The organism is Bdellovibrionales bacterium (genome assembly GCA_041662785.1).
Lineage (GTDB): Bacteria > Pseudomonadota > Alphaproteobacteria > UBA9219 > UBA9219 > UBA8914.
Window position 1 is genome coordinate 1 of sequence record JBAZRW010000007.1, and the last position, 57,671, is coordinate 57,671.

The window sequence follows — 57,671 nt, forward strand, 5'->3', positions numbered from 1 at the left end:
AAATACATCGAGGATTGAAGAAGGATCGGCGGAGAAAAATGATCAGCTTTTTGCTCTCAAAATCGTGAATCTACCCACACCTTTTGATCATTATGCCTAAAAAGAAAACGGGATTCCCGCTTTCGCGGGAATGACGGGGTTAACGTTTGGTTTCAACCCATAACCGTCACCCCCGCCCCGTATCAAGTACGGGGCAGGCTCCAGCGGGGCCCGTTTGTTTTCTTCCTACGAGAGTCATTTCATAGGGTCGTTGGTATAAAAGCCTTAAGGCTTCTTGATCTCTTCGGTTTTGGCCCCTTGCTCTTCATCCCCCGAAAAGAAAATGTTACGCAAGATGCCGGGTGTCAACAAGGAGATGGGGTTAACGCTGACATCCATATTAGACAGAGGTCCTTTCACCGTAAAAGAAGCCGCAATCACGCCTTGTCCACTGCCGCCCGTAATCACATCGCCCAGCAAAGGGATATAGCCGATGATGCTGTTCATAAAACTAAAGGGCACAAGCGTCCCGTTTAGGTTAGCTTCGCTGGCGTCCATATTGACTCTGCCGTCCAAATTAATGCCGACCACAGAACCCGCCGCACGGACATCGCGCAAATCGACTTGATCCCCATGCCAGTGAAAATGGCCAAGCAAATGATCAAAGCTGGCGTCGCCCGTAATCAAATCCACAAAGCCAAAAGGCGACACAGCACTAAGGAGGCGCGCTAAAACAGGAAGGTCGGAAACGGTAAAGGAACTGATTTTAATTTTTCCATCGACCGCACGAGGCGCGTCAGCGCTTCCCTCGCCATTAATCTCAATCTCTCCACCCTTCACGCCATCGCTAAAGCCAAGCCCCATAAGCGCCATGCCAAAATTATCGCTTTTGAATTTAAAAAGAGCGCGTCCGTCTTTTTGCTCGAGGCGAAGGTGAACAGGCGTGCTGCCTTGCGCGACGCCCCACAAATCAATATCACGCCAGCCCTCTTGATCACGTTGTGCATGACCCGACAGGCTGGCCATAAAGCCCTTTTCGCTCGTATAGAGCTTGGTAACTTTCAGATCATAATTCTTGGGGCGTTTTACAAGGGGGGCGTTTTCTTTATCGCTGGTAAAACCGCTGATATCAAAGGCCTCGCCAGCCACCTTGATCGTCAAAGGCAAAGAAGGATCCACGGGGCTATCATAATGCACGCTTGCGTTGCTGCGCCCAACGATGAACGGGATCGCATCAAAAGAAACAAGTTGGCTCGTCGCAGCATCCAGCGACGCCGTTCCTTTGACCCGAATGCCCGTGCCTTGCAAATCAATGGATTTGAACGCAAGATTTTTGCCCTCTTCCAAATCCAGCGCAAAGGAAAATTGAGCCGCTGCGCCAGCCGATTTTTGCCACGCGATAGACTTAATTTGCACCGCGGCGGGCGTCAGGGAAACCTTGCCTTGAATCTTGGACAGCCCTTTTTGGATGTTTTGATAGTTAATCATAACGGGCGTCTCGCCTTGTACCTTGACCAGATTGCCAAGGCCGTAAAAAGCGTCCCATTGATCATTCTTCAAGCTCGCCGTGACGACCGCTTCATTGAGCGGCTTCTTGCCGTCGCTGTGGAAATTGCTTTTCCATTCCACCTTGGCCGGAACCTTGTTGAGCGCAATCCCGCCTTTAAGCCCAAAGCCATCTTTGGTGACATCAAGATCAAGATTGCCTTGCGAGAGAATAATGCCAGAAACAAGTTTCTGCGCTCCAAAGCCCTGTAGCGCGGCATTGGCCTTAACCTCGACATCTTTTAAAAGGAGCGAGTCCAACATCGGCATTTGAAGCGTCAAAACACCCTCAACCGTCCCGACACTGTCCTTGGGATCAAGGCCGACTTCCTTCGCATAACCAAGAGGCGGCGAGTCCAAAAGCGTCAGCACATTGCTAATCGGCCCCTGAATCTTGGCCGGAATAGTGATGGTCTGTATGTCCTCCTGAAAATGATCCATCACAATCGTAAAGGGCAACAGCTTGATCGGCCCTGTATGACCCGCCAGAATCTGAACGTCCATATGATCAAGATCAAACGTTGCATGGGCGAGGGCCTCATCAACCGCAGGCATGCCCTCAAGATAAGTGATGCGACCATCCTTAGCGTCGATAAAACCACCGCCTGACTCCAAGACGACATTTTCCAAATCATCAAGCTTGGCCATACCCTTGACCGTCACTTCGCCATGCGTAAAAACGCCCTTGCTCATATTGGCGGTCATCCAAAGATACGCATCAGGAATCACAGATTTAGGCCACAAAGAGCCAAACTGATCCATCGGAACGTCATCAAGCATGACCGTTGCCGAGAAGCTATTGTTTTGCTTTTTGCGCGAGTTCCACAAAGCCTCTAGCGCATTCTTAGGCGATGGCGCTTCGGCCTGTGCCGTCAAAAAGAGCTTAGGCCCTCCGAAATCGATTTCCGCGCGGGGAACCGTCAGGCCTTCCTTCTTCCTGTCATAGGCCGCCTCAAACACAAAGTGCTGCAACGAGCGCGGTTTCTCCCACAGATCAGGATAAACAAGAGTCCCCGCACCGCCCGTGATTTTGGCGTTAGCTTCCGCAATAGCCAGATCGCGATCCGTCTTGATCACAAGGCTCCCCGACACAGGGAACTCGGCGCCTTTTAAGGGGGCCAGCAAGGGATCAAACGATACAAAGGACGACAACCGAATGTCTTGAAAGGCTAAAATGACTTGATGCTGCTTTTCCTTATAGTCAAAACCATAAGTCAGCTGAACCGCCGAGGTGCGGTCTTTTTCGGACACAAGGATGGAGGCCTTCGCCTTCGTTTCTTGGTGATCATGATCCAGCGTGATTTCTGGAATCATCATATCCCATTTTTGCGTTGTCTTGAGGTCATGAAGGGACAAAACGACATCTTTAATGGCAATCTTGTGTTGCAATCGATCATTCGAAACTTCGTCGGCAATGTTCTGAAGAAAAGAAAGAACGCTGGCCGCCGAACGATCCGTTCGCCCCACCCCATCGTCATCTTGCGCGGTTCCAAAAGAAAGGACGCCATCCAGTCCTCGCACCAACCAAAAATGAGCGCGGTCAGCCGTAAACTCACTTGGCAAAATGCGGCCCCGCAAATAATGGCCAAGGGACATCTTTAAACTGGTTTTAGGAAAAGAAAGGACAGGAACCCCTTCCTTATTATTCAACTGAACGTCTTCACAGGTTAAGGTTAATGTCAGATTCTTTTCATCCCATTGCAGCGTCGAGGCCCCAACTTTGGCCGTCGTATGAGGAATAAGGCGTTCAAAAACACTTTCTATATAAGGCGTTAATCTTGTCGTCGTGACGGGATCAGCAATAAAACGCCACGCCAGCCCCACCGCCGCCAGCAAGAGAAGGAGGAACAAAAACGCCAGTAGTTTGAAGACGAAAGATAAAGCACGAGCCATGGCGCGCAGAATATCGATCCTAGGCGCGTCTGTCATGCGAAATTAAAAAAGAAGGAAAAACTGGAAAATCAAATGGTTCCATGATTTAATGCGCCTTTACGGCCCCTCGTGAATAAAGAGAATGCGACCTGTATAATGACTATCCAGCCCATCAACGAGAAAAACTTGGCCAAAGCTGCCCTCCTTATTCAAGAGGGGGGGCTTGTCGCCTTTCCCACGGAAACCGTTTACGGTCTTGGTGCGGATGCCACCAATGAAAAAGCTGTCGCCTCTATTTTTGAAGCCAAAGGCCGCCCCTCCTTCAACCCGCTGATCGTCCATGTGACGAAAAATACTGACCTCCTTCCCTATGTGGAATGGAATGATCGTGCGCGCTTGCTGGCCAAGATTTTCTGGCCAGGGCCGCTCACGTTTGTCTTGCGCCGCGCTGCGGGATCACCCATTGCCCCTTCTGTCAGTGGCAAGGGGGACACCATTGCGGTGCGCAGCCCCAACCACGCCATCGCGCAAGAACTGATCAACCGCTCTGGCTACCCCATCGCCGCGCCCAGCGCCAACGCCTCTGGCAAGCTTAGTCCCACAACAGCCGAACATGTTCTGGATTCACTTGGCGACAAGGTGGATATGATCCTTGATGGCGGCCCTACGCTTGTCGGCCTAGAATCCACCGTTTTGGATCTGACATCGGCTGTCCCTACCATTCTGCGTCCCGGATGCGTTACCAAAGAATCCCTGATAGCTTTGCTGGGCGAGGTGCAGGAGGCCAAAGCCATAACGGACGCGCCCCAAAGTCCGGGCATGCTATCAAGCCACTATGCGCCGCGCCTGCCGCTTCGTCTGAATGCTTTGTGCGCGAACGACGATGAGGCCTTTGTGACCTTTGGCCCCGATTTGTTTGTGCATAGCGGCGCGTACCGCATCAACCTTAGCCCTCGCGGTAATTTGGATGAGGCGGCGGCCAATTTGTTTTCGATGTTACGGATTGTGGATCGTGAGCCATATAAGGGCATCGCCGTCATGCCCATCCCCATGGAGGGGCTGGGCGTAGCTATCAACGACCGTTTGGCTCGCGCTGCCGCACCTAGGGATTAGACCGCCTGCGCCAACGTGGTCAGGACGGATTTTCTACGGCTCTCGTCATCGCTTCCGTCAAGGCGGCGCACTTTATCCATCGCATCCAGCCCCATCGTCTCCATATCCATCTGCGCCAGCACCATTGTCGCGAAGGGCGAGGTCGTTGTAGCGGGATGAAGAGAAACGCCGCCAGCCTTAAGGCCGCTTACGCTCGTCCCCAGACTGGCCATCGTGATGTTGGTGGCGGTATCGACATCAGCCTGCGCTTGAACCGTCGCGTTATAAGTGGGCTGAGCCGAGGCCACCGCCACAGAACTAACAGCGGGAGCCTTATCAAACTTGGCGGCAAACTTTGCGTAAATCTGGGATACGCTGCGCGGCTTGCCCGTTTCAGAATCGTAAAACACGGACCTATTCGCCGCCGCCGCTTGTGGGAGTAAATCCGCCGCGCTGGCACTGGGATTTTCCTTCATGGCGTTGAGGAACGTGCTCGCCCCACCGCTGCCCAGAAAATGCGCCATATACATTTCGGTGGAGCCAATCTTACCACCGACTTTTTTCTCCAAAGCCTCTTTATTGATGTTGGCGAGTTCAGCCGCCATGTTCGCGGCAACTTCAGGATTCGTGCGAAGCGCAAGGATCGCCTTTTTATCGGCGGCATTAGCCACCCGCGCCGTGCCGTCCGCGCCAACGGTAATTTTAGCGGCTATGTCGCCAAGGCCATACTTGTCGCCGCTGGCTTTGACCGTCTTCAGCCACGTTTGATCGATAAACTGGTAGAGGCCTGTGGCCGAGCTGCTCCCCGCTTTGGCTGTAGGGTTCAAATCGCTCTCTTGCGAGGCCTTATTCAAAAGGTAGGCAAAATCGACCCCCGACTTGGCACTTGCGGCCTTAATCGCGGCCACAACACGGGCTTTGCCGGTCGGGGCCACCGAGCCGGACTGCGCTATCATGCTGATATTATTTGCGTTGTTAACCAAGGTGGAACTCATTTAGTTATTGAAACATCTCCCCGCCCCTTCTACGTTGCAAGGGTTGTGCCAAAGATATTTGTAGACAAATCAATAAAAGAAAACGGGACTCTCGCTTTCGCGGGAGTGACGGTAAGGTGTTGGAATAGAATGCCTCTACTGTCATCCCCGCGAAAGCGGGGATCCCGTTTGTTTCTTTCTTCGCTAGGGACCAAATGCCCGACCTAACACACGAAACACTACATGGCCTATCCTTGGGCAAAATCATCTGCGGCGTGGATGAGGTTGGCCGAGGCCCCCTTGCTGGCCCCGTTGTCGCGGCGGCGGCAATCCTGCCTACCCAAGGTTTGCCGCCTGAGATCGCGTGTAAAATAAACGACAGCAAGAAGCTGTCCGAAAAACAGCGCGAGGCTTTGTTCCCCGCGCTCACCACCCTTTGCACCTATGCCGTCGCGCAGGCAAGTGTGGAGGAGATTGACAACCTCAACATCCTGCACGCCTCGCTTCTGGCCATGACGCGGGCGGTGCGCGGCCTGTCCCAAGCGCCCGACCATGCACTGATCGATGGCAACAAGCTGCCCAAAGACCTACCCTGCCCCGCCACAACGATCATCAAGGGCGACAGCAAGAGCCTGTCCATCGCGACGGCCTCGATCATCGCCAAGGTCACGCGTGATCGCCTGATGAAGGAATTGGCGCTGGCACATCCCGCCTATGGCTGGGAGCACAACGCGGGCTATGGCACGGCGGCGCATCTGGCCGCGCTGCAAACCCACGGCGTCACCATCTGGCATCGCGGCTCCTTCGCGCCTGTGGCAGCGGCAAAATTGCTAAACAAATGATTCCAATGACTCTTTGGGTCAGTTTTCGCTTGCCATCGGGGGCATTTGTGGATAACTCTTACCATCGAATGAAATTGGCGATTGTCGCTTAACCACAATCGTCATCCCGCTGAAAAGCGGGATCCAGCGCGCGGCGTCTGCCGCGCTTATGACTCATACGCGCCGTGGACACGGCGCACTGGATACCGGCCTTCGCCGGTATGACGGCCAAGAAATGACGGTTTGGACAACCAATGACTATTGGTAAGGACACAAAAATAAAACGCCATCCCAAGACCGTTTCAAAAGCTTGTGGAACAAAAGCGCCGCCCGCCAAAAAGGGCGCGGTGAAAAAGGTTGCGAAAAGCAAAATCGAACCCTCCATCGTCGCTCTGCCGCTGAACAAAATCTTGCTCGGCGAGTGTATTGAGCTTATGCGCGGGCTGCCGGATGGTTGCCTTGACGCGGTATTTGCGGATCCGCCGTACTTTCTGCAACTGGGTGGAGAGCTGCACCGCCCCGATCATTCTCTGGTCGATGCGTGCGATGACGAGTGGGACAAGTTCAGCGACTTTGCCGAATACGACCGCTTCACCTATGACTGGCTGAAAGAAGCCAAACGCCTTTTAAAACCCGATGGCGCTCTATGGGTCATCGGCAGCTATCACAACATTTTCCGCGTCGGCGCAATCTTGCAGAATCTGGGCTTCTGGATTTTGAACGACATCATTTGGTGCAAGACAAACCCCATGCCGAACTTTCGCGGCAAGCGCTTTACCAACGCGCATGAAACGCTGATCTGGGCAGCAAAATCGCAAACCGCCAAGCCCTGCTTCAACTATGAAGCGATGAAGAACATGAACGACGAAAAGCAAATGCGCAGTGATTGGAACCTGCCCATCTGCTCCGGCCATGAACGCCGCCGCGATGATGAGGGCGAGAAACTGCATCCCACGCAAAAGCCGGAATCGCTTTTATACCGCGTGATTACCTCTTCCACCAAAGTGGGCGACGTGATCCTTGATCCCTTCTTTGGCAGCGGCACGACGGGCGCGGTGGCCAAGAAACTGGAGCGCAACTTTATTGGGCTAGAGCGCGACCCGCGCTATGCCAAGTATGCCGAAAAGCGCATCGCGGAAATCCCCGCCGCACCACAGGCCGAGTTCCTTATCACCAACGCCAAGCGCGATGAGCCACGCGTGCCCTTTGGCGCGGTGCTAGAGCGCGGGCTTCTGAACGCAGGCGACACCTTGTTTGACGAACGCAACCGCTACCGCGCGCGCGTGAAGTCCGACGCGACACTGATCGCCTCTATCGCCACAGGCGAGGAAGTGCGCGGCTCCATCCACAAAGTCGGGGCAACAGTCCAAGGCCTTCCCGCCTGCAACGGCTGGACGTTCTGGTGTTTTGAAGCCGAGGGCGGCAAGCTGATCCCCATCGACCTTTTACGCCAAAAAATCCGCGCCGAAACGGCGGGGGTTGTGGGATAGAAAGTTTAGGGCCTAAACCCTATTCAGAATCTCGGATCGTCAAAAAGCCAAAGCCGAGGCGAGATTATGGGTAGGGTTTTATCCCCGTTATCCACAGGTCATTTATCCACAAGCTTTTTTTCGTTTAGGCGGACGGTTAAACCTTTGCTATGACAATGGCCATGAACGACACCATCACCTCTCTTCCCGCTTTGCGCTCTGTTTCGACGGACATGACTCAACCACGCGCCCTGCCCCATAATATCGAGGCTGAACAAGCCCTTTTGGGCGCGATCCTTGTCAACAACAACGTCTATGAAAAGGTCGGTGAGCTTTTGGCTCCTGATCAATTCTATGACCCTGTTCACCAGCGCATCTTTGATGCCATCGCGACGCTGATCCAGCGCGGTCAAATCGCCGATCCCAAAACGCTGCGTGGTTTGTTTGAAAATGACCCTGCCCTTGCCAACGTCGGCGGGGCGCATTATCTGGGCGATCTAGCGGCCAGCATTATCTCGGTCATCAACGCGCAAGACTACGCGCAGCTGATCCACGACCTACACCTTCGCCGCCAGCTGATCACGCTGGGCGAAGACATTGTCAACGACGCGTTCCAGCAAAACCTTGAAGACACCGCGCCCAAGCAAATCGAACGCGCCGAACACAGTTTGTTTGAGCTGGCGCAAACGGGCGAGCTTGATCGCGGCTTTGTTAAACTGGAAAAGTCGCTGACCGTTTCGCTGCGCCTTGCTGACGAAGCCTTTAAGCGCGACAGCCATGTGACAGGCGTCACTACAGGTCTACGCGATATGGATCGCAAGCTGGGCGGCTTTCAAAAATCCGACCTCATCATCCTTGCCGGACGCCCCTCCATGGGTAAAACGGCGCTGGCCACCAACATCGCGATTAACGCGGCGAAGGCGCATCATGACAGCAGCGGCAAGGAAGGCTCCGCCGTCGCGTTTTTCTCGCTTGAAATGTCCAGCGAGCAACTCTCCACCCGCTTGCTAGGCGACTATTCCAGCGTGCCGTCCGACAAAATCCGGCGCGGGGAGATCAAGCAAGACGACTTCAACAAGTTTCTTGAGGCCACCAAGTTCCTCTCTCGCGCGCCGCTTTATATCGACGACACACCGGGTCTGACCGTTGCGGCGCTACGCACCCGCGCCCGCCGCCTGAAGCGCCTTGTCCCCGCGCTGGGCCTTATCGTCATCGACTACCTTCAACTGCTTCACGGCATGGCGAAAGGCAGCGACAACCGCGTGCAAGAAGTCTCAGAAATCACGCGCGGTCTTAAAGGCCTTGCCAAAGAGCTGGAAGTGCCCGTTCTGGCGCTCTCACAGCTTTCAAGAGCCGTTGAATCGCGTGAGGACAAACACCCGCAGCTATCGGATTTGCGCGAGTCAGGCTCCATCGAGCAAGACGCCGACGTCGTCATGTTCGTGTACCGCGAGGAATACTACCACGCGCGTAGCGAGCCCGCTCGCCGCGCCGACGAAGGCGAAGAAAAGTTCAACACGCGCTATCAGCGCTGGATGGAGCGCGGTGAGGAAGTCCGCAACATCGCCGAAGTCCTGATCGCCAAACAGCGCCACGGCCCCATCGGAACAGTGCCCTTGCACTTCGATGGTCAGTTCACGCGCTTTAGCAATCTGGAACGCCAGTTCAACGCGGTTGAATCGTAATTTCTATTTGTGTTTGATTTCCATCACGCCCAGCAGAAAGGCTGAAAAGCCTAGCTGCAAGCTAGCGACGATGCAGGTAACAGCCACAATTAAAACGCGCATGGCATCACGGTAATCCAAAGCGCCAAAGTTAACCGCCGACCAGCGATGCGCCGCCCACAGCGCTGCGCCAACGCCAATCGCCAGCAAGACACCCGACAGCCCCAACAGATGCTCTAGTTTTAAATCCATCAGCAGCCGGTCATAGCGCGAGCGATCCGGCAGAATGCCGTTGCGATGCGCATAGGCCCGTGCCAGCACGCCGAACGTGATCGTCTGCACGCCGACAAGGATGCTCATCGCGCCGACCAGCAGCGTGTGCACGTCAAGGCCCACACCGTCCGCAATCATCATTGGCCCCGGTAAAAGGAGCGCGGCAATCAGCAGCCCCGCAACAATCAGCGCAAGACCTGAATACAAATACAGCCAACGCGGCGAGTACAGCAGCAGAAAGCGCAAATGCCGCCAGCCATCGCGCCACGGATGCAAGTGAGGCTTTCTATCCCTGCCATCAGGATAAAGCGTCACGGGAACCTCGGCTATCGTCAGGCCATGCAAAGAAGCCCTCACGATCATCTCGCTGGCATATTCCATACCAACTGTTTTGAGGTCGAGGGTTCGGATCGCTTCGCGATCAAACCCGCGCAGCCCACAATGAAAATCCCCCAAAGGTATTTTAAAAAACAGCCGCCCGATAAAGCTAAGGACAGGATTGCCAAGCCAGCGGTTCAAGCGAGGCATCGCACCCGCCTTAATCCCGCCCTTAAACCTGTTGCCAACGACCAGCTGTGTGCCGGAACGCAAAGCCTCCAACAGCGGCATAATCGCGTCGAAATCATAACTATCGTCCGCGTCGGCCATAATAACAAAGCGTCCCCGCGCCGCTGCAATTCCGCCCGCCAAGGCCGCGCCATAGCCGCGCCCAGCCACGCAGATGACCCGCGCACCAGCCCCTTGCGCCAATGCCACCGATCCGTCCTGACTGCCATTATCGGCCACGATAATCTCGCCGCGCACGCCCTGTTGCGCCAGAAAACCGTGGGCTTTTGCAAGGCAAGCAGGAAGCGTCCGCGCCTCGTTCAGGCACGGCATCACGATGGACAATTCTAAAGAATTTTCAAACAACGAATCAAACATAGGAGAAAGGATACCCTCTTTCCCTCTCAAGGGCGACACGCCTCTTATACTAACGGCCTAAAGACTGACTCTTATGGCAAGCTTTTTCCTTTAGCGTCATACCGGCGAAAGCCGGTATCCAGTGCGCCGTGTCCACGGCGCATATGAGTCATACGCGCGGCAGACGCCGCGCGCTGGATCCCGCTTTTCAGCGGGATGACGAAAGGGGGTTTGTTCGTCCATGTGTTATTCATTATAGCCGTTGGTATTACCCCGCGTTCAACGCTGGCGTTTCCTCTTCAAGGGGTTCCGTCTTGCGCCCTAGCAATCGCCTGACAATGTCTTCCGTCCAGTTGTTGTCATAGGCATGGATCATTTCTCGCTGTTCGGGGGTATAATCGCCTTGACGGCGACCATAATACGTCCGGAAAGCACGAAGCTCCTTGACCTCATACCGGATATCGTCCGACAACGCGGCACGCATCTTCTTCCTGCGATCAGCCATCCGCTCCATCTCGTCAACGACCTTATCAAGCTCCTTTTCATCAGGAGACATTAAAGCCGAAAAGAGCCTATGCGCGAACACTGGCCCACCCTCCGATGAGAATAGGCCTTCATAGAGATCCTCCTCACCAAAGCTATGATAATTGTCCATGGCCGTTCCCCTCCCTTCGCAAAAGCGCGTCACAACGCGCCACCATAAAAACGAAGAACAAAACAGATCCCATTAACTGTCGTTCATTATACCGCAAAGAGGCCCTTCACCCCAACCTTTTTCCATATAAGCCTATAGACCCGATTATCGTGATTTTCCTATTAATATCAATAAATTGTGCCCAACCTTTACTTTGAGGGGCAAGCTCACTACATTCGGCGGCTGACAGACCATAAAGGATGACCCCATGAAAGTACTTTTGGCGCAGCCTCGCGGCATTTGCGCAGGCGTTGAACGCGCAATTGAAATCGTTGAGCTCTCTTTGGCGAAGTTCGGCCCCCCCATTTATGTGCGGCACGAAATCGTTCATAACCGCCATGTCGTCAACCGCTTAGCGGCCAAAGGCGTCGTGTTTGTCGAGGAAACGGACGAAGTCCCCGAAGGCGCAGTCATCATCTTTAGCGCTCACGGCGTTTCGGAAGGCGTTGAAAAGCACGCCAAAGAACGCGGCCTTACCGTGATCGATGCGACTTGCCCGCTTGTGTCCAAGGTTCATACCGAAGGCCAGCGCTACGCCCGCACAGGCTTTGAGATTATCATGGTTGGCCATGAAGGCCATCCAGAGATTGAAGGCACGCTGGGGCGCATCCCCGCAAACGTCCATCTGATTTCAACCGTCGAGGATGTGGCCACGCTTAACGTCACAAGCCCCGACAAGCTTGCCTATATCACGCAAACGACGTTGAGCGTCGATGACACCAAGGCCGTGATTGACGCGCTGAAAGCGCGTTTCCCGAACATTGTCGGCCCAACGATCCGCGACATTTGCTATGCCACGCAAAACCGCCAAGGCGCGGTGCGTGAACTGGCCAAGCACGTCGATGTCGTCCTTGTGATCGGGGCGCATAACAGCTCAAACTCCTCGCGCCTGCGCGAACGCGCCGAAGAAGTGGGCGTTCCGGCCTATTTAATTGAAGACGCCTCGCAGCTTGATCCAGCATGGATCAAGGACAAAAACGTCGTCGGCATCACGGCGGGAGCCTCAGCCCCCGAAGATTTGATCGAAGGGTTGATCGACCGCATCAAAGAAATCGCCCCTGTCACCGAAGTTGCCGTCCATCCGGGCGTCGAAGAAAACGTCCATTTCCGCCTTCCCCTTTCGCTCACCAAAGAAGGTGGTGTGGAAGAAGAAACAGAGGCCGAATAAACTAAAACCCGTTAAAAAAGGAAAGTGCCCGTGTCCGTACCCCTTCGCCAACAATTTGATGTCGCCCTTTATATCCTCAAGCAAAAGTTGAGTGGTAACAAGCGCTATCCGCTCGTTCTGATGCTGGAGCCTTTGTTCCGCTGCAACCTCTCATGCCCAGGCTGCGGCAAGGTCGATTATCCGGCAGAAATCCTCAATCAACGCCTTTCGGTTTCGGACTGTCTTGCGGCGGCGGCGGAGTGCGGCGCACCTATCGTTTCCATTCCGGGTGGTGAGCCGTTGGTTCACCGTGACATGCCCGCGATTGTCGAAGGCCTGATCGCGCAAAAACGGCACATCTATCTTTGCACCAACGCGCTGCTCCTTGAAAAGAAGATCGGCGAATACAAGCCCTCCCCCTACCTGACCCTCTCTGTCCATCTGGACGGCGGCAACGACGACCACAACCGCTCGGTCAACCGCGATGGCGTTTATGAGATCGCCGAACGCGCGATCAAGCTGGCGCTATCCAAAGGCTTTCGCGTCAACATCAACTCGACGCTGTTCAACAACGCCTCGCCCGAACGCATGGCCAATTTCTTTGACCATATGATGGAAATCGGCCTTCATGGCGTCATGCTTTCCCCGGGCTATGCCTATGAACGCGCGGCGGATCAACAGCACTTCCTTAACCGCACAGCGACGAAGAACCTGTTCCGCGAGATTTTCCGCATTGGCCGCGCCCGCCGCAAACAAGGCCTGCCCAAGTGGCGCTTTACGCAATCCTCGCTGTTCCTTGACTATCTATGCGGCAACCAGACCTATGAATGCACACCGTGGGGAACACCGACCTATAATATCTTTGGCTGGCAAAAACCGTGCTACCTAATCGGCGAGGGCTTCGTCAAAACCTTCAAAGAACTGATGGACACGACGCCGTGGGATCAATACGGCACTGGCCGCTATGAAAAATGCGCGGACTGCATGGTACATTGTGGGTATGAGCCGACGGCAGCGCAAGACGCCCTGCAAAACCCGCTCAAATCCCTGATCGTCGCGTTGCGCGGCCCGCGTACCGAAGGCCCGATGGCGCCAGAGCTAGACACCACGAACCAACGCCCCGCCGAGTACGTCTTTTCCCAGCATGTGCAGGAAACCATGGACGCGATTGCCACGGGCAAAGCCCGCACGATCACGGACGATGGCAGCGCTGCCTCGGACGATAGCTGTGACGGCCACGGCGCTTGCTGCTGCAGCTGCGGGTGCGACGGGAAGCGGTAACCTCTTTTGCAAATCAAAATAAAAAGGGCGGGCGACGTTTTTACTTCCCCGCCTTTTTCTTGACGACAGATATCCATATAGTCGAATCATACTAATGAACCTATGGACACCCACCCATTTCCGTCATCGCGAGGGGGCGTCTTGTCCGGCGTAGCTGCGAAGCAGCGAAGACGGAAGCCCCCGTGGCGATCCATCTCCTGAACATTTCACCATCATCCCTGTTGCAATGTTCAGGAGATGGACTGCCGCGTCGCCTTTTCAAGGCTCCTCGCAGTGACGGCGGGTAGCATCATGGAAATTAAGGGTTCGACGATAAATCTCACGACTGAAAAAGGGGATATTTTTTTCGCAAGTTAAAACAGTAAAATAAGTCGTGAAAGCAGTAACCTTTTTCTAAAAGGGACAAAAAACATGCCCCAATTATGTCCCACTATAGCCACACTTATCTGTTCAGATTCATTGTGATCAGAAAAAGGAGGGACTCTTATGACAGCCGCTATGCCACAAACCGCCGATCAAGTGACGAAGCCCGTTTCTTGCCAAAAGTGCGCCCATGTTGTTCGCCCTTCGCTTGTTTTTCGCGCGGCAAATTACCTAACTTACAATGATGTCCTCCCCCCTCCCGTCTGCGCGGGTTTTGGCAACGGCATACGCACCAAGAGGGATAAACATTTGGAAACGGACGAAGGCATACTAAGGACAGTCGTGATCCGCTTAGCGCCCTCTGGCAAAGCGACAACCCGTATTGTCTCCAAGGGCAAACCGCTCTCTTGCAAGGATGCCAATTTCGATGGCCAATGCCCTAATTTTGAGCGAAAAAATCTACGCTTTCTTCCCCAAACCCTAAAACTGCTGATTATCGGCTAACAAAGGGCGGGGGAAGTTTTTATATCCCCGCTTTTTTCTTGACCTGCGGATAGCAATGAAGGTCGCGGTCGGGGAACGCGCCGCCGCGCACTTCCTTGGCATAGGTCGCGGCGGCCTTGCTGACCTCTTTGGCCAAATGCGCGTACTGCTTCACGAACTTCGGCTTCGGCCCGCTTTCGCCCAGCAAACCCAGCATATCCTCGGCCACCAGAATCTGCCCATCGCAATCGGGGGAGCCACCAATGCCGATAGTGGGGATGGCGACGCCCCGCGTGATCTTACGCGCCAACGGCTCTTCCACCGCCTCAATCACCAGCGAGAAAGCGCCCGCCGCTGTGATCGCCATCGCGTCGTCCATAATCTTTTTGCGCTCGACGTCTTTACGCCCACGAGCGCCATAGCCCCCCAGTACGTTGACGGATTGGGGCGTAAGGCCGACATGGCCCATCACGGGGATGCCGCGCTGTGCCAGAAAGGCTACCGTCTCGGCCATCTCAACGCCGCCTTCCAGCTTCACCGCGCCGCAGCCTGTCTCCTTCATCACGCGGGCACACGCCTCAAACGCAACTTGCGGCGATGTTTGATAAGAACCAAAAGGCATATCGACGACAACCAAAGCCTTAACCGAGTTTTCGACAACAGCGCGGCCACCTTTAATGACATCCTCCAACACCACGGGCAGCGTGCTTTTATAGCCCATCTGCACCATGCCCATGGAATCGCCAATAAGCAGCATATCGACATGCTCATCCAAAAGACGCGCCATCCACGCGTTATAGGCGGTCAGGCACACCAGCTTCTCGCCGCCCTTACGCGCCGTGAACGCGGGCGCAGTCATACGTTTAACGGTTGCTTGCAGGCTCATGATACACCTCCTTCAAAGCTGTAACAGCAAAGCGTAAAGAGCGCATCGCCAAAAACGTATTGTAGCCAAGGCGCGTTAGATCGAACAACTGCGCGGGCGTTTTCTTGATCGATTGCCACACGGCGCTTGTATCCACGCCGCCCTCGGCGGTGAGCGGCAACAAGGCCGCAGGCGGTAAATCCATATCAAAGGGGTCACTGACCGCGCGAATAACATTGAACGGGATTCCAGCCTCATGCGCTTGACGCGCAACAATATGGCTTTCCATATCCACGGCCATGCACGCGGTGCGGCGATAGATCATCGCCTTATCCTGCGCCCGCGCCGCGATCCGATCGCCGCCCCAAAACGAAACGCATAAGGCGCGAGGAAGCTTGTCAACCAAGGATTGATACGCCGCGCCATCGGCCTCCCACGCATCGCCAAGCGCCATCACGCTTGTGCCAAACAGCAAATCGCCCGCGACCAAATCGGGACTGACCGCGCCGCACAGGCCAAAGCTGATAAGCCGCTGCGCGCCTTGATCGATCATGTGGCTTACAAGAGCTTTGGCACGATCATGCCGCGCGCCACTACACCCCACCATCACGTCAGGGATCTTGTCCGCGATCACCGCCTCGCTCTTCATGCCGCACAAGATTCCGATCATGGCTGCCTACATCCCCACCATAACAGGGCTAACGTTGCCCTGCTTCAAGTTGCGATACCGCGCAAGCGCCCACGCGGGGAAGTACGCCTTATACCCGTGATAGCTTAGGTAAAACACGCGCGGGAACCCGACAGCGGTATAATAATCCTCTGCCCACGTTCCATCGTCCTTTTGCGTTGAGGCCAAATGCGCCACACCCTGCGCCACGGCCTGATGATCCACCTCGCCCGCTGCCATAAGCGCGAGCAAAGCCCACGCGGTCTGCGCAGGTGTGGACGGGGCGCCCTCGCCCTTCGGCGTGCCCGCGTAATAGCTTGCGCCGCTTTCGCCCCAACCGCCATCGGCTTGCTGCCGCGCCAAAAGCCACGCGACCGCGCGGCGAACCATAGGATCCTGATGATCAATGCCAATCGCGTTCAGGGCACACAAAACCGACCATGTGCCGTAAATATAATTCGTGCCCCAACGGCCAAACCAGCAGCCTTCTGGCTCTTGATCGCCGCGCAAATAGGCAATCGCGGAGGCCACCGCCGGATGATCCTTTTTATAACCCAGTTGGCCCAGCATCGACAGGCATCGCGCCGAAACGTCTGCGCTGGGCGGATCTAGCAAAGCGCCATGATCGGCAAACGGAATATGGTTCAAATAATAATATGTATTGTCGGCATCGAACGCGCCCCAGCCGCCATTCTTTGATTGAAGGCCCAGCACCCACTCCACAGCGCGATCAATCACGGCGCGATAGCGATCATGGTCAAGGCGATCCATCGCCATCACGACAACGGCGGTATCGTCCAGATCGGGATAATACGCATTATTGTACTGAAAAGCCCAACCGCCAGCCCTCACGTTAGGACGCCATGAGGCCCAATCCCCGACGACATCCAGCACTTGCTTCCCCACCAGCCAATCGCACGCCTTGATCGCTATCGCCTTATCAAGTCCCGCTTCCTGCACCGCATGCGCCGCCAGTGCCGTATCCCACACGGGCGAAAAACAAGGCTGGCAATAGGCGCGGCGCTTACCGTCATCGATCACCATCAAATCAATCGCCTTAAGAGCCTGCGCAAACAAAGGGTCATTATGATCAACGCCCAGCCTGTCCCACATCATAACAGAATTCGCCATGGCGGGGTATATTGCGCCAAGCCCATCAACACCGTTCGCCCGCGTCTTTACCCACGCGGTCGCCTTATCAATTGCTTTTTGGCGCAAGCCTTTGGGAAAGAACGGCTCGACCAACCGCAACAGCGCATCCACAACGCGAAAAACAGGCACTAAAAAAGAGCCCGAAGGATTTGACTGCCAATTTTTGACGCTTTGGGGCGGCGTCACGAAAAGCTCGTCAATCGTAATGCCGTCCGGATTCTTCGCCAGCGGCTTGAGGGCGCACAAAACGAGCAAAGGCACGATCACGGTGCGCGACCAATAGGCAATCTTGTCCAAATGAAAAGGGAACCAGCGCGGCAGCAGCATAATCTCGACAGGCATCACGGGAACGGCCTTCCACGGAACCGCGCCGAAAAGGGCCATCTGAATGCGCGTGAAAACGTTACTCTTCGCCGCGCCGCCATGCGCCAAAATCGTGCGGCGAGCGTTGATCATGTGGCCCGCATAGATATCCTCGCCTGTGCATTTCAAAGCGTAATAGGCCTTGACGCTTGCGCTCATATCAAACGCGCCGCGATGGAACAAAGGCCATCCGCCATGCTCTTCTTGAATATCGCGCAGGTAAGTCGCCATCCGCTTATGCAAGGCTTTTTGATCGGACGTCAGCCGCCCCAGAAAATGATCCAGTAAAATGTATTCCGCCGGAATCGTCGCATCGGCTTCCAACGGATAAACCCAGTGGCCGTCTTCTTTCTGCGCAGCAGCCAAAGCCTCAACGCTTCCGCTCAGCGCTTTTTGCAAAGCGGCATCACCGCCCGCCAAACCACCCGCTACGGAGCCACTCACCCCACCCGTCATTCCTGCCGTCATTTTTTCTAACCTTCTTATTCGGACTGCTAAAACAAGGGGTTCGCTATAGCACAAAAGCCCCCGAAAGCCGAATCCTGAATGAAGAATAATTGTGGGGGCTGAGGCAAGGCCTCAATTATGTTAGCTTGCGGCGAAAATGGTGATTTTCGAGAACCGGAGCGCAGCGTACGTTAAAGTACGTGAGCACCGGAAGCGCAGAAAAACGACATTTGCAGCCCAAGATAACATAATTGAGGCTTTGCCTTAATACTTAATGCCATAAAAACGATAGTATTTCAGCCCATGCCCAAGCGCCGCGAGGCGGCGCGACCAAAAATCAACCTCACGCACCACAGTGCGCTTTGTATCCACATCCGGCACGTTGGTTCTCATATAGGGAACCAGATCAACAAGACCTGCCAGAATATTATTCTTGTAAAGGGCCGTCTGATCCTCGGCGATGCGCAGATCATAGCCCATGCCCTTCCATGTTTTGATCAATTCCAACTGCGTTAAAGGCGCCATCGCCTTCTCGCGTTCCAACCACTTCACGATAGCGGGCTTCTCCCGCATAGAGGGGTTAAGAACAAAGTCGGTAAAAACAATCTGCCCTCCGCCATTCTTTAAACTGGCATCGACCGCCTTGAAGAACTTTTCCTTGCCGACGACACGGCAAAAAACTTCGCGCGCAATAATGCAATCATATTTACGGGTCGCGCTATACTCGGCAGGATCATAAAACGTAACAGGCGCTTTCTTGCTTTTCGCGGCGGCAATCGACATGATCATCCCACGCTGCGCAAGGGTTTGGTTCGCCTCTAAGCCCGTCACATAGCACTTATAATCCTCGGCCAACTTACGCGCCATATCGCCAAGACCCGCCCCCAGATCCAAAACGCTCGCTTCATCATTCAACCCCAACGGCGAGGCCAAAGCGTCGATATAGGCAGCGCCCCCAGGAAAAGAGCTTCCCGCACCCCACATCACTTCCATAACTTGAATGCGATCCGCCATCCAATCACGGATTTCCTCCGTTGTTTCCGCGCCGGCCATACCGTCCTGAGCGGGTGGAACGACAAAGTCGGCAATATCAGCGGTACGCGAAACAGGCTTGGCGGGCGTCGAGGCCTTGCGCGAAAACAGCCCCTTCTTGTCCAAGAAAGAAAAGAGCCCCCCCTGCGCTTTACCGCGCGGCTTCGGATCCTTCCAATAATCACGGGCAAGCCCCAACGCCGCGATACGCACGCGAAGCAACCGCGCCTGTAGCACGGGATTTTCAATAAGACTTGCGATAGGATTGCCCATGGCAAAGAAAACAGCGGTTGGATCAGTTAAGGGGAAACCCCGACGATTCTGGCATCCTAAAGCATTAACCACAAGTTGAGAATCAAAAAAAGAGCCCTTATTTCTTCTCCGGCCCCTTCCATTTTTCAAAGCTTCTGGCACCGGTATAGCCCAAATACCCCATGCCAAACAGATTGATAATGGGTTCTGGCAGGGCCTGCAGCCACGCCTTAAAGCCCTCTGTCACGCTTTTGGCAACTTCGGGCTCAAAAGCAAACAGCACGCCCATCGGCAGCGAGGCCAGCAACAGGACGTAAATCACGTACATGAACGAAGGCCGTGCGCGGCTTGTCCACGGGTCGGTGCTTTGCGCCTCGGCCAAAATGGGCGACAGTTGCGCCTGTATCTCTTGCAAGGCTTGCTGCCCCTCTTGCTGCATAAGCTGCAGCTTGGCCTCGGCCCGCGCCTTTTCATCGGGAATCAACTTATCAAGTAAAGAAAAAATCGGTGTAATAAGAGCTTGCCACATCGTGTGCCTCCGTTTGTTTAAAAAAAGCATTCAGCATTCAGGATTCAGCATTTAGGGAAGATAGCTAAATGCTGAATCCTGAATGCTGAATCCTGAATGCTAACGCTTTCGCCATAACGCCCCTTCGGCAGCGCGGCGGCGGGCAAGGCCGCCCAGTTCCTCGCCATTGCAATGCACCCACCGGTTTAGCTGCGCGGGGACTTGCTCGTACCAACCGCGATTAAGCAACTTCAAAAGCGTCGATCCATCAAACGCTGCAACACCGACGTTAAAGACAAAACTCACCAACGCGGCAAACTCGTTATCCTCAAGAGGCACTTTGACAAGCCGCGCAACGGCGCGTTCGAACACGTTCAAATCCTCTAGCAAAAGGCGGTTAGCTTCGGCCTCATCAATCACCATGGTCGGATACGTCGTGCGCGTGTGGCCATAGCCAATCGTCCACAAGCCTTTGGGACAACGGTAAGCCTTCAAATGCAGGCCTTCATAGTTTTTGATCAGCGTAAGCCCAACCTCGTTAATGCGCCGCGCCATCCACGGCATCGCGCCCAGCGCCCTGCCTGTCGTCTCTCCAAGACCTTCCATAATCGCTCCTTATAAAAATGAGTTAGAAAATAACCCCTACTTCTCCCCGATCCGTTTTTCGATCCGCTCAAGAAGGACGGTCTGGGCGGCGACCCGTTCCTCGATCCGCGCGAGGCGTTGCAAGACCATCCCCGAAGCATCGTCCACTTTGGCTACGCTGCCCTCCAGCCGCTCGACCCGCTGCTCGATAAAGGCCTTGTCCCGCGCCTGCGCCGACACCCACCAGATCGCGCCAGAGCCCTGCACCAAAATCGTGATCAGCACCGCAAGCGGCAGACCGCGAATGATCCCGTCATGCACTTCGAATTTCATCACACATACCCCCCCAATAAAGCCCATGCGCTGCCGTTGTAGGCATAGAACTTGCCATCGGCCTGCGAGAAGGCGAGCCATCCAGCTTTGGGCGCTTTAAATCGCCAGCCAGAGAAATAAAGGGCGACTTGCCCAGCCTTGCCTTCCCATGCGCCCGTGGGCGAAGGCCCGACGATATAGGCCGCGCCGTCTGCGGGTGAAGCAGGCGGCGCATTGATCACCCTGCTGATAACCGATAGTTGCGCCATCACGTCCAGATCGCTGATCGCTTCGTTGTGCGTGATTTCCTTTTGCGCCTGTGAAGCGACCAGATACGGCATGTCCAAATTTGGTGTTGTCATGTTTTCCTCCATAATGGTTGTTAAAAAAGGGGTCAGAGTTCAGGGGCTAGCCCCCCCCTTCGTCATCCCCGTGAAGGCGGGGATCCAGAGAACTGGGCGATAAACTTAAGTGTTGAACCCCCTGGACGCCCGCCTTCGCGGGCATGACGCTAAGGGAAAGTGTCAGCCAACACTTCTTACTCTGAACTCTGAACTCTGAACTCTGAACTCTGAACTCTGAACTCTAACCCCTAACCCCTAACCCATACGTCGCGCTGACCTGCGCGACGCGCACATCAAACAACGCTGGAATAACGCCGCCCCAGTCCGCCGTCTGCATCGCTGCCGTATAAACAACGGACGTCGCACCTACGACATCGAAAGACCGCATCACGGCCTCGCCGTTCATCACGTGGGCGACATAGCGCTCCTCGCTTTCGTCCAAGGGCACATCGATATAGTCCACCCACGCCGCGTTTTTGCGGGCGCACCGCACCCACGATAGAGTAGCGTCGCTACCTGCGCCCCCCGCCCGCACGCACCGCACATGCGCGGGCGCAAGAGGCCTTAGCGTATTCAATCCATACGCAAACGGGATATCCTGCGCGAAGTCCAAAGACCCGCCATCCGATACCGCACGGAAATGCACAACCTTATTCCTATCCGTCAGCGCGGCGGGGAGAAACTGCAATGCGGCCTCTTGCAACAAGACAAACGCTTCGCCGACCTGATGCGCCGCCGCGTCCGTCCCGCGCCGTCCCCGTAACAGGCCTCTCAACTCATAAAGACCTTCTTCCATCAACGTGGCGGTTTGGAACTGCACAATCTCCTCGCCAAGGAGCGCCACATTCGCACCGTTCATCAACTCAGCCTCGCTGCAGCTGCTTAAAGAGCCGCGCAACAACTGCACGCGCACAGCGCTGACGCGATCCGTCACGGCAACAGGCCGCACAGGCAACGCCGTCACCGCAACGCCTGTCACAGCAGCCTGCGTGATCGTGGTCACGCGCGAAAAGCTCACCTGATCCTCGCTACGCCACAGGCTTGCGCCGCGCCAGCCATCAAGGCCGCTAACGGCGACATAAACGCCCGCCTGATCGTCCACGCCGCGCAGCAACGGCAAGTCCATCAAGCACAAAACGCTAGGCACAAAGCTGGCCGCCCCGCGTGAGGTGCTGTCCGCGCCACCATCCGCCACAGCCAGACGGCCAAACGAATCCGGAACCGCCGCCACGCCGTCGATTTGCAACAAGCCGCCTTTTTGACTGACGCGCAGCACGCGCACGCGCGTTTCGCCAAGCGTTACAATATCGCTAGGCTCAACCGCCAGCCAACGCCGCGACAGAAAGAAGCGATAACGATCCCTCTCCACCCACGCGGTATAAAGCAGCCTTTCGGCAATCTGCTTGGCTTTGCTGGCCGTACACACGACGGGCACTTCCACCTTCGCCACAGCACGCGTACCACGCGGCGCGCCCCGCCGCGCCCGCTGGCTGCCGACCTCATAATCGCGCGAGGCATCGTGATAATCGCACGTTACCTCAATCGGCAGATCAAGCTCCTGCGCTCTTTCCTGCGTCAGCAAAGGCGCCTCACCCTCATCCATGGCCGCCAACTCACCCGCCGCCACGCTAATCGACGCGCCGCCACCTTGCTTCACGGCAATCAGCTGACAGCCGCGCTCAACCAAATCAAAAGGCTCCACGCTTTGCAAAGGCGCCAAAGCCCCCGCCGCGCTCGCCTGATCCGTCAGGGCATAGCCATCAATCACCGCATCGCCCACCAAAGCCGTCACGTCAAAGTCGCCGCTGTCATAACCTGCACGCTTTAAAATCGACGCGACGATAGAGTCCAACGCCGCACCGGTGCTGCGCCGCTTAATGATCGCAAGGCTACCCAACGTGCCGTCATAGCCAACATTACCCGTCACCAAAAACCGCGCGGCATCAATGACCGCCGCGCCAAAAGCGTTGCTGGGCACACTCGCGCCTTCCACCAACGCCGCATCACGCGTCAGAGAAAACGTACCATCATCCAGCGCGATTTCGCTGAAACGATAATCATTCTCTAGCGCGGGCCTGTGCAGGATTCTAATGGCGCTGCCCGAAGCCATCGGCGCGTGACAGGCCGCCGTCCCCATCACAACGCTGGTGATCACCTGCCACGGGCGCGTGACAGTAACACTGCTCAAACTCGGCACAAACGTCATCATTTGCATGTCGATTGCCGTCAGATACAGCAAAGCCCATTCGTCCTCACCACACGAAAGCACCCGCACCTGCATCCCGCTGCCGCTACCGACATCAAGGCCACTGGCAATCGTAATGGCCTCGCCCACCACGAGGGCGTTATCCACCCACGACAGAAAACGCCCATAAAACGCGGTAAAATTGGGGGCACGGTCGCCCATCATCATCATCGCGCCGCTACCCAACGCCTTAAACTGCGCATAGTAAACAGGCACGAGCAAAGCCGCGCTACCCGCGCCCCATACATCAAAGAATCCCTGATCCGCAAGGGCGGAGCCACTACGCAGCAGCACGCGCACGCCGCGCTTGCCGTCCTGCTGATCCATTACCGCCAGATGATGCGCATCCAGCCAGATCATCCCCCTCTCTTCGACCGCGACCATGTTAAGGGTTAGAACGCTGCCAAAGTTACGCGTCGCGCTATCGTACACCCTTACGCGAAAAGGATTCCCGCCCGCGCTGTCCTGAAAACCAATGGCCACCATCCGGTTATCTGGAGACATCGCCCAGCTTTGCGCCGCAACTTCCTCGCTGGCAAAAACATCACTTGTCGTCCGAGCCATTTCTACGGGAGCCTCGCCCGTCACATCAAACTCAATCACCTCCATATAGGCTTGAAACCCGTCACAGGCATAACCACCAATCAGCATCCGCCTTGCGCTGGCCGCGCCACCCTCTGTCACGATAGGCGGCATGCCACCCTGCTTATTCGCGACGATGCCCAGCATCGTTTGCGGGTTGACCTCGCCCAAAAACCGAGGCGTTTCCTGCACGTCCTTGGGCAGCACCTCAAACGTCAGATTGGAAAGGCGATTGCCGAAACCCTTTAGCTGCAAGCCCTCGAGCACCAGATACGCCATGCCGCGATAGGCGGGCGTCAGGCCCGCACCAAGCCAGCCTTCCAACAACGGATCGACGGCCTGATCCGCTGCGCCGCCGTGAAAGCTGGCGCTACCCACAACGCCACTGACCCACGCGCCATCCGCATAAATTACCTTGCTGTCCGCCCAAATCGTTTGCAGGCTGCCGATCTCGCCCGCCGCAATCGCAATCGCGACATTGATCGAATAGGTATAGGTCGTGCGCATCGCGCTAAACGCGCCGCTGATCACACCACCTTTGCCGCCCGATACGTTGCTTTTATGCGCCGTCTCGATCAAGTCCGAGGCCCAGATGACATTGCCCGCCACGCGCATTTTCCCGTAAACAACAGGAATCGCGATGCCATAGCGCGAGTCCTGCACCTTGAAATTCTCAAGCCTTACGCCGTCCTTGACCGCCGCGCTGCTGCTCCACCCTATCGCGTTGTCAATCGGCCCGCCAACCTTGCGCGCCAGCGAACTTAAAAGCCGCCCGCCCACACCGGGCACAATCGCATTACCAACAGATGACGCGACGCTCGATAAAATAATCGATGCCATTGTTTACTTCCTTTCAAAAAAAGAGGGGCTAGTTTCTGTAAATCCCCACCAACCGCCGCTGCCAGTAATCGCCGATGTTCGTTTCCACCACCTGCCCTGCCACCGCAAAGGCGTGAATCATCGTCTTCCCGCTGGTTGCCAGCGCGACATGCTGAGGTTGATGGTCATAACGAAAAAGCAAAATGTCGCCCGCCTCAATCATGGCGGAGGCTCGCCTCATACCGTGTGCTTCCAGCGCAGCAATAAGCGACGTGCCATCGGGTCTGCGCCCATAATCAAGGCGGTCACGCACGGGCCTCCCCACCGCTTGCATCGCGACGACAATTAGGCCGATACAATCCAACCCTACCCCCACCACGCGTCCTTGATGATGAAAGGGCGTGCCTAAGCACGCCCGCGCTGCCGCAATCATTGTTTTGTTTTCTGTCATTATGCGTTCCTTTAAAAACCTAAGAATTCCGTCATCCCCGCGAAAGCGGGGATCCAGTTTTCTTTTTAAAAATAAACGGGATGCCCGCTTACGCGGGCATGACGCAGTAGAAAAACAGACCACCCCCTTACGCCGGATAATCCAGCACCTTGCCCACACCGGGCAGGTACGGAAAGCCGCCGTAATTCGCGCCGTTATTGAACCTTGAGCGGCACGTCGCATAGCGCTTATCGCACCCCGCCGCGCCCTAATATGCATCACCCGCCACAATCGGCGAGCCCATAGGCAGCCACAGCGTGAACGTCTTCGATGGCAAATCCCACGCGCTAACCTCCACACTTGCGCCCTTATTCGCGCCGCTCGTCCACGTCAGTGTCGCATCCTGAAAATACCCGCTCTCCTCGCCACGCGTTGCATCCGTAAAAGTGCGCTCATCGATCACACTGCCCACAACGCCGCTCACCGTTAGCGCGGCAAGGTTCACGCCGCATCGCGCCTCACCGCAGTCATAACGGCATTCGGGCGTGTACGTTTCACCCACGCGGCGCGTCAGCAAATCGTGTAGCCCGCGCAAGCTGGCCACATATTGCCCGCCGCGCAGAGCAACCTCCCCCAGCCAACCGCGCCTCACCTGCAAAGCGCCTTGCGAGAGGTCGGCCCAGTTGACGACAAACACGTCAATGCGAGCATGATCAAAAAGACCTGCCTCAATCTCTGCCGCTGAAAGAGCCGCGCTATCCAGCAAACCCACGACATCAAAATCCTTGACCTTCATGTCCAGCCGTTGCGTCAACGTGCTTGATGACAACGCGCCGTCGGATTTGTACGTCACGTCATCCACACTTAAATCGCGGTCATGATCCGTAAACGCGACGACAACGTCATCGCGCCGCGTGATTTTCACAAGGGTCGCAAGCGTCGTCACCTCGCCCGCCAGATGAGCGGCCAACGCCGCGCTGATTTCTTTCATCACACCCTCACTTCGATTAAAGGAATCTCGGCTTGCGTCAGCTTTTGATCCTCATGCGTCATCGTTAGCCTGTCCGTGTCAAAGCGCACGGGCACATCAAACGCAAAGCCCGCCGTGATCGCCGCGCCGCTGGCCGGAGCCTGCGCGAACGTAACCACACCCGTGGTCGCCTCAACGCTCCACCCCGTCTCATGCAAAACGCCATCCACGCCGATCAAAACGCTACCCTCTACGGGCTTTCTGATCTCGCGCGCATGGATCACGCCGCCACTGCCATAATTTTTGACCAGCTGGAATTGCGTTTGCGACCCATCGCCCACACCAATCGCTTGATCCACAAACGTTAAAGCGCTTACGCCATCTATGGCTGAGGTAAAATCGCTCCAATCCTTCAAGCGAAACCCGCGCGCGCGACCCGCCCTAGCCTGAAAGAATGCGGCCAAAAGAGAAGCATCCGCCGCTGTGACCACACCCGTTCGCGCGTCAAAGCGCCGACGCGCCTGCGCCCAGCATTGGTTGCGCCGCTCATGCCCGCTTTGTGTGGTCACAACGTCCGTTAAAAATTGTGGCCCGCCGCTCGCGCCATAACGCACGCGCAGCGGCAACCTGACTTCATCGAATGACATTTTTTTCTCCTTTAAAAATAAGTGGCAGAGTTCAGGGGTCAGAGTTCAGAGTTCAGGGGGGATTGCGCCCCCCATCGTCATCCCCGCTTTCCCCTTTTTGTCATCCCCGCGAAAGCGGGGATCCAGAGGACTGGGCAATAAACTTGGGTGTTATGAAGAAAAAAAGATCAACAAGGCGCTTTTTTTCATTTTTTTTGAGTCATGCGCTCGCTATCGCTCGCAGCTGGATCCCCGCTTCCGCGGGGATGACGCACAGGATAAATGTCAACCAACACTTCTTACTCTGAACTCTGAACTCTGAACTCTGAACTCTGAACTCTGAACTCTGAACTCTGAACTCTGCCCCCTCACAAATACCTCACCTCTTCCAAATACAGAGCGACAAGGCGCTGCCGATCATCCACCTCGCGCACAAAGCGGATGATGAAATACCGATCCTCAAAAGCCAGCCGTTGCCCCAGTTGAAACGCAAGGTTTGAGCGATAACGCGTCACAACCTGATGCGTGATGTTTTCATCTAGCGCGGCGCGATAGCCTTTGGTATAGGCATCGAGCCTCCCCCAGAAACTACCGACCGTTTGCCACTGGCTAAGGCTGCCGCCGCCTTGATCCCCCGCTATCAGCGTCTCGCTTTGAAGCAGGAAGGGCACGCGCATCGCGCCGACACGCATGCTCATAAAACCCCCAAGCGCAAAGCACGATAGGGAGCCAGCAACGCCTCAATCGTCAGCGGAGTCTTGGCAATCGTCTCGCCCGTGATGGCCTCGCCGCGATGCTCGTACCAGTGCGTTGCCAATTGCAAAATCGCCAGTTTGATGCCGTCCGGCACGTTTGTGCCATCCGCGCCATAACCAGCGGTGTATTCGATGACCATGCCACCGACATCGCGGGTCAGCGTTGGCCAGCTTGCTCCTTCACGCAAAACCAGACGCGCGGAATCGCTGCCAACATCAACATAATAATTTGCCGCGTCCCATAGGCTCGCCGCATCCTCTTCGTCATACAAATACACATGGCTCACGCCCAGCGCAGGCGCGCGAGGCAACTCAACAAAACGTTTGCTGGGCGAGGCCGAGAGCGACAAGGCCCAGCTTTGCGCGATAAAAGCACGGCGCGTGTAATGCTCGCACCACTGCCGCGCGGCGCGAAGCAAGCCTTCTAAAAGCGCATCGTCATCATCCTGAGTAATCCGCGCATGCGCCTTCACCTCGGCCAAAGTCACCGGCTCCACCAAAGGCGGCGTTATCAAAATATGAGAAATCATTTTGTTTAATCCTTTGCTGTTAAAAAAGGGTCAGGAGCAACCCCTGACCCCTGACCCCTGATTTCTGAATCTTTCCTTTTACAAAAACACCCCAACAACGGCCTCCCCTTCCGCCGCGCCGCACGCCTCGACCTCACCAAAGGGTGGGATGGGGAACACGCTGCGAACACAGGTATAAAAATAATCGGGATCGCCAGCCGCAGGCATTTCTTGGGTAGCGGCGATCCCCTGCGCCACAGGTATCATTGTAGTGACAAACCCAGAAAGACTTTCCATAGCCTCGCGGCTTTTTGATTTTAAATAGGTGTCAATAAAGTTTGTCATTGTGTAATCCTTTGTAAAGCGATGTTGTCAAGAGCGCGATTCCAATACTGGAAGCGGCGCAGATAAAGGGTTGGGATATACGCCCCCCCCACTCTGTTCCCCAAAGCCAGACAGGTTATCGAACTGGGCAGACCAGCCCCGCCCAAAGTAGAGGACCCATCAAGCACGCCGTTAAAACACATAGAATTAGAGGCCGTCTTATAGGTTAGGGCTTGCTTGGAAAGAGAACCAAGGCCAAGCGCGCCAGACGTGCCAGCGCTCGTTTTAGACACTCCGGCGGCAACAAGGATCCCTTGTGCGTTTATTGTCGAAGCGGAGAAAAACGTCGCGATAAGGTTGTTGGTCGTTCCGTCGGAAAACGCGGCCGTATAATTGTTTCCGCCAGCGGCAGCCCCATTTAAAACAAACTCCACCAAAAAGGCCCCCTGCGCCACGTTAAACCAAGGAAGGCTTATCGTTGATAAAAGATCGGCGGCGCGCGTGGCGGCGCTCCCGCTTGTCGTGATAAAGGACGTGGCAAAAGCGCCAGCCTCCAGCTGCGCTTTTTGAACGTCACCCGAAACGGTTACCGTCAACGTGCCCGCGCTAGGCGTAAAGGTATAGGCCCTGCGCAGCGGATAAGAACCGTTACCGGCGACCGTCGCGCTATGCGCGCCAGAAAGGACAAGGCTCCCGCTTCCATAAAACGACACCGTATAAACTTGCGCCGTAACGGTGATATTTTGTGTGGCAGGAGCATTGCTGTTTAAAAAAACATTCTGCCGAGACGCCTCGATCAACAAGCCATTTGCTTCATGCGTCACGGGATCATAATCAAAGCGCGGTTCATTCGCGGCTGCGCTCTGCATCACGCCAGAGCTGTCAAACCGCGTCGCGGCGGAAGCCCGCGTGAACGTCAGGCCGCTTGGCAAAGCGCTGCCAAGAAACGACCAGTCGATCACGGGCTTGCCGCGCTGCCGCATGATAATAAGCGGCATCATTAGACTGACCGCAAAACAAGCTGAACCGCTGCCGCAGCTATTTGATTGACGGGCGCTGCCGCCGTTCCCGACCGCACCTTGATCATCGAGATTGCGGCAAAGGTCACGGGGTCAAGCGCAATGGCGCGGCTGGCCGCTACCGTCACGCTTACTTCGTTGCCATTGGCATCGTACAGATTGCTCCAGCTTGTGCCACCGTCGTAAGAAACCTGAAACGTGATCCCCGCCGCCGTCCACGCGGCAGGCATGACAAGCCCAAAAAGACGCAAGCCACCAAGGTTGACCGCGCCCGACAACGCCGCGCCTGCGGCAATGGTGGCCGTTTCTTGCGAGAGCGTATTCACAACAAAATTAGGCATTCGATGTTCTCCTTATTTATAAGTAATTTAAAAAAAGGTTCAGGGGTCAAAGGTTTAAAAAAACGCCGTCATCCCACCACTCACCCTCCGTCATCCCCGCTAAAGCGGGGATCCCGTTTGTTTTCTTCACTATTGCAAAACCAAATGGGATGCCCGCCTACGCGGGCATGACAGACAGGAGTTATGGCTATCAAGGTTCTTTACTCTGAACTCTGAACTCTGAACTCTAGTTTTTATGCTGTTGCGAACTTCAGAACCTTGATCGCATCAAAGTTGACGACATCGCCGCCGACGCGTTTGCTAGATCTGAACTTCACGAACGGCGCGGCAGTGTACGGATCGCGCAGAACTTGAAGCCCGATGCGATCAACAATCGTGTAGCCTTCCGCAAAGTTGCCAAACGCGACCGACAAGCTGCCCGACGCAACGGATGGCATATCGTCAGCCAGCATGATCGGATAGCCAAGCAGCGTTGCGGGCGTGTCGGCCTGCAAGCTGGGCTGCCAGATGTAAGCGCCCGTACCGCTTTCCTTGAACTTGCGGACAGCATCGACCACGCTGCGCGGCATCAGCCACGTTGCCTTGGGCAAGTAACCGGCCTTCAGCTTGTTCATCAGACTAATCAAAACGTCCGCGCCATAGGATGAGGCAAAAGCGCCATCCGCACCGGTCGCAACATGCTCCATCACGCCCCATGTGCGGGTCGCATCGGACGTTGCCGCCGTCGTATAGCTAAGGAACCCGCGAGGCTGATTGACGCCATCACCACTCACGAAGGCAAGGTTTTCCTTTCTTGCGAACGATGAGGCCACGCGCCCGACCAGCCATTCCTCGACATTCAAAACCGAGTCATCCAAAAGCTTTTGCGTCGCCTTAGGTTGAGCATACAACTCATGCGCGGGAATACGGATGCGACCAATCGTGCCTTCATCCGTATCGTTGCGCGTGGCAAGCTCGGATACCCATTGAGCCTCAGCCTCCGTCGTATCGCGCAATATTTCTACGGCGTCCGAAGAAATGCTCATGACGGTGGCCAACTGACGCATAGGCGTCGTGTCAAACTGGCGCGTGACAATGCGGCTCGACAAATCCGTCGGCAACAAATACCCGCCCTGCTCATCTGTGGTTGTGCTCATCGCCTTAAAGCTGGCCAACTCTGGCTCTACGCCTTTGGTGATATAGCGCATAAAGGCGGCCTTGTACTCGCCGTCCTCGCCTTGCGCCTCTTTCGGGTCAAATCCCGCCGCCGCCGAAGAGGCTGGACGACGAAGCACCGTTTTCACACCCGACAAATCGTTTTGTAATTTGTTTAAGGCATCATCCATGCGACCCAGTTTTTCGGTCGTAATTACGTCCGCGCTACCTTTGTTTTCAATCTCGGCAAGGCGCGTATCGTTTACGCTTTTGTATTCTTCAAACGCGCGCGCCAGTGTTTCAGCGGACGATTGCACTTCATTCATATCAATCATTCATAATTCTCCTTGTGTGTTGTTAATTTTAAAAAGGGACTGGGGACTCGGGACTCGGGTTTAGAAAAAGGAAAACAACCCAGCCCCCTTCGTCATCCCCGCGAAGGCGGGGATGACAGCTGCGAGCGATAGCGAGCGCATGACTCAAAAAAAATGAAGCAAGCGCATTGTTGATCGTTTTTTCCTCATACGCCGCGCAGACGCGCGGCGCTGGATCCCCGCCTTCGCGGGGATGACAGCTTTTTGCCCTTTAGCACCCCAGTTTCTATCCTCTCCCCCTCAACGTCCTTGCGGCTTTTTTAAGCCGCGCCGCCGCCTTCTTCGCCGCCACCTTGTCGCTCTGCCGTTTTTTCGCGGGCGCTTTGGCGGGTGGCGCTTTCACGCCGCTGACGCGCGCGGCGTCATTGGCGGGAAAGGTAACCAGCGAGACTTCGAACAAATCAACCTCTGTCAAAATCTTCGCCTTCTTTTTGCTGTCGATGCGGCTGGTCACCACGCGATAGCCGATGGAAAGACCCGTCAGCGCTTTCATTTTAAGCAGCTCATACGCCTCCATCCCCTTTTGCGTGCCCAGCGCCAGACGGCCATGAACAACAAGGCCGCTGGCATCCTCTGCCATCGCGATCCAGAGCCCAATGGGCTGGGTTGGATCGTGCATCCACAGCATGGCGGGTGCGCTATTTTTCACCCGCCATTTCGCAAGCGTGCGCGTAAACGCGCCGCGCTCCACGATTTCGTTTTGGCTATCCAGCTCACCGAACACGCTGGCATAGCCCGTAAAAGTTCCGTCCTGCGCGATGGACTTAATCTCCATCGCACCGGAAAAATGATGTATCGTCATGTCCTCTCCTTTTTAAATTGACCCCAACAAAAAAGCCCCGCGTCACCGCGAGGCTTTTTATTGTTTACCCAGTTCTTCGCTTCATTCTTCTTTTTCAATGCAAACGCCTTGAAGCCGCCCCATGCCCTTTGAAGCAACAATGGGACAAACTCGAAATTTTCCGTCTATATTCTCAAGATCGACCAAGTGACGCGATAAATATTTCTACAGTCTTCGCAACATTCATGACTTTCTCCCAAAATATGAAAAACAAATCCATCTGCTTATTGAGATAGTTTTGATGGGTTGAAGTTTTCCCCGCTTATCTGCAAAATCTCCTGCGTTGGTATTGTCAAGATGACTTATAAGGAAGAGAACTCCTTTGACAATGTATAAGATCCCGAATCTTCACGTTTTGCATTGGCGCGCAGAATTATTTTTCCTGTCGTCAAACTTGTGATCTTATCACACCGAACGACGCTGCCAGGCAGAAACTCCCACGTTTCATCCTCAGGATCATAATCTGGCGTTGGCAATATCTTGTACAAATCATTACCCAAGGGGATTGCCTGCGTTGGCCTCAACGTCGGCGTCCCTTCATCACAAAGAGGAACAAAAACTGTTATCGTTTTTTCTTCTGACATGTAAGCCACCTCCCTTATGGCCACTGACGGTTCGGCGTAAAATTCTCCCCACCGATCTGCAAAATCTCCCGCGTCACTTTTTTTGCTGTAAATCATCACTAAGGTGAAAAGAACCATCCGGCATGCGCACTTCACGAGCTCTTAAAACCTTCTCTCCTGTCGCCGAACTCACAATTTTATCGCACCTCACCACTGAACTAGGCAAAAACTCCCACGTCTCATCTTCAGGATCATAATCTGGCGTTGGCAATATCTTATATAAATCGCCGCCCAAAGAGATCGCCTGCGTCGGCCGTAAGGTTGGGGCCCCTTCATCCAAAAGAGGAATATAAATCTTGACGGTTTTTTTATCATACATTAGCACATCTCCTACAGATTTATGGTTTGTTAGCAATAAAATCATCCCCGCTTATCTGCAAAATCTCCCGCGTCACTTCATCACGAACGACAAACTTTCCTGTTCTATGGTTCTGGTATCTTATAGCAAGATTCTCAGGATGAACCTTGTTAGGTGAAGGATACTTCTTTCCAAGCTTAATTGTCTGCGTAATTTCATCTGGTGTCCAGTTTCGTTTTTCCATTTGGTTAGCCCAACGCTTAGGGGTTTTAAATTGACCAAGGGTCCAATCTGCGCCCCTCCTGTTGACCGCAATAAAAGCTCTTACCGCACCAAGGATTCGAGGAACCCTTAAAAACGGCAGCAATAAAACTTCTGGATACACCGGCTTTAACGGCGGATCGTCAATGTCCGATCCATCCAGAAAGGGGCTAGCATGACCGCCGCCAACCCCTCCGCCGCCGCTTCCGCCCCCCGCATCAACCCACTGCCCGCCATTGGGTTGCCCCGATGGGGCGCGGGGTTGATCGGGACGATACTTTGCGGCCTCCTCGCCCAGTGCCTTAAGCCGCGCCGCAACGCTAATGATTTGGATCAGCCTTGGCGGCACGCGGCCTTTACACAAGTAACGATCAAAAGCCAAATGTTGCGCCTCGCTATGGATCGTTTTTATTTGTTGCCATGCGTCCATCTTCCTACCCTTCCATCGGCTCATAGCCCAGCGCGGCGCGTTTTTCGTCGATGGTCAGGAAGTCCACCTTTTGCAGTTTGTCCCACAAAACGTCGCGGCGGACGGTAAGCGCGCTGATCTCATCGCGATCAAAGTCCAAAGACAAATCCTTACCGAACATCGGCACAAGCCAATGATCGAAGGCTGCAATAAGCCTTGACAGAAGCGGCAGCACCGTCTCCTCATAAAACGCTAGCCTCGCCTCGGCCATGTTCGCATAAGTCTGCGAGCCTTCGATGCCGATAAGCTGCGAAGGGACGCCAAACGCCAGCGCAATATCCCGCGCCGCCGCGTCGCGCCCCGCCAGCCAATCCATATCCTTGGGCGAAAGGCTCATCTCACGCCAATCAAGGCCGCCTTCCAAAATCAAAGGCCGCCCCGCGCCGCGCCGCCCTGCGAAATGCTGATCCATCTCATCACGCAGGCGCGAAAGCTGATCATCCGACAAACTGGCCGGCCCTTCCTTAGGCGCAAAAACCAAAGCGCCCGAAGGCCGCGCCCCTTGATTCAAAAGCGATTGGTTCCACGCGCTGGCCGCGTTATGTTGATCGACGGGCAACATCGCGGCCTCTAGCGGCGCCATGCCATACCAATCATCTAGCGGATGAAAATGCTTTAGATGCAAAATGCCGCACTCGCCCGTAATCGGGTCAGCCATCCACCGCGCCGTGCGACCATCTACCGTGTATTCATAACCCGCAGGCAAGCCGCTCGCACTGGGGATCACCTTCATACGGTCGGGCCGCAAAATGTAAAGCTCTGTCGGCGCTTTTTCATCGTCAGGCCGCACCGCCTCGATATACGCATTGCCGGATGTTTCCAGATTGATGACAAGGCTTTCCAAAAACGACACGCCGTCTTGCACCGGATTGGGATGATCAAGCAGCGCAAGCAAAGGATGATCGGCCAACTCCTCATCCGCCGCGTTGTAAAGAAGCCACGGCACGTTCGCGGTGGCGCTGGCGATCATCGTGGCGCAGCGATAAGCAACGACGTTGCGGCGAAAGCCTTCCTCCACCAGCGCGTCATAACGGCGCGGCGTCCATTTGGGCTTGCCGATATGGCTAAACGCCACCAGCGGGCCAGCGGCACTCATCTTCGTATTCTTAGGACGCACGAAAGGCGTCACGAGATCGCGTAATCTCATGCTTGGTTACTCCTTTGTTGGTTGTTAAAAAAAGAGTTCAGAGTTCAGGGGTCAGAGTTTAGAGTTTAGAGTTTAGAGTTCAGAGTTCAGGGGTCAGGAAAAGCGTGTTGCCTTCCCCCTTGCGGGGAAGGAAGAAAAATCTTGGCGTTACGGAAGTAACGCCTTAGATTTTTCAGGAAGGGGGTTACGCTTTCTCGCTCTTTTTTTTGTAACCCCTTACCTGCAAAAACTAAGGGATTGCCTACGGCAAACCCAAGTTTTTGCTTCCTCTCTCCGGCTACGCCAAAGGCTTCGCCGGACGCAAGACCCTGACCTTGGCGAAGCTGCGTAAGCAGCGTAGACAGGCCGCAAGTGGAGAGGCATCTTCCCCGAACTCTGAACTCTGACCCTACAATTCCCTAATCCTCGGCTCTCCACGCCTCACAGGCTCACTCAATTCTGTAACGGCCCAAACCATCGCGTCCACGCGGTCGGGCGATTTTTTTGCCACACCCTCCGGCGTGAAGCGCGTCATCTGATCCTCTAATTGAGGAAAAGAGCCAACGTGGCAAACACGCTCCTGCTCATACAGCGCGGCGACGGGCAAGGCACGGTCAACCTTGCCGCGTATGGCCCGCACTGGCTTAAAGAAAATAGACGGCATAATCTGGCGTAGCAGACGCTCCACCAGCTCGCCGCCCGCATTGGTTTCAGCGACAATCATTTGGGCTTTCTCCTTCTCATACAGTTGAATAACGCGCCGCGCCCAAGCCTCGGGCGATTTGCGGCACGACCAGTCGGCCAAAATATAAATCCGACCATCCTCGCCAAGGCCAGCGGCGATGATGCCCGTTTCGTCGCTGCTCGCCCTGCTGCTCATGGCAGGATCGACCGCGACAATCACGCGAACCAACGGAGGGCGATCCCGCACGCGGGTGGCGTCGATGGCATCGCGTAGCCATAGCGCGCCTTCCGTATCCTCTAAAATCTCGGCGTTCAATTCTTGGCGACCCAGACGCGTGCCTTCAAATTGCTTCTTCAGTTGCGTCAACATCACGGCGGGCAGATTGTCCGCATTGTCGAATGTCGTGCCGCGCGTTAGCCTAACGTCCTGCCCTTCTCTTGCGATCAGCTCGCGGAGCGCCTTGGTATTGCGCGGCGTCGTGGTGACGATCACGCGTGGATCGCGGCCAAGGCGCAAGCCGAACCACATCTGATCCAGCGCGGCGGCGCTGGGCCACGCGCCCAGCTCATCGCACCACACGCGGTGATGTTGAGGCCCACGCAGCCGCTCTGGCTGGTCGGCGGAATACAGCTTGATCCGGCTACCATTGAACAAAACCAAATCGCCGGTTGAGCGATGCCACGCGGCCACGCAAGCGGGTGGCAGGGCGCGTAGCAAGCCACTTTCGCCCTCCACGCACACATCCCGCGCATCGGCAAAGGTCGGCGCGATCACGCCGATGCGGCTGCCCGCGTTCCACAGCGCAAACGCCGCAATGTCCTCCGCCCCCGTACGAGTCTTTCCCCAACCACGTCCCGCCAGAACCAACCATAAGCGCCACTTCCCGCGAGGCGTCAGCTGATCGCGCCGCGCCTCTTTAAGCCACCTTGCCCGCGCGACGAACGCGGCCAGATTTGGCGGCGGCAAGAGAGACAAGAAGGGCGCACGCTTCGTCGATGGCGGCAGCGCGTTCTTCTTCCTCGTGGCGACTAGCTTCATCGTTGTTACCATCCTTTCTGTCCATTTGTTCCATCAGCGCCTTGGCCGCCGCAATGCGAACAGAGCCGCTTTCGTTTTCGTCCAAGAGCGTCATCAAAACCTCACGCACCTGCTTTTTAATCCGCGCCGCACTACGCGGGACGGAGGGCTTAGGTTTTTTCTTTTCTTTGGATTCCGTTTTTTTCTTTTGTTTTGGTTTTGCACTTGCTTTGGGTTTTAGGTTTGTTTCTCTTTTTGGTTTTGCTTTTGGCTTTGGTTTTGCCCTTATCCCGACCTCACCCCCACCTCCGTCATTCCGCGCGTAGGCCTTGGCATCAGCCAAGGCCGAAGATGCGGAATCCGATTTTAGTTTTGTTTCTCTTTTTGGTTTTGCTTTTGGCTTTTGCATAATCTCTCCCCTTTACTATTCTCTCCCGCGTTATTCCCTTCCCATCGTCATTCCAGCCCCTCCCCCTCCGTCATCCCCGCGAAAGCGGGGATCCCGTTTGTTTTAAATGTCTATCCGTTATGACCATGGCGACTTGTTCTTCTTTGCAAAAAAAGAAAACTGGATCCCCGCTTTCGCGGGGATGACGCAATGGGCGTAACGGAAAGCACGCCCCTCTTTCCGCCACCTTTCCTCCGCCCAACAAAAAAGGCCTCGCGTTGCCACGAAGCCCTTCTTTTCCCCGAATCCTAAATGCCGAATGCTGAATCCTAATTCCGGACACAGCTCCGCATGGCAATGTCAATATCACAAGCGAATCCCTCATGTCAAGTGAAAAATCGAATTATTTTTAGATTTTTCTCATTTTTTCTGTTGCTGGTTAACTAAGTAAACTTTTTGTTAACAGAATCAACGAAAGAATGGTACTGTCTTAACGGTGTCCCCACCCGATCTTGGGCGGCGGCAAAGCTTTTTTGAGGGTTCTATGGTCGATTCCATCGTAGGCAACGCAATGCGTTCGGTGCTTCAGTCGCAAAATCAGGCGCAAAGCGGGGGCATGGTTGCGCTTAAAAGCAGCGCGAAGGCCACGGACGCCATCATCGACCAACTTCAACAAACCGTTGAGCAGGGCAAAGCCCTAATGAAGCAAACGGCGATGAGCAAGATCGCTCCCGCTTCCAACCTGCCACGCGGTAGCCTCGTCAACATCCTCGTCTAGGCCGCTGAGGCCATAATGCAAAACCAGTTTCGCAAGGCCGACCTTAAGGAAGGCCTCATGCTCTGGCGCGGGCATCTCATCACAACAAGCCGCCCCAACGACAACATCAATCAACGCGCCGCTTACTGATTTAACCGCAACGCGCCAGCGCTGGTACGCCTCCTCTTGCTTGTCCGAACGGTCACGAAACGCCGCCGTAACAGAAAAACCCAAAGGCGCGGGGTTATAGCTGGCGACCAAATGAGCGCCCATCCCCGCCGCCAGAAAGTCGGCGCGAAGGCGCAGCGCGGCGTGACGCTGCAAAGACGTGATCACTTTTTTGATATGCAGCACGTCAAGGATGCTCTCCTCAACCGTGCGCGCGTGAACGCCGCCTTCTAAATTATGCTTGATCGGCTCCAGCATGCGGCCCGCATGTTGCCAGCGCTCTTGTGGACCAAGGTCGCCAGAGGTTGTGGGAATGTTAAAACGCAAATCGGAAGAAACGGGACGGCGGTAGTGAGCCATGAGGCCTCCTTCTCAAAAAGAATGAAAAAACACAATGGACGGCACAATAATGGGACTATTCCCGTTTGTCCAGAGATTTTTCCGCTGCACTGCAGCATAAAAAACGCCTGAAGAGGGCTCTCCCCTCCTCAGGCGGTTTTTAAAACGCAGTCCTTATTGATCAAGGATAGGGGACGGCTCCTGTATCTTTTTCTTTTTTTGCTCGGGGCGAAGGAAGGCCGGCTCAGGCGCTTCTGGGGAATGGGGCTTGGCCTGCGTAAAATGAAAAGCGCTGCCCGTCCACCCTGCCAGAAAAGAAACCCCATGTGCGACGCCAGACAAGCCCCTAATCAAAAGCGTATCGACAAAGGCTGTTGACGCTTGCAAGACATTGTTCGAGGTGCGCCCCAAATCGCAGCCTGCCGGATGGGTTTGACAAATCTCGCGATAGGCTTCCTGAAAAGGAGGAGCCTTGTTGATTTCTTTCACGCCCCACGCCACCGCGTTAAGAAGGGCAACACCAACAATTGTTTTTCCGATAAAGGTAGAAACTCTCATGCTAATAATCCTTATGGTTTATAAAAAACGCAGCCATTTATAGCACAGGATTTTTGAAACCAAATCGACAAAACAAGGTTAATGCACAAGAAAACGCCGAAAAGAGTCCCCTCTTTCCGGCGTTTTCTTAAGTCCAGCATGACCAGAAACTTACATCGGGACAACCTTAAAATCCGCCTCGGTGCGCGCACGCACCTCGTCCAGCGTAACGTCCGAGGCTATCGCGGTGAGGATAAGCCCTTCGTCACGTGTGCACTCAAACTCGCAGATGTCCGTGACAATATGCCGCACCATGCCAGAGCCCGTAAGCGGCAGCGTGCATTGCTTGCGCACCTTTGGCTCACCGTCTTTTGAATTATGCTCCATACACACGATCACGCGGCGCACGCCCGACACCAGATCCATCGCGCCGCCCATGCCCTTGACAATCTTTCCGGGAACCATCCAGTTCGCAATGTCGCCTTTTTCCGAAACTTCCATCGCGCCCAAAATGGCCAGATCAACATGGCCGCCACGGATCATCGCAAAAGACTCCGCACTATCAAAATACGAGCCATAGGGGAGCAGCGTGACCGTCTGCTTGCTGGCATTGACCAGATCGCCATCAAGTTCGGCTTCGGTCGGAAACGGCCCCGTCCCCAACATACCGTTTTCGCTTTCCAAAACGACATGCATCCCTTCGGGAATATAATTGGAAACCAAAGTCGGGATACCAATGCCCAGATTGACATAGAATCCGTCTTTTAATTCTTTGGCCGCTTGCTGCGCCATTTGTTCACGAGTCCAAGCCATAGGTTTTCTCCTTTGAATTAGGCGCTGCGCGTGGTGCGGCGTTCAATGCGGTTTTCAAAAGCCTTGCCTTTGAAAAGGCGTTGCACATAAATGCCGGGGGTGTGGATCGCGTTCGGATCCAGTTGGCCCGTCGGGATCATTTCCTCAATCTCTGCCACCGTCATCTTGCTACACACAGCGGCTTGAGGATTACTGTTGCGCGCGGTCATGCGATAGACAAGGTTGCCTTCCTCATCGCCCTTCCACGCCTTGATAATCGAAAGATCGGTCGTGATGCCCGTTTCCAAAACATAGCGGCGGCCATTAAACTCGCGGATTTCCTTGCCCTCGCTTACCACCGTATCGACGCCGACCCGCGTATAGAAACCGGCGATGCCCGCCCCACCTGCACGCATGCGCTCCACCAACGTGCCTTGGGGGTTAAACTCAACCTCCAACTTGCCCGTGATATAAAGCTGCGCAAAATTGTTGTTCTCGCCAAGATAGGAACCGATGACCTTCTTGACCTGCCCGTTATCAAGCAGCTGCCCAATGCCATAGCCATCAACATGTGCGGTGATGCTAACGATGGTCAGGCCTTTAACACCGGACTCGGCAATGACACGCAGGCAATGCTCAGGAATGCCGCAAAGGCCAAAGCCGCCGACGGCAATTGACATGCCATCGCGCAGAATATCGCGCAAAGCCGCCCCTTCATCCTGATAAACCTTGCCCATTTCAGTGCCTCCTTGAGGAAATTAGAACAGAGCCATCTTACGGCAAGGGCATGAAGATATGGTTTATGGTTTATGAATAAAGGGTTTATGAATTTACGCCGTGATTAAAAGAGGTTTTCCCCTTGTCTTTTATGGAGAATAAGGAGAGCATGCCGGCGTTTCTAGCGCAGGAGCCCCCTTGATATTTTGGTATGCAATTGGCATCGTTTTGTTTCTTATCCTGACGTGTGAGCTTTATACCCTGAAAACGGGCGTTCCCACAGTGACCTCTTTTCCCTCCGTTAGAAAAAAGATGGTCGAGATTCTTCAAAAAGAGGCGGCGCAACACAACACGCCAAGTCCCTTGCACATTCTGGATTTAGGCTCAGGCACAGGCAAGTTAACGCTGGAAATTGGCCGAGCTATCCCTTCCGCCCACATCACGGGGCTTGAAATCTCGTTGACCCCCTTTCTTCTCTCCCTGCTCCGCCGCTGGCTTTGGCGTGTCACCAATGTCGATTATAAGCGCGAAGATTTTTGGCGCTATGACCTGTCGGGCGTTGATGCCGTCGTGCTTTTTATCAACGGAAAGGTTCAGGAACGAATGGCAAAAAAATTGAAGGCCGAGCTTCCCTCCGGCGCGCTTATCATCTTAAACGAAACACACCTACCGGATTGGGACCCGATAGAGGTTCTAACCGTTGGCCTCTTAAAAGTAAAAATCGTCGTCTATAGGCAGACTTAAAAAGGGGTGGCGCCTTTTCCAAGGCAAGTTCTGGCCATTTTCTTGAAACAGAAGGGTATGGTAAATATTTTAACGATTTTATCTTTGTCTAGTGCAACCATTTATGCGCTGCTATAATCGCGACCATTATCCCTCTCTCGGTTGCGCAAATGTCTAACCTTTTGGTACTATGGCGGGGGGCTTTCGCGGTTGCTTCTGGACGTAAAATCGAGTCATTTGCATACGCCCACAAATCATCCACAAGGTGGGGGAATCCATTTGGGTTCTGTTGTGGAAGCTGAACGGCTCCGTCAAGTCGCAGCACATTTAAGCAAGCTTTCGCAAAGTGCGTCTCTTCCAATTCTAGATTCTCACCGCCAAGGCCTTCGTAATTAGCAACCTCTATACCTTGGCGTTTAGCCCAACGACATACGGATGTTTGTGTCTGGTTCAGGCTAACAATGCCGACAAAGCGAACACCTGCCGCTTGCGCTTCTGGGACAGTCTGTCCACCTGCGCAGATAATCATCCCCGCCCGTCCAAAGAAATCAGCCGGATTATACTGCCGTACTATTTCCAATCGATCTTGCATCGCTGTCATGAGAGCGGATGCACGATAGACCTGCTCATTCTCTGGGCATGGAACAACCACTTTAATTTCAAAATTGTTTAGCGTTGAAGGGTCTTCCCTCCACATACGATCAAGCAATTTTAGTCCCAAATGCCCCTTATCTGTTCCCCCAAATGTAATAACAACCGAGTTAGGATTGTGTGGGTGGTCAACAAATAAATCAGGGGAAAGAAAATGATAATTGGGGCTAGCAAATACTTTTGGCTGGGATGCACCAGAATAAGAGGCTCCAAAGTTATTAGCATTGATAACAAAATCAACATGCTCACCGCCAAGATCAGGGATATGCCCAAAATCATCCACAACGCCAACTGTTCCATGAGTTTTTAATTGCCGCAGCTCCTCGGCACAAATTCGATAACTATCAATGATTGTTAAATCGCGGTCGGCAGGGAATTTAGCAATGTAATCCGGCGGCAGTAGTTCAAAAGCATTTTGGCTTGTTCCCTTTTGGGGAACAGCCTCGTTATCAAAGAGAAAAACTATTCCACTGTTTGGTGATGCAGTACAAAATCTTTCAACCGCACGCCGTGATACAACATTATCGGTCATCATCATCGTTACACATGCCTCTGGATGTGTTTGCCCCAAGGTTTGGGCTAGCCGCGCCGAACGCCAAAAATGACCCGTTCCGATCGACTCCGAAATATCTGTAAAAAAGAAAATGTTTTTATTGGGCTTGGTCATCAATTTGTTGTTCATTAGGAATGTTATAAATCAGCTACGTACAGACGCACATTATAGTGCAATATCATGAAAGTAATTACATTAATCCAAGCCTAAGACAAAAAATCTCAAATTTTAGCAAATGGTGACCCCGATGGGAATGTGCTCGCTACGGTCGCAAAAGCTTCCTTGCTGCGCAGCACTTTCGTAAGTTCGCGCTTCGTCTTCGTCTTGCGCTCACTAACGAAATTGTGAACCCATTCCATGGGTTCAGGCCTCCGGCCTACCAATTACAGAAAAGCCGCCATCACTTCGCGCTAGATAACAAACGTTTCTTTGCGAAAGCGCGTCCGGAATGTGACTTAAGATATTTTTCAAGATCAAGAGCCGTATATTTGTCTTGAACGGCAACATAACAAAGAAGATTCCACGGAGCAAACTTCGCTGTATGTGGCGACCTGCCTGCGTTATGCGTAGCAAGGCGTTGTTTTAAGTCCTCAGTCGCACCAGTATATTCTTGATCGGGAAAAGTTGTGCTTCGTATAATGTAAACGTACCACATGGCTATCAGTCCGTCTCCGCTTACGCTTCGCTCCAGCTACGCCGGACACTGCTTCGCTCTAACGTGCTCCGCTTGGCTGCGCCACGCGTAGCCCGTAAGGGCGAAGCGTGGTGACCCCGATGGGACTTGAACCCATGGCCCTCTGATTAAAAGTCAAATGCTCTACCAACTGAGCTACGAGGTCACACGTCTTGCGAGGGGGCAAAGTAGGAAGCCAACGCCCTCAGGTCAACAAAAAAGTAAAGGTATGGCCAGAAAGAACAGGGTTTTTAACAAAAAACAGCCTTGACCCAGTCAATCCGACCCTAATCCCGCACTTCGGGAGAGATTTTCTTGCGGGCGCTCTCTTGGGAAAAGCGCTTTTCAATCTCCTTAACCACTTTTTCGCTGACAAAGGAGCTAATGTCCCCGCCCAGAAAAGCGATCTCTTTCACAAAGCGCGAGGAGATAAACTGATGCCTGTCCGAGGCCATCAAAAACACCGTCTCAACATCCGGACACATGCGGTGGTTCATGCCCGCCATTTGAAACTCGTATTCAAAATCCGACACGGCGCGAAGGCCACGAATGATCAAATCCGCACCAATGTCACGGGCATAATGCACCAGCAGATTGTCAAACGCTTTCACCTCAATCTTCGCGCCCTTTTCGATCAAGGGAGCAATTTCAGCCTCCACCATTTTGACGCGCATACGCGTGTCGAACAAAGGCCCCTTGCCCGCATTTTTGGCCACGCCGATCACCAGCCTATCCACCATCTTGGTGGCGCGGCAAATGATTTCGAAATGCCCATGCGTGATGGGATCAAACGTGCCCGGATAGAGGCCTATACGGAAACTCTCGCTCATTCCTCTGCCTCGCCGCTATCCCCCGCTTCCTCAGCATCCAGCGCGGCGACCGAGACGATGCGCTCGTCCCCACCAACGCGGAACAAAATCACGCCCTGTGAGCCACGCCCCGTCACACGCACATCATGGACAGGCATACGGATAATCTGGCCACCATCCGACACCATCATGACTTCCTGATCATCCTTAATGGGGAAGGTCGCCACGATAGAGCCGTTCTTTTCGGTCAGCTTCATGTTCACGATGCCCTGCCCACCACGATTGGTGTTTCGGTATTCATAGGCCGAGGAACGCTTGCCAAAGCCGCGATCGGAAACGGTCAGCAAGAAATCCTCTTGCGAGGCGAGCTGCGCAAAGCGTTCGGGTGAGAGCGTCAAATCCGTCGTCGCCTCATCCTCATCGCCGCCCTCTGGGCCGCCTTCCACGACGCCCTGATCCTCCCCCGCCGCCGCGCGAAGGGCGCGGCTTTGTTTGATGTACGCGGCGCGTTCTTCGCCCGTCGCGTCGACATGCGTCAGAATCGACATGGCCATGACCTCGTCCCCCTTGGCAAGACGCACGCCACGCACGCCGGTTGAGGCGCGACCCGCAAACACGCGCAGATCCTCAATCGCAAAGCGAATGGCACGTCCGGCCTTGGTGGCCAGCAAGATGTCGTCATAGCCGCTGCCTGTGCGCACGGCGATCAGGCTATCGCCCTCGTCCAGCTTCATGGCGATAATGCCGTTTGAGCGCACATTGCAGAAATCGGAAAGCTTATTGCGCCGCACGCCGCCCGAAGCAGTAGCAAACAAAGCGAACAATTCGCCCCACAGCGCTTCATTTTCCGGCAGATGCAGGGTCGTCGTAATCGTCTCCCCTTGCTCTAACGGCAACAGATTGACCAACGCCTTGCCACGCGATGTCGGCGAGGCGAGAGGCAGCTTGTACACTTTCAGCTTATAAACCTTACCCAAGGACGAGAAGAACAGCATGGGCGTGTGTGTGCTGGCGACAAAGATATCCGATACGAAATCTTCGTCCTTCGTCACCATGCCCGTGCGGCCCTTCCCCCCACGCCGCTGAGCGCGATAGGTGGAAAGAGGCACGCGCTTGATATAACCAGACAGACTAGTGGTGACGACCATCTCTTCGCGCTGGATCAAATCCTCGATATCGGATTCAAACTCTTGCGCTTCAATCGTCGTACGGCGCGGCGTCGCAAAGCGGTCACGGATGACCGTAATTTCTTCCTTCATGATCTCAAGAACGCGGGCGCGATTAGCCAGAATATCCAGATAATCCTTAATCTGATCAACCACCGCGTGCAGATCGCCGCCAATCTTGTCGCGCTCCAGCCCCGTCAGGCGGTGCAAGCGCAAATCCAAAATGGCCTTAGCCTGCGTTTCAGAGAGGCGATAGGTTCCCGCCTCTTTGTTCAGGCCGTCTTCATCCACCAAAGCAATGAGTGCCGTAATGTCCGAGGCAGGCCAAGGGCGATCCATCAACTGCTGCTTGGCAATCGCTGGCTCAGCCGCCGCACGGATCAAGGCAATCACTTCGTCGATATTGGCGACAGCCACGGCAAGGCCCACAAGGATATGGGCGCGGGCGCGGGCCTGATTCAACTCATAGGTCGTGCGCCGCGTGATAACCTCTTCGCGGAAGGCCACGAAAGCTTCCAGCACCGCACGAAGCCCCATAAGCTCTGGCCGACCGCCGTTCAACGCCAGCATGTTGACGCCAAAGCTGGTTTGCAGCGGCGTGTGCTTAAACAACTGGTTCAAGACAACATCCGCCATCGCGTCGCGCTTAATCTCAATCACCACGCGCACACCATCGCGATCCGACTCGTCGCGCAGATCGGAAATGCCCTCAATCGTCTTGTCCCGCACACATTCGGCGATGATTTCGATCAGGCGCTTTTTATTCTGTTGATAGGGAATTTCGGTCACAATGATCGCTTGGCGATCCTTACGGATTTCCTCAATGTTCGTACGGGCGCGCATGATAATGCTGCCACGCCCTGTATGAGCCGCCGTGCGGCATGTCGTGTGACCAAGGATCAAACCGCCCGTGGGGAAATCGGGCCCCGGTACGATTTCCAACATCTCATCCGTCGAAAGATCGGGATTGTCGATCAGCGCCACGCAAGCGTTGCAGACCTCGCCCAGATTATGAGGCGGAATGTTCGTGGCCATGCCGACCGCAATGCCGCCCGCGCCGTTCACCAACAGGTTGGGATAACGCGCTGGCAAAACCGTTGGCTCAACCGTGATTTCGTCATAGTTCGGCTGGAACGCCACCGTATCCTTATCAATATCGTCCAGCAGCGTTTCGGCGACCTTGGCCAAACGCGCTTCGGTATAACGCATGGCCGCCGCAGGGTCGCCATCCATCGAGCCGAAGTTACCCTGCCCGTCCACAAGCGGCAGACGCATCGAGAAATCCTGTGCCATGCGCACCATGGCATCGTAAATCGCGCTGTCGCCATGCGGATGGTATTTACCCATCACGTCACCGACGATACGCGCCGATTTCTTATAAGGCTTGGTGCTGTCGTAGCCGCCTTCCTTCATCGCATAAAGAATGCGGCGATGAACGGGCTTGAGCCCATCACGCACATCGGGAAGCGCGCGCGACACGATCACGCTCATCGCGTAATCGAGGTAGGAGCTGCGCATTTCATCTTCGATGGTGACAAGAGCAATATCGGAGCGTGGTGGCGACGGAACAAGCGTATCAGTCAAAGGAATACCTATTTTTTCATGAGAATCGAGGCGGTCAAAAACCGCCCTGAAATCTAGCACTTCGGTACTCAAAGGCCAAACAAAAAAATGCTAAATAGAAATTAAGTTTCAAAGGGTTAAAGCCTTCGCCTGTTGGCTTTCGGGCAGAAAAGCGCAGAGCCGTCAACCTTTTGGTAGGGATTTCCTGCTATGGGGGTAAAGTTAGTATTTATTAGGAGACAATACATGACAACTTTATCCCATCGCGCAGGCCGCATCGGCTTGCTGTTGGTTTGCTTGGTAAGCCTTGGCGCTTGCAGCGATCTTTCGGCGCGGCAACAGCGCGTCTTGACGGGCGGCGCTATTGGCACGACGGTCGGTGCGATCAGCACCGTGGCCATGGGCGGCTGCGTTGCATGCGGGGCGGCCATCGGCGGCGCTGTGGGCGCTGGCTCTGGCTACCTGTACGATTATATCGAAAATCAAAACTGGTAACGGTCAGTTCTTTCGCCCGACGCAAGCGACCACACTCCCGAACCTGCCCAATACCGCTGACACCACGGTCATCCCCCCTGCCACCAGCACAATGGCGGGGCCGGAAGGAATAGCCGTATGGTAGGACAGCACAAGCCCCGCATAAGCGGCCACCGCGCCCAGCCCCATCGCCAACGGCATCATGCCATCGATTGTCTTTGCCCAAAAGTGAGCCGCCAGCGCGGGCAGCACCATTAGCCCCAACGCCATTAGCGTGCCCATGGCCTGAAACGACGCCACCAGATTGATCATCAGCAGCGCAAAGAAGACAAGGCCCATAAGCCCCACGCCACGCCGCTGCGCGCCAGCGGTGCGCATAAACGCGCCATCAAAGCCATCGATCACAAACCGCCGATAAAGCGCAGCGATCGTGAAAAGCGACAGGCAGCAAACGCCTGTAACCAGCATAAGCGTGTCTTGGTCTATCGCCAAAATGTTGCCAAACAGGACATGCATAAGGTGAGCGCTGCCCCCCTTGATTGAAATCAACGCCACGCCCACTGCCAAAGAAAGCAGGTAAAGCAGCGCAAAAGCCGCGTCCTCCTTCAGATCGGTCAGGCGCGATAAAAACGCAGCCAGCCCTGCCACGATCAGCGCCGCGATCACGCCGCCCAGTGTCATCGCCCAAAGCGACAACCCCGCCACAAAGAAGGCAACGGCAATACCCGGTAAAATCGCATGCGAGAGCGCATCACCCACAAGCGTCATGCGCCGTAGCATCATTAAAACGCCCAGCGGCGTGCCAGAAATCGCCAGTGCCATCGCAGCAACCAACGCCCGCTTCATAAAAGCGTAGTCGGTGAAGGGACTCACAAGAACATCTGCAAGGCTCATATTTCTTCCCCTGAATCCTGAATCCCGAATCCTGAATGCTTCTTCTCTTCCGGCCCGACCAGCTCGGCCATATCCAGATCGAAGGACAGCAGCTTTTGCTCAAACAGCGCGTGCGTATGGCCACGCCCCATGCACTTGCCCGCCAGCAAAAAGGATTCGGGAAAGTATTTTCGGATAAGCAGCAAGTCATGCAGCACGCAAATGATCGTGCGCCCCTGCGTGTGCCACGCGATAATCTGCTGGATCAATGGCGCAATCGTCTGCGCATCAATCGCCGCGAACGGCTCATCCAACAAAATCAATTGCGGGTCTTGCACAATCAGGCGGGCAAACAAAAGCCGCTGAAACTGGCCACCCGAAAGCTCGCCAATTTGTCGCGCCTCAAGCTCTTGCAAGCCCACATCAGCCAACGCCTGATCCACTCGTGCCTTCAAAGCTCCCTCTTGAAACGAAGGAAAGCTTCCGGCTTCGGGCCACAGGCCTGTACTCACGGCTTGACGGACGTTAAGGGGATAGTCGCGTTCTATCGCGCTGACCTGCGGCAGATAGCCAATCTTGCCTTTCAAGGCGGAGGCGACGGTTACGCGGCCTTTTTGCGGCTTCATCACGCCCGCGATGATTTTAAGCAGCGTGCTTTTGCCCGCGCCGTTCGGCCCCGCCACCGCCGTCAGCGAGCCAGCAGGAAACACGCCCGACACGTCCTGTAAGGCCTTATGATGGCCGTAGTGATAACTAACGTCGTCAAGGGTCACATGCGCTTGCGTCATACCGTTGGCTCCCCCTACCATGCCCACAGGGCGAGCAGGATCACGCACGCGGATAATACTGCGGCAACAGTCAGCCGCGCCGTCATACTCATGCCGAACATGATGCCCTCCCCTTTTATTTTAACCGACGATAGCCTATACCATAGCTTCTTTTTCTTCAAAAGACATCATGAGGTTTTCCATGCGCTTTCCCCTTTCGCTTTGCCTTTTAGCCATAGTCCTTGTCACCACACCCGCTGGCGCGTCGCCGCAGCCCCTTAAGGTCGTGGCAAGCTTTAGCCTGCTTGGCGATATGATCCAACAAGTGGGCGGCGAGGCTGTGACAGTGAACACGCTGGTCGGCCCCGATCAAGACGCGCATACCTTCGATCCCACGCCCGATGCCGTTAAGCTGATCGCGAACGCGGACATCATCGCCATCAGCGGCCTTGGCTTTGAGCCGTGGATGAACAAACTCATCAAGGCCTCTGGCACGAAGGCCAAGCTTCTGGTCGCCTCGGCCGGCGCCTCGCCACGCCATATGGAAGGGGAAGGCGACATCGATCCCCACGCGTGGCAGGATTTGCGCAACGGCGCGTTGTACGTCAGAAACATCTATGGCGCGTTAAGTGCCGCAAGACCCGACGACGCTGCGACAATGAAGGAACGCGCCCGCGTCTATCGCGATGAGCTTCTTGCCCTTGATCAAGAAACGCGGAATGCTTTTGCCGTCCTTGCGCCGGAAAGGCGCAAACTTTTGACCTCGCATGATGCCTTTGGCTATTTCGCGAAGGCCTATGGCCTGCAAATCCTTGCGCCCATGGGGATCAGCACGGACGCGCAGCCCTCGGCCTCAACCCTTGCCGCACTGACGGATCAGATTAAAAGCGAAGGCGTAAAAACCTTTTATATCGAGAACATGACCGACCCGCGCCTGACCCAACAGCTAGCCAAGGATACTGGCGCAAGGATGGGCGGCACGCTTTACGCCGATGCGCTTTCGGCCCCCGATGGCGACGCCCCCACCTATCTGGCGATGATGAAAAGCAACATCAAAAAGATTTTGGAGGGGATGTAGCGAAGCCTACTCCGCGATTTCGACGCGGTTGCGCCCTGCTTCTTTCGCGCGGAAAAGAGCGACATCGGCACGCACCAGCAAATCATCGATGGTGCTGTCCGTAGGCCTAAGTTGCGCAACGCCAAGGCTGGTCGTGCATTGAATCGTTCCTTCCGCCATCGCAATCGGCGTTTCACGAATGTGCGCGAGCAAGCGGCCTGCGACCTCGCTGGCCGCCTGCAATTCCGTCTCGGGCAAAAGAACCGCAAATTCCTCACCACCCAGACGACCCATAATGTCGGACTCGCGCAAGCTTTCAAGGCTGGCGCGCACAACCGTCCCCAGCGTCACGTCACCAACCGCATGGCCAAAGGTATCGTTGACCCGCTTGAAATGATCCAAATCCATCATGATGATGGAAAGCCCACGCCCGAAGCGCCGCGCACGACGAATTTCCTGCTCGGCCTGATTCATAAAACTACGCCTATTGCTGATGCCCGTTAGCTCATCCGTGTTGGCCTGATGGAAAAGCTCGTCCTCCAGCTCCTTGCGCTTGGAAATATCGCTAAGGGAAACGAGCGTGGCGGGCGCGCCCATATAGCTCATGCCAATCGCCGCCAGCTCGGCCAAGAAGGCGCGGCCTTGCGCCGTTTTCATGCGCACTTCGATATCGCGCACGTCGTGAATGGTATCGATCATCGAGTGGATACGCTGGCGATCCTCTTGATCAACATAAAAATCAGAGGAACGGGATTTCAGCAAAGGCCCCGCGCTTTGCTCTAACAGCAAGCACGTCTTGCGATTGACGAACATCATCCGCCCGTCGCTGCGCCGCGCGATAAAAACGGGCACGGGCAAAATCTCTAAAATCGAGCGCAAAGCTTGCTCATTATCCATCATCGTCGCCTCAACCTCGACTTGGCGCGTGATATCAAAGGCGCACAGATGGACGGCCTGCTGCCCATGCCAATTGATAAGCCTCTTGGTGACCGAAAGCCATATCTCGCGCCCATCGCGATGCACGGCAGGCATCCGCCCAATCGGCGCAAAAGTCGCGCCGCGAATAATATCGTTGTAATCTTGTTCAACGTCGGGCCAGCTTTCTGGCGAATAAAGGGGACGAATGAGCGGCAACGCCATAATCTCTTCCGCGCACTCATACCCAAAGAGCTGTGCAAAAGAGTCGTTGGCGTAAAGCGGTCTAAAATTACTGTGTACCAAAACGCCCTGCACCGCGCCATCGATTAAATCCTGAAAATTGGGCAACAGGCTATCATCGCGGCGGCGCGGGGTGCGCCGGCGTTCACTAGCAACCAAATCAGGCGACAGCTTTTTCATTAAAAAGGTATAACAGGATTCCGCGCCTTTGGCCAAGAGCAAGGAAAGAGGCAGCAATATCTTTTCCCTTGTTCCGTTTTTGATCAAAAAAGGAGGCTCCCCCTATAAAGCAAAAGAAATCTGCCTCAAAAAGGCATTCATCCAATTGATTTGATTGAGCTATTATCTATTTCCCCCACACCAGCCACCAATATCGCGCCATGAGAAAAAGAAGAACGTACACGTCTTTTTAAGATTCCCTGTTGTAGGGGTGGAAAAGGATGAAATCAGGATGACCCCTTAAGGAGACGCACCATGCCCAAGACAGCCACGCTTTTGGATCGCACGTTTGATGAAGGCGTAGCGCTGACCATGGAGGCTCGTAACTACATCGCGTTTCAAGAAACATCGGGTCGTGGGACGCAAAACCTCCCCCATAACTTGCACGTTGGGTATCATCACACGCGTGTTTCCGCGCGCCTTATTCAGGTGATGACATGGCTCTTGGCTATGAAGGCGTTACTGTCGGGTGAGATTTCGCCTGAGCAATTTTCCGCCCCGCAATATGCGCTAGGCGGCGGCGATGAGTGCGAGAATCCTATCGGCAATGAATTGGAAGAGTTGCCTTCGGGCCTACGCCAATTGCTTGAGCGCACACACCTGCTTTATGCGCGGATTTTACGTCTGGATGCGATGGTGCGCGATAAATTGGCGGCAGGCGAAGTGCCCAACTTTGGCATGATCCAAGGTATTCAGATCATCGATCCGCCCACCGATCCCTGTCAGTAGGGATTCCCTGCGCCCTCGCCGCCGCTTACGATTGAAATAGCGCGAAATAGAGGACGTAAAGCCAGCTCAACCACCCATGGATAAGCATCCATAGGATCGATTTGTTGGCGCTATACGACAAAATCATCGCGACAACACCGCCATAGCTGATGCCGTATTTAATGATGGCAGGGCCAACATAGCTAAACCGGCGTTCAATAATGTCCATAGGCGACTCCTCTCTGTTGAGATCACATGCGTGGATGAGTTTAGCCCCCGCGGACCTAAACGCCAAGCGGCGAAAAGGCGTGGGAAGAACGCCGCCCCCCCATAAAACACCTTATTGATTTCACAACCATTAAGTGATACTTTATGGTTATGAAAAACATCAAAGCCCTAACCCAAAAACAGAAAACACTAACGGCGGCGCGTCCTTTGCCAGCAGAGGTGACGCGTAACCTGAATGAGTGGCTGCGGGTCGAGCTGACCTATACCAGCAACGCGATTGAGGGCAACACGCTCTCACGCGCTGAAACGGCTGTGGTGCTTGAAAAGGGGCTGACGATTTCCGGAAAGCCACTCAAGGATCATCTTGAGGCAACCAACCACGCGGCGGCCTACGATTGGGTGATGAGTCTAATCAAGAAGAAGACGCACCAAATTGATGAGGCGACGATTCTTGAGATTCATCGCCTCGTTTTGAAGGGTATTCACGATGATGCGGCGGGACAGTATCGTGACCTGCCTGTGCGTATCGCAGGCTCAACGGTCATCTTGCCAAATGCGGCTAAAGTGGCGGCGTTGATGAAACAGTTGGCCACATGGCTTGCCAGCAAACCTAATCTTCATCCCGTTGAACTTGCTGCGCAGGCGCATTATCGGCTTGTGACGATCCATCCTTTCACAGATGGGAATGGCCGTACGGCGCGGCTCTTGATGAATCTCATCCTTATGCAGTCAGGATACCCGCCAGCGATTATCAGACCAAAGGATCGTCTTCGTTATATCCGCGGCCTTGAACAAGCCCAGTTGGGCGGCAGCATCGATGATTTTGAAGATTTTATTGGGGAGGCGGCTGAGCGATCTTTGGATATTTATCTTAAAGCCCTTGATAAAAACACTTCCCCAATTCAGATGAAGCCGAAAGCAGGGAGCCTGATAAAAATTGGCGAGCTTGCAAAGCAAACGGGGGAGACGGCGGCGACCCTTCGTTTTTGGTTGAAGGAGGGATTGATCGCCTGTGCCCAGCGCACAGAATCCGGTTATCAGCTTTTTGATAAAACGATGATCGCACGAGCCAAACAAATCCGCACGCTTCAGGTGAAACGGCTGACTCTATCTGAAATCAGCGAGAAGCTTATTAAAGCCGATGTGCAGGAAGAATAGTAACCCAAAACACATGAATAACTTCACCCCTAACTTGTTTTTTTTGATAAGGCAGCTGTATGACTAACGAAGCATGGTGGGTCGAGTTTATCAAAGACCGTCACATAAGAGATAACAATATAACAGAGAGATGCTCAAATCTTCTGCTATCACAGCTTGTTAACATGCCAAGTTACGGGGGCATGAAATATCCCTTCCAGTTTGTTGTTCATGAAATTCTGGCATTAGAAAACAAAGGAGAGAAAACACAAATAAAGAAGGCAGCGGCGTTTAAAAGAGACGAACTAGCCGGCTTTTGGAAAAAACATTTTTATGTCCCCAGTTATCATTTGGGAGAAAATGCCAGACTTGCGCTGGGGCTTGATAAGAAAGATACCTCAAAATTTGCATCTCTCATCTCGTGTGCTTCTAAAGCAATGGGATATACCGCACTTTTGTCAGATGTTGAAAAACAAGTCTTTGCTAAAGAATTATCAGAACAGTGTATGAAGCAGGTTTTAGAAAGAAGAAAACATGCGGAAAACACCGGTGATTATTTGGTTTTTGTCCCGCATAACGGTAAAAACTATTGCCTATGTATAGCAAAGCATTCTCAAGATTCTTTTGTTCGGGACTGCATCGAAAAATGTATGCCCCAATTTCCATTCCTTCGGGAACCACTAGGGAAATAAATGGGTCCCCGCCTACGCGGGGACACTCTTTTCGTAAGCTCGTTCCTCGCTAACGAAAAGATGTGGTTGGGGCGGGAGGGATCGAACCTCCGCATGGTGGAATCAAAATCCACTGCCTTACCGCTTGGCGACGCCCCAACAGAAGCAGACTGCATAAAAGGAAGAAATCTGCTCCAATCACCCACGTTTGTTAGATTCTAGACCCAAAAACGGGGGTAGCGGAGGCGCACCATAGCCCTTCAAAAAGTTTTTTGCAACTGCCCTTCCCACCCGTCAATTTTTCTGGTTTTGGTGGGAGGTGGCCTCCATCAGAAGGCTTGCCTCCCCTTACCGACTTGATAGAATGACAACGGGGCCACGATACCGCGCTCCCGCAAAGGATAGCTTATGACCAAAAAGTCGCCCCCCATGGAAAACACTGGCTTGGCCATTCGCCAAAAGGGGAAGACCTCTCTTGCCGCCAAGAAAAAGGGCGGAGCCGCCGCCATCGCCCTAACCTTTATCAGAAAAAGGACATTGGTCTGGGTTTGCGATATTGAAAAGTCATCGACCATTTTGAATGACATAAGATACATCAATGAGGCCGAGGAATTCCTCAAGCGGTTTTATGCCCTGACGTCAATCCTTGTTCGCGTGACGGGGGGCATTGTTTACAAAGGAACAGGCGATGGCTTTCTGGCGGCCTATGAGGTAGCGCTTGATCGCGATCTTGGACGAGAAGCCGGAAAAATCTTTGCGGCAGCATGGCACCTAACCCGTCTTATCAGCGCTACGCAATTGGGTGTCGCGTGCCCCAAAAGATTTAAGATACGTCATGGCATCGCTCTTGAGCCCGATTCAATCCTGATCGAACACAACACAACACAAATTAAACTTATTGATATTATCGGGCGAGGCGTTGTCCTTACCTTCCGTCTAGCCGGAATCAAAGTGCCCTTCCCCAGCATTGTGACACAAAAGAACCTTGTCGATGCTGCCGCCGCCAACGGCTGTAACTATACCTTTCACAAGATGAAATTCTCTCATGAAGATTTGCTGAAATATTTTAAGGGAGAGAAATGGTCAACCAACAAGGTGTATGCCTCGGCTGACTCTTCTTTGCAAAAGGGCAAAGCCCCTGCCCCCCGTCAAGGAGGGCAGAAAACAACCCACGCCCTCTCCTCGGGCATACCCCTGTCGGAACAACAGTGGCTTTCAGACCTTTACCATGAGCTTTTGATCGGCGCACCGTGGGCCCAGCAGGCGGCCAAGAAACTCGATGAGATTGTTAGGGTTCGTCCTCTAGCCGCACCGCGCAAGAAAGGCCAAGCCCGCGGCTAAGCGCTGGTTTCCACCACATTGCGCACAATGGCCTTAAGCAAGGCGATCAGCTCTTTTTTATTAATAGGCTTCGTCATGTAGCCATCAAGCCCTGCGGCTAACCCCTTTTGCCTCTCTTCGGGGAGCGCCGCCGCCGTCAAGGCGTAAATGGGAAGCCTCTTCCCATCATGGCGACGCGCTTCTTCATCTCGAATATGCGTCGTGGCCTCAATCCCCCCCATGACGGGCATCTGCATGTCCATCAAAATCAAATCAAATTTGTCTTGGCCTAATTTATCAAGCGCCTGCTGGCCATCGTTCGCCACCACCACCTCATGCCCCAATTTTCCCAGCATGGTTTTGATAATTTTCTGGTTAAGCTCCATATCCTCAGCCAAGAGAATTTTTAAGGCCACCGAAGGCTCCGTCTCGCCCTCGCCGCCCGACGAAGCATCCACAGGTTCCTCTTGTCCGGCGGGCGCGATCTCATACGGAATGGTAACGGAAAAGGCGCTGCCCTTCCGCTCCACGCTATGCAGAACAATGGCGCCCCCCATAAGCTGCGCCAACTTATAAGAAATCGTCAGCCCCAGCCCCGTTCCGCCGAAGCGGCGCGTGGTTGAGTTGTCCTCCTGTGAAAACGCTTCAAAAATCTTTTTCTGTTTTTCCTTGGGAATACCAATTCCTGTATCTTGAACCACAAAGACAAGAACGACATGCCCGTCCTTCATAGACTTTGTTTTGACAAGAAGCGTGATGCTTCCTTGCGCTGTAAATTTCAAAGCATTTCCAAGAAGGTTGAGGAGAATCTGCCTCAACCGGACGGGATCCCCCATAAGCTGGCAGGGGACATCGGGATCAATCGTGCGAATTAGCGACACGCGGCTTTCATTGGCGCGCAAATAAAGGGGCTTGATCATCTCATCAATCACGGAAGGAAGATGAAACGAGATGGTTTCAAGGCTCATCTTTCCGGCTTCGATCTTCGAGAAATCAAGGATGTCATTAATAATCGTCAAGAGCCACTCTGACGACACCTTGACGTTTTCAATGTATTCATATTGTTCTTTATTCAAGTCGGTTTCCAGCGCCAGCTCCGTCATGCCAATAATGCCATTCATGGGCGTTCTAATTTCATGGCTCATGGCTGCCAAAAATTCTGACTTGGCTTTATTCGCTTCCTCAGCGTGCAAGCTGCTGGTGCGCAGGTCCGCCGCCATGCGCTCCAGCTGTTCGCTTTTTTCCCGAAGCTCATGCTCCACCGCTTCTCGTCTGGCTATCTCCTGAGACAAAGATAGGTTGCGATCCTGCAACTCAAACCGCCTTTTGTCCGACTCGGCAAACTCGGCTTGGAGACGAAGCGTCCGATTGCGCATTTTGATAAGCAGAAATACGGCAGCCAAAAGAAAAATAGGAAAAACGGAAACAATATATAAAAACGGACGCGAGGTTATGTCCCCATAAAGCTCTTGTTCCCCCAACAACGTAACAAACGCCCCAGGGATCCAAGCCAATGGAGTCAAAACAACCAAATCATAATCAGGAATAAGGCGGCGCGATTCACTGGCAAGGGAGAAAACCTCATTCCATTTATGTTTCAAAAGCAGCGGGACGGCCTCAGCTTTCAAACGATAGGGCTGATCAGGCAGGCGAACCTCCTTCCCCTCTTTTGTAACAAGCACCTCCAAATGGCCCTTATCTTCATCCGTCGGTTGGACAAAAAAGTGTGTGACATACTTCATGTCGACGGCAAGGGTGACGCAGCCACGGGGCTTTCCCCGATACGAAACTGCCGCCGCCGCAATAAATTGGTTCTCTTTCTGATCAACAATAAAATGGGTCTTTTCACAATCATGCGCCGCTTGCGGCAAGGGCGGCGATTCAGGCAAGGTATCGACCAGAACTTCTCCCGCCTCAGAATAATACAGCAAGCGATTGCGTTTGCCACCGCCCAAGGATTCTCGGTGTTTGACTTCCTCAAGAAAAGCTGTCTCGACGGAGGTAAGGCTGGCCTTCAACCCATAGCGGGGTGACATGCCAAGATCCTTGTTCGTTAGATAGGACATAAGAACAAAAGAACCGGCTATGTCCACCGCATCGGTGCTTAGCCCTCGCGCAAAATCGTCCAAGGCGGCGGCATGCCGTGCGCTACTGGCAACTTGCCGCGCATTCGCGACATTTCTTAATTGTTCTTGCGACTCAAAAACATTTTTTAAAAGAACAAACGCATAGACGCAAAAAACAAGCGTTGCGAAAAGGGGCCATTTAGAGGCGAAACGAATTGACACGATCTCCTCCCCTTAATCCTTTTTCAGAAAGAATTCGGGGAAAAAACTCCGTATTCCCAGAAAGTATTTATCAACAAGCAGGTCATACATTCCATTGGCTTTGATCTGAAAAAGGTAATTGTTAAACGCATCCCGCAGCTCAGGGGACGATGGAGAAAACGCTGTTGCCAAAGCCTGCTCCTGCGATATAGGACCCAGCACTTTGATCTTGCCCGCCCAATCGTGCAAATCAAGGATAACATCCGGCGCGTCCAAAAGTGTCAGATCGGCTTTGCCATCAACCAGCGACCGCGCGATGCTGCGGGAGTTAGTGTCTTCGTCAAGACGGTGAAAATTGGCAACCTTGTTCTCAAGATCATAGTTTCGGGGATCAAGTTTTGTATTTTTCACGACCATCAGG

General features: G+C 54.3%; 55 protein-coding genes, 2 tRNA genes and 1 pseudogene (1 of these 58 running past the window's edge). 14 read left to right on the top strand and 44 right to left on the bottom strand.

From position 1 onward, the window contains the following. Nucleotides 1-264 precede the first annotated feature (264 nt). Nucleotides 265-3,453 (bottom strand): AsmA-like C-terminal domain-containing protein, encoded by a 3,189-nt coding sequence (locus WC612_06150; protein ID MFA6280356.1) that lies wholly within the window; start codon nucleotides 3,451-3,453, stop codon nucleotides 265-267. A 99-nt stretch (nucleotides 3,454-3,552) separates the two neighbouring features. On the opposite strand from WC612_06150, the gene WC612_06155 reads away from it, so the two are divergent. Then, on the top strand, nucleotides 3,553-4,509 hold the full coding sequence (locus tag WC612_06155; GenBank protein MFA6280357.1) for an L-threonylcarbamoyladenylate synthase: 957 nt from the start codon (nucleotides 3,553-3,555) through the stop codon (nucleotides 4,507-4,509). On the opposite strand, the gene WC612_06160 is transcribed toward WC612_06155, so the two are convergent. Next, on the bottom strand, nucleotides 4,506-5,471 hold the full coding sequence (locus WC612_06160; protein MFA6280358.1) for a transglycosylase SLT domain-containing protein: 966 nt from the start codon (nucleotides 5,469-5,471) through the stop codon (nucleotides 4,506-4,508). The genes WC612_06155 and WC612_06160 overlap by 4 nt on opposite strands. A gap of 206 nt (nucleotides 5,472-5,677) precedes the next feature. Here WC612_06160 and WC612_06165 point away from each other — a divergent pair, with 206 nt between their 5' ends. The 3 genes from WC612_06165 to WC612_06175 all read left to right on the top strand — a co-directional run bounded on the left by WC612_06165 (nucleotide 5,678) and on the right by WC612_06175 (nucleotide 9,437). After that, entirely contained in the window at nucleotides 5,678-6,304 is a 627-nt protein-coding gene (locus WC612_06165) for a ribonuclease HII (protein MFA6280359.1), read from the top strand. 233 nt (nucleotides 6,305-6,537) lie between these two features. Next, complete coding sequence (locus WC612_06170; GenBank protein ID MFA6280360.1) at nucleotides 6,538-7,773, top strand: DNA methyltransferase; 1,236 nt, start codon at nucleotides 6,538-6,540, stop codon at nucleotides 7,771-7,773. Between the two features lie 161 nt (nucleotides 7,774-7,934). Then, entirely contained in the window at nucleotides 7,935-9,437 is a 1,503-nt protein-coding gene (locus WC612_06175; GenBank protein ID MFA6280361.1) for a replicative DNA helicase, read from the top strand. 3 nt (nucleotides 9,438-9,440) lie between these two features. Here WC612_06175 and WC612_06180 read toward each other — a convergent pair whose 3' ends face one another. Together WC612_06180 and WC612_06185 are read right to left on the bottom strand one after the other, a co-directional pair. Then, entirely contained in the window at nucleotides 9,441-10,613 is a 1,173-nt protein-coding gene (locus WC612_06180; GenBank protein ID MFA6280362.1) for a glycosyltransferase family 2 protein, read from the bottom strand. Between the two features lie 247 nt (nucleotides 10,614-10,860). Further along, nucleotides 10,861-11,247 (bottom strand): hypothetical protein, encoded by a 387-nt coding sequence (locus WC612_06185; GenBank protein MFA6280363.1) that lies wholly within the window; start codon nucleotides 11,245-11,247, stop codon nucleotides 10,861-10,863. Nucleotides 11,248-11,494: 247 nt separating this feature from the next. On the opposite strand from WC612_06185, the gene ispH reads away from it, so the two are divergent. The 3 genes from ispH to WC612_06200 all read left to right on the top strand — a co-directional run bounded on the left by ispH (nucleotide 11,495) and on the right by WC612_06200 (nucleotide 14,581). After that, nucleotides 11,495-12,454: a 4-hydroxy-3-methylbut-2-enyl diphosphate reductase gene (gene ispH, locus WC612_06190; GenBank protein MFA6280364.1), complete on the top strand. Its 960-nt coding sequence runs from the start codon at nucleotides 11,495-11,497 to the stop codon at nucleotides 12,452-12,454. Between the two features lie 30 nt (nucleotides 12,455-12,484). After that, complete coding sequence (hpnH, locus tag WC612_06195) at nucleotides 12,485-13,714, top strand: adenosyl-hopene transferase HpnH (protein ID MFA6280365.1); 1,230 nt, start codon at nucleotides 12,485-12,487, stop codon at nucleotides 13,712-13,714. A gap of 486 nt (nucleotides 13,715-14,200) precedes the next feature. Next, nucleotides 14,201-14,581: a hypothetical protein gene (locus tag WC612_06200; protein ID MFA6280366.1), complete on the top strand. Its 381-nt coding sequence runs from the start codon at nucleotides 14,201-14,203 to the stop codon at nucleotides 14,579-14,581. A 19-nt stretch (nucleotides 14,582-14,600) separates the two neighbouring features. Here the strand turns inward: WC612_06200 and panB are convergent, their stop codons facing one another. From panB to WC612_06345, 29 genes and pseudogenes are all read right to left on the bottom strand, one after another. Continuing rightward, the gene (panB, locus tag WC612_06205; GenBank protein ID MFA6280367.1) at nucleotides 14,601-15,446 is read right to left on the bottom strand and encodes a 3-methyl-2-oxobutanoate hydroxymethyltransferase; all 846 of its coding nucleotides are present in this window, start codon (nucleotides 15,444-15,446) and stop codon (nucleotides 14,601-14,603) included. After that, nucleotides 15,424-16,095, bottom strand: coding sequence for a hypothetical protein (locus tag WC612_06210; protein ID MFA6280368.1), 672 nt, complete (start codon nucleotides 16,093-16,095; stop codon nucleotides 15,424-15,426). Before WC612_06210 ends, panB begins: the two co-directional genes overlap by 23 nt. A 6-nt stretch (nucleotides 16,096-16,101) precedes the next feature. Next, complete coding sequence (shc, locus tag WC612_06215) at nucleotides 16,102-18,075, bottom strand: squalene--hopene cyclase (GenBank protein MFA6280369.1); 1,974 nt, start codon at nucleotides 18,073-18,075, stop codon at nucleotides 16,102-16,104. Nucleotides 18,076-18,318: 243 nt separating this feature from the next. Beyond that, nucleotides 18,319-19,359, bottom strand: a complete 1,041-nt coding sequence (locus WC612_06220; GenBank protein ID MFA6280370.1) for a methyltransferase domain-containing protein — start codon at nucleotides 19,357-19,359, stop codon at nucleotides 18,319-18,321. 97 nt (nucleotides 19,360-19,456) lie between these two features. Next, nucleotides 19,457-19,867 (bottom strand): holin family protein, encoded by a 411-nt coding sequence (locus WC612_06225; protein ID MFA6280371.1) that lies wholly within the window; start codon nucleotides 19,865-19,867, stop codon nucleotides 19,457-19,459. Nucleotides 19,868-19,966: 99 nt separating this feature from the next. Then, nucleotides 19,967-20,452, bottom strand: coding sequence for a lysozyme (locus WC612_06230; GenBank protein MFA6280372.1), 486 nt, complete (start codon nucleotides 20,450-20,452; stop codon nucleotides 19,967-19,969). Between the two features lie 36 nt (nucleotides 20,453-20,488). Then, complete coding sequence (locus tag WC612_06235; GenBank protein MFA6280373.1) at nucleotides 20,489-20,764, bottom strand: hypothetical protein; 276 nt, start codon at nucleotides 20,762-20,764, stop codon at nucleotides 20,489-20,491. Continuing rightward, the gene (locus WC612_06240) at nucleotides 20,764-21,105 is read right to left on the bottom strand and encodes a DUF2793 domain-containing protein (GenBank protein MFA6280374.1); all 342 of its coding nucleotides are present in this window, start codon (nucleotides 21,103-21,105) and stop codon (nucleotides 20,764-20,766) included. Before WC612_06240 ends, WC612_06235 begins: the two co-directional genes overlap by 1 nt. Before the next feature lie 223 nt (nucleotides 21,106-21,328). Then, entirely contained in the window at nucleotides 21,329-24,754 is a 3,426-nt protein-coding gene (locus tag WC612_06245) for a phage tail protein (GenBank protein MFA6280375.1), read from the bottom strand. A gap of 28 nt (nucleotides 24,755-24,782) precedes the next feature. After that, the gene (locus tag WC612_06250) at nucleotides 24,783-25,184 is read right to left on the bottom strand and encodes an NlpC/P60 family protein (GenBank protein ID MFA6280376.1); all 402 of its coding nucleotides are present in this window, start codon (nucleotides 25,182-25,184) and stop codon (nucleotides 24,783-24,785) included. Nucleotides 25,185-25,311: 127 nt separating this feature from the next. After that, nucleotides 25,312-26,154, bottom strand: a pseudogene (locus WC612_06255) (DUF2163 domain-containing protein). Continuing rightward, entirely contained in the window at nucleotides 26,154-26,780 is a 627-nt protein-coding gene (locus tag WC612_06260) for a DUF2460 domain-containing protein (GenBank protein MFA6280377.1), read from the bottom strand. The pseudogene WC612_06255 and the gene WC612_06260 overlap by 1 nt, the downstream one beginning before the upstream one ends. Before the next feature lie 347 nt (nucleotides 26,781-27,127). Further along, nucleotides 27,128-27,457, bottom strand: a complete 330-nt coding sequence (locus tag WC612_06265) for a head-tail adaptor protein (GenBank protein MFA6280378.1) — start codon at nucleotides 27,455-27,457, stop codon at nucleotides 27,128-27,130. Next, entirely contained in the window at nucleotides 27,454-28,044 is a 591-nt protein-coding gene (locus tag WC612_06270; protein MFA6280379.1) for a head-tail connector protein, read from the bottom strand. The genes WC612_06265 and WC612_06270 overlap by 4 nt, the downstream gene beginning before the upstream one ends. 78 nt (nucleotides 28,045-28,122) lie before the next feature. Continuing rightward, on the bottom strand, nucleotides 28,123-28,368 hold the full coding sequence (locus tag WC612_06275; GenBank protein ID MFA6280380.1) for a hypothetical protein: 246 nt from the start codon (nucleotides 28,366-28,368) through the stop codon (nucleotides 28,123-28,125). Next, complete coding sequence (locus WC612_06280) at nucleotides 28,365-29,348, bottom strand: hypothetical protein (protein ID MFA6280381.1); 984 nt, start codon at nucleotides 29,346-29,348, stop codon at nucleotides 28,365-28,367. Before WC612_06280 ends, WC612_06275 begins: the two co-directional genes overlap by 4 nt. Next, entirely contained in the window at nucleotides 29,348-29,707 is a 360-nt protein-coding gene (locus tag WC612_06285; GenBank protein MFA6280382.1) for a hypothetical protein, read from the bottom strand. The genes WC612_06280 and WC612_06285 overlap by 1 nt, the downstream gene beginning before the upstream one ends. Before the next feature lie 233 nt (nucleotides 29,708-29,940). Further along, a complete protein-coding gene (locus WC612_06290; GenBank protein ID MFA6280383.1) occupies nucleotides 29,941-31,176 on the bottom strand; it encodes a phage major capsid protein in 1,236 nt (411 codons plus the stop codon). A 265-nt stretch (nucleotides 31,177-31,441) separates the two neighbouring features. After that, the gene (locus WC612_06295) at nucleotides 31,442-32,017 is read right to left on the bottom strand and encodes an HK97 family phage prohead protease (GenBank protein MFA6280384.1); all 576 of its coding nucleotides are present in this window, start codon (nucleotides 32,015-32,017) and stop codon (nucleotides 31,442-31,444) included. Nucleotides 32,018-32,358: 341 nt separating this feature from the next. Continuing rightward, nucleotides 32,359-32,640 carry a hypothetical protein gene (locus WC612_06300; protein ID MFA6280385.1) on the bottom strand — a complete coding sequence of 94 codons (282 nt, stop codon included), beginning with the start codon at nucleotides 32,638-32,640 and terminating at the stop codon, nucleotides 32,359-32,361. A 73-nt stretch (nucleotides 32,641-32,713) separates the two neighbouring features. Then, nucleotides 32,714-32,998, bottom strand: coding sequence for a hypothetical protein (locus tag WC612_06305; GenBank protein ID MFA6280386.1), 285 nt, complete (start codon nucleotides 32,996-32,998; stop codon nucleotides 32,714-32,716). A gap of 19 nt (nucleotides 32,999-33,017) precedes the next feature. After that, on the bottom strand, nucleotides 33,018-33,668 hold the full coding sequence (locus tag WC612_06310) for a colicin E5-related ribonuclease (GenBank protein MFA6280387.1): 651 nt from the start codon (nucleotides 33,666-33,668) through the stop codon (nucleotides 33,018-33,020). Between the two features lie 4 nt (nucleotides 33,669-33,672). Continuing rightward, entirely contained in the window at nucleotides 33,673-34,854 is a 1,182-nt protein-coding gene (locus WC612_06315; GenBank protein ID MFA6280388.1) for a phage portal protein, read from the bottom strand. A 388-nt stretch (nucleotides 34,855-35,242) separates the two neighbouring features. Further along, nucleotides 35,243-36,493 (bottom strand): terminase family protein, encoded by a 1,251-nt coding sequence (locus WC612_06320; protein MFA6280389.1) that lies wholly within the window; start codon nucleotides 36,491-36,493, stop codon nucleotides 35,243-35,245. Beyond that, a complete protein-coding gene (locus tag WC612_06325; protein MFA6280390.1) occupies nucleotides 36,435-36,944 on the bottom strand; it encodes a hypothetical protein in 510 nt (169 codons plus the stop codon). Before WC612_06325 ends, WC612_06320 begins: the two co-directional genes overlap by 59 nt. A 676-nt stretch (nucleotides 36,945-37,620) precedes the next feature. Next, nucleotides 37,621-38,208 carry a DUF6456 domain-containing protein gene (locus WC612_06330; protein ID MFA6280391.1) on the bottom strand — a complete coding sequence of 196 codons (588 nt, stop codon included), beginning with the start codon at nucleotides 38,206-38,208 and terminating at the stop codon, nucleotides 37,621-37,623. Nucleotides 38,209-38,361: 153 nt separating this feature from the next. Next, a complete protein-coding gene (locus WC612_06335; protein MFA6280392.1) occupies nucleotides 38,362-38,745 on the bottom strand; it encodes a hypothetical protein in 384 nt (127 codons plus the stop codon). Between the two features lie 150 nt (nucleotides 38,746-38,895). After that, nucleotides 38,896-39,537, bottom strand: coding sequence for a CoA transferase subunit B (locus WC612_06340; protein ID MFA6280393.1), 642 nt, complete (start codon nucleotides 39,535-39,537; stop codon nucleotides 38,896-38,898). A 17-nt stretch (nucleotides 39,538-39,554) separates the two neighbouring features. After that, nucleotides 39,555-40,253, bottom strand: a complete 699-nt coding sequence (locus tag WC612_06345) for a CoA transferase subunit A (protein MFA6280394.1) — start codon at nucleotides 40,251-40,253, stop codon at nucleotides 39,555-39,557. A gap of 178 nt (nucleotides 40,254-40,431) precedes the next feature. On the opposite strand from WC612_06345, the gene WC612_06350 reads away from it, so the two are divergent. Next, nucleotides 40,432-40,977, top strand: a complete 546-nt coding sequence (locus tag WC612_06350) for a class I SAM-dependent methyltransferase (protein ID MFA6280395.1) — start codon at nucleotides 40,432-40,434, stop codon at nucleotides 40,975-40,977. Between the two features lie 88 nt (nucleotides 40,978-41,065). Here WC612_06350 and WC612_06355 read toward each other — a convergent pair whose 3' ends face one another. The 4 genes from WC612_06355 to gyrA form a co-directional block, all read right to left on the bottom strand. Then, nucleotides 41,066-42,274 (bottom strand): hypothetical protein, encoded by a 1,209-nt coding sequence (locus WC612_06355; protein ID MFA6280396.1) that lies wholly within the window; start codon nucleotides 42,272-42,274, stop codon nucleotides 41,066-41,068. Between the two features lie 649 nt (nucleotides 42,275-42,923). Continuing rightward, nucleotides 42,924-42,999, bottom strand: a tRNA-Lys gene (locus WC612_06360). A 121-nt stretch (nucleotides 43,000-43,120) separates the two neighbouring features. Further along, nucleotides 43,121-43,663: a pantetheine-phosphate adenylyltransferase gene (coaD, locus tag WC612_06365; GenBank protein ID MFA6280397.1), complete on the bottom strand. Its 543-nt coding sequence runs from the start codon at nucleotides 43,661-43,663 to the stop codon at nucleotides 43,121-43,123. Beyond that, complete coding sequence (gene gyrA, locus WC612_06370) at nucleotides 43,660-46,392, bottom strand: DNA gyrase subunit A (GenBank protein ID MFA6280398.1); 2,733 nt, start codon at nucleotides 46,390-46,392, stop codon at nucleotides 43,660-43,662. The genes coaD and gyrA overlap by 4 nt, the downstream gene beginning before the upstream one ends. 225 nt (nucleotides 46,393-46,617) lie before the next feature. Here gyrA and WC612_06375 point away from each other — a divergent pair, with 225 nt between their 5' ends. Further along, a complete protein-coding gene (locus tag WC612_06375; GenBank protein MFA6280399.1) occupies nucleotides 46,618-46,866 on the top strand; it encodes a hypothetical protein in 249 nt (82 codons plus the stop codon). A gap of 3 nt (nucleotides 46,867-46,869) precedes the next feature. Here WC612_06375 and WC612_06380 read toward each other — a convergent pair whose 3' ends face one another. Further along, complete coding sequence (locus WC612_06380) at nucleotides 46,870-47,739, bottom strand: metal ABC transporter permease (protein MFA6280400.1); 870 nt, start codon at nucleotides 47,737-47,739, stop codon at nucleotides 46,870-46,872. Then, complete coding sequence (locus WC612_06385) at nucleotides 47,736-48,506, bottom strand: ABC transporter ATP-binding protein (GenBank protein MFA6280401.1); 771 nt, start codon at nucleotides 48,504-48,506, stop codon at nucleotides 47,736-47,738. Before WC612_06385 ends, WC612_06380 begins: the two co-directional genes overlap by 4 nt. Before the next feature lie 181 nt (nucleotides 48,507-48,687). On the opposite strand from WC612_06385, the gene WC612_06390 reads away from it, so the two are divergent. Further along, on the top strand, nucleotides 48,688-49,563 hold the full coding sequence (locus WC612_06390) for a zinc ABC transporter substrate-binding protein (protein MFA6280402.1): 876 nt from the start codon (nucleotides 48,688-48,690) through the stop codon (nucleotides 49,561-49,563). Between the two features lie 6 nt (nucleotides 49,564-49,569). On the opposite strand, the gene WC612_06395 is transcribed toward WC612_06390, so the two are convergent. After that, nucleotides 49,570-50,967: a diguanylate cyclase gene (locus WC612_06395; protein ID MFA6280403.1), complete on the bottom strand. Its 1,398-nt coding sequence runs from the start codon at nucleotides 50,965-50,967 to the stop codon at nucleotides 49,570-49,572. Between the two features lie 207 nt (nucleotides 50,968-51,174). On the opposite strand from WC612_06395, the gene WC612_06400 reads away from it, so the two are divergent. After that, entirely contained in the window at nucleotides 51,175-51,648 is a 474-nt protein-coding gene (locus tag WC612_06400; protein MFA6280404.1) for a DUF1465 family protein, read from the top strand. A gap of 25 nt (nucleotides 51,649-51,673) precedes the next feature. On the opposite strand, the gene WC612_06405 is transcribed toward WC612_06400, so the two are convergent. Further along, a complete protein-coding gene (locus WC612_06405; protein MFA6280405.1) occupies nucleotides 51,674-51,856 on the bottom strand; it encodes a hypothetical protein in 183 nt (60 codons plus the stop codon). Nucleotides 51,857-51,999: 143 nt separating this feature from the next. Here WC612_06405 and WC612_06410 point away from each other — a divergent pair, with 143 nt between their 5' ends. Both WC612_06410 and WC612_06415 read left to right on the top strand, forming a co-directional pair. Continuing rightward, nucleotides 52,000-53,013 carry a Fic family protein gene (locus WC612_06410; protein ID MFA6280406.1) on the top strand — a complete coding sequence of 338 codons (1,014 nt, stop codon included), beginning with the start codon at nucleotides 52,000-52,002 and terminating at the stop codon, nucleotides 53,011-53,013. 59 nt (nucleotides 53,014-53,072) lie between these two features. Continuing rightward, nucleotides 53,073-53,684 carry a hypothetical protein gene (locus tag WC612_06415; protein MFA6280407.1) on the top strand — a complete coding sequence of 204 codons (612 nt, stop codon included), beginning with the start codon at nucleotides 53,073-53,075 and terminating at the stop codon, nucleotides 53,682-53,684. 63 nt (nucleotides 53,685-53,747) lie between these two features. Here the strand turns inward: WC612_06415 and WC612_06420 are convergent. Further along, nucleotides 53,748-53,822, bottom strand: a tRNA-Gln gene (locus WC612_06420). Nucleotides 53,823-54,071: 249 nt separating this feature from the next. On the opposite strand from WC612_06420, the gene WC612_06425 reads away from it, so the two are divergent. Beyond that, nucleotides 54,072-55,004, top strand: a complete 933-nt coding sequence (locus tag WC612_06425) for a hypothetical protein (protein MFA6280408.1) — start codon at nucleotides 54,072-54,074, stop codon at nucleotides 55,002-55,004. On the opposite strand, the gene WC612_06430 is transcribed toward WC612_06425, so the two are convergent. Continuing rightward, the gene (locus tag WC612_06430; protein MFA6280409.1) at nucleotides 55,001-57,271 is read right to left on the bottom strand and encodes an ATP-binding protein; all 2,271 of its coding nucleotides are present in this window, start codon (nucleotides 57,269-57,271) and stop codon (nucleotides 55,001-55,003) included. The genes WC612_06425 and WC612_06430 overlap by 4 nt on opposite strands. A gap of 12 nt (nucleotides 57,272-57,283) precedes the next feature. Then, nucleotides 57,284-57,671 carry the 3' end of a transporter substrate-binding domain-containing protein gene (locus tag WC612_06435; GenBank protein ID MFA6280410.1) on the bottom strand. It continues 494 nt past the right edge of the window, so the window shows 388 of its 882 coding nt (coding positions 495-882); the start codon falls outside the window, past its right edge — the gene reads right to left on this strand; the stop codon is at nucleotides 57,284-57,286.

Bases quoted from the DNA above. Each gene is read 5' to 3' on its own strand.
- WC612_06155 (MFA6280357.1), top strand. From the start codon at position 3,553: ATGACTATCCAGCCCATCAACGAGAAAAACTTGGCCAAAGCTGCCCTC.
- WC612_06315 (MFA6280388.1), bottom strand. From the start codon at position 34,854: ATGAGATTACGCGATCTCGTGACGCCTTTCGTGCGTCCTAAGAATACG.
- WC612_06295 (MFA6280384.1), bottom strand. From the start codon at position 32,017: ATGACGATACATCATTTTTCCGGTGCGATGGAGATTAAGTCCATCGCG.
- WC612_06265 (MFA6280378.1), bottom strand. From the start codon at position 27,457: ATGAGCATGCGTGTCGGCGCGATGCGCGTGCCCTTCCTGCTTCAAAGC.
- WC612_06250 (MFA6280376.1), bottom strand. From the start codon at position 25,184: ATGACAGAAAACAAAACAATGATTGCGGCAGCGCGGGCGTGCTTAGGC.
- WC612_06405 (MFA6280405.1), bottom strand. From the start codon at position 51,856: ATGGACATTATTGAACGCCGGTTTAGCTATGTTGGCCCTGCCATCATT.
- WC612_06175 (MFA6280361.1), top strand. From the start codon at position 7,935: ATGAACGACACCATCACCTCTCTTCCCGCTTTGCGCTCTGTTTCGACG.
- WC612_06385 (MFA6280401.1), bottom strand. From the start codon at position 48,506: ATGACGCAAGCGCATGTGACCCTTGACGACGTTAGTTATCACTACGGC.
- ispH (MFA6280364.1), top strand. From the start codon at position 11,495: ATGAAAGTACTTTTGGCGCAGCCTCGCGGCATTTGCGCAGGCGTTGAA.
- WC612_06180 (MFA6280362.1), bottom strand. From the start codon at position 10,613: ATGTTTGATTCGTTGTTTGAAAATTCTTTAGAATTGTCCATCGTGATG.
- WC612_06410 (MFA6280406.1), top strand. From the start codon at position 52,000: ATGGTTATGAAAAACATCAAAGCCCTAACCCAAAAACAGAAAACACTA.
- WC612_06325 (MFA6280390.1), bottom strand. From the start codon at position 36,944: ATGCAAAAGCCAAAAGCAAAACCAAAAAGAGAAACAAAACTAAAATCG.
- WC612_06400 (MFA6280404.1), top strand. From the start codon at position 51,175: ATGCCCAAGACAGCCACGCTTTTGGATCGCACGTTTGATGAAGGCGTA.
- WC612_06260 (MFA6280377.1), bottom strand. From the start codon at position 26,780: ATGTCATTCGATGAAGTCAGGTTGCCGCTGCGCGTGCGTTATGGCGCG.
- WC612_06310 (MFA6280387.1), bottom strand. From the start codon at position 33,668: ATGGACGCATGGCAACAAATAAAAACGATCCATAGCGAGGCGCAACAT.
- WC612_06225 (MFA6280371.1), bottom strand. From the start codon at position 19,867: ATGTGGCAAGCTCTTATTACACCGATTTTTTCTTTACTTGATAAGTTG.
- WC612_06415 (MFA6280407.1), top strand. From the start codon at position 53,073: ATGACTAACGAAGCATGGTGGGTCGAGTTTATCAAAGACCGTCACATA.
- WC612_06235 (MFA6280373.1), bottom strand. From the start codon at position 20,764: ATGAAATTCGAAGTGCATGACGGGATCATTCGCGGTCTGCCGCTTGCG.
- WC612_06165 (MFA6280359.1), top strand. From the start codon at position 5,678: ATGCCCGACCTAACACACGAAACACTACATGGCCTATCCTTGGGCAAA.
- WC612_06345 (MFA6280394.1), bottom strand. From the start codon at position 40,253: ATGGGCAAGGTTTATCAGGATGAAGGGGCGGCTTTGCGCGATATTCTG.
- WC612_06230 (MFA6280372.1), bottom strand. From the start codon at position 20,452: ATGGAAGGTCTTGGAGAGACGACAGGCAGGGCGCTGGGCGCGATGCCG.
- WC612_06240 (MFA6280374.1), bottom strand. From the start codon at position 21,105: ATGACAACACCAAATTTGGACATGCCGTATCTGGTCGCTTCACAGGCG.
- coaD (MFA6280397.1), bottom strand. From the start codon at position 43,663: ATGAGCGAGAGTTTCCGTATAGGCCTCTATCCGGGCACGTTTGATCCC.
- WC612_06305 (MFA6280386.1), bottom strand. From the start codon at position 32,998: ATGTATGATAAAAAAACCGTCAAGATTTATATTCCTCTTTTGGATGAA.
- WC612_06185 (MFA6280363.1), bottom strand. From the start codon at position 11,247: ATGGACAATTATCATAGCTTTGGTGAGGAGGATCTCTATGAAGGCCTA.
- WC612_06380 (MFA6280400.1), bottom strand. From the start codon at position 47,739: ATGAGCCTTGCAGATGTTCTTGTGAGTCCCTTCACCGACTACGCTTTT.
- WC612_06220 (MFA6280370.1), bottom strand. From the start codon at position 19,359: ATGGGCAATCCTATCGCAAGTCTTATTGAAAATCCCGTGCTACAGGCG.
- WC612_06375 (MFA6280399.1), top strand. From the start codon at position 46,618: ATGACAACTTTATCCCATCGCGCAGGCCGCATCGGCTTGCTGTTGGTT.
- WC612_06150 (MFA6280356.1), bottom strand. From the start codon at position 3,453: ATGACAGACGCGCCTAGGATCGATATTCTGCGCGCCATGGCTCGTGCT.
- WC612_06170 (MFA6280360.1), top strand. From the start codon at position 6,538: ATGACTATTGGTAAGGACACAAAAATAAAACGCCATCCCAAGACCGTT.
- WC612_06270 (MFA6280379.1), bottom strand. From the start codon at position 28,044: ATGATTTCTCATATTTTGATAACGCCGCCTTTGGTGGAGCCGGTGACT.
- panB (MFA6280367.1), bottom strand. From the start codon at position 15,446: ATGAGCCTGCAAGCAACCGTTAAACGTATGACTGCGCCCGCGTTCACG.
- WC612_06355 (MFA6280396.1), bottom strand. From the start codon at position 42,274: ATGACCAAGCCCAATAAAAACATTTTCTTTTTTACAGATATTTCGGAG.
- WC612_06335 (MFA6280392.1), bottom strand. From the start codon at position 38,745: ATGAGAGTTTCTACCTTTATCGGAAAAACAATTGTTGGTGTTGCCCTT.
- WC612_06290 (MFA6280383.1), bottom strand. From the start codon at position 31,176: ATGATTGATATGAATGAAGTGCAATCGTCCGCTGAAACACTGGCGCGC.
- WC612_06200 (MFA6280366.1), top strand. From the start codon at position 14,201: ATGACAGCCGCTATGCCACAAACCGCCGATCAAGTGACGAAGCCCGTT.
- WC612_06425 (MFA6280408.1), top strand. From the start codon at position 54,072: ATGACCAAAAAGTCGCCCCCCATGGAAAACACTGGCTTGGCCATTCGC.
- WC612_06390 (MFA6280402.1), top strand. From the start codon at position 48,688: ATGCGCTTTCCCCTTTCGCTTTGCCTTTTAGCCATAGTCCTTGTCACC.
- WC612_06280 (MFA6280381.1), bottom strand. From the start codon at position 29,348: ATGATGCCGCTTATTATCATGCGGCAGCGCGGCAAGCCCGTGATCGAC.
- WC612_06300 (MFA6280385.1), bottom strand. From the start codon at position 32,640: ATGTCAGAAGAAAAAACGATAACAGTTTTTGTTCCTCTTTGTGATGAA.
- WC612_06285 (MFA6280382.1), bottom strand. From the start codon at position 29,707: ATGCCTAATTTTGTTGTGAATACGCTCTCGCAAGAAACGGCCACCATT.
- WC612_06210 (MFA6280368.1), bottom strand. From the start codon at position 16,095: ATGATCGGAATCTTGTGCGGCATGAAGAGCGAGGCGGTGATCGCGGAC.
- shc (MFA6280369.1), bottom strand. From the start codon at position 18,075: ATGACGGCAGGAATGACGGGTGGGGTGAGTGGCTCCGTAGCGGGTGGT.
- WC612_06275 (MFA6280380.1), bottom strand. From the start codon at position 28,368: ATGACAAACTTTATTGACACCTATTTAAAATCAAAAAGCCGCGAGGCT.
- WC612_06340 (MFA6280393.1), bottom strand. From the start codon at position 39,537: ATGGCTTGGACTCGTGAACAAATGGCGCAGCAAGCGGCCAAAGAATTA.
- WC612_06330 (MFA6280391.1), bottom strand. From the start codon at position 38,208: ATGGCTCACTACCGCCGTCCCGTTTCTTCCGATTTGCGTTTTAACATT.
- WC612_06245 (MFA6280375.1), bottom strand. From the start codon at position 24,754: ATGGCATCGATTATTTTATCGAGCGTCGCGTCATCTGTTGGTAATGCG.